The organism is Neotamlana nanhaiensis (genome assembly GCF_000943555.1).
In the GTDB taxonomy this organism is placed as follows: Bacteria; Bacteroidota; Bacteroidia; order Flavobacteriales; family Flavobacteriaceae; genus Neotamlana; species Neotamlana nanhaiensis.
Map to the genome: position 1 here is coordinate 115344 of NZ_JTDV01000003.1, position 57671 is coordinate 173014.

The 57671-nt window shown below is 31.2% G+C and carries 56 protein-coding genes (2 of these 56 cut by a window edge); 48 read left to right on the forward strand and 8 right to left on the reverse strand.

What is annotated here, in order from left to right:
• From PK35_RS05880 to PK35_RS06055, 36 genes are all read left to right on the forward strand, one after another.
• Window positions 1–2015 carry the 3' portion of a polysaccharide biosynthesis tyrosine autokinase gene (locus tag PK35_RS05880; protein WP_044625777.1) on the forward strand. 448 nt of this gene lie to the left of the window's left edge, so 2015 of the gene's 2463 nt are visible here — the last part of the coding sequence; its start codon lies beyond the left edge, outside the window; the stop codon is at window positions 2013–2015.
• Between the two features lie 8 nt (window positions 2016–2023).
• On the forward strand, window positions 2024–2863 hold the full coding sequence (locus tag PK35_RS05885) for an ABC transporter permease (RefSeq protein ID WP_044625778.1): 840 nt from the start codon (window positions 2024–2026) through the stop codon (window positions 2861–2863).
• A gap of 1 nt (window position 2864) precedes the next feature.
• Window positions 2865–4082 (forward strand): ABC transporter ATP-binding protein, encoded by a 1218-nt coding sequence (locus PK35_RS05890; protein WP_044625779.1) that lies wholly within the window; start codon window positions 2865–2867, stop codon window positions 4080–4082.
• Window positions 4083–4712 carry a sulfotransferase family 2 domain-containing protein gene (locus PK35_RS05895; RefSeq protein ID WP_044625780.1) on the forward strand — a complete coding sequence of 210 codons (630 nt, stop codon included), beginning with the start codon at window positions 4083–4085 and terminating at the stop codon, window positions 4710–4712.
• Between the two features lie 13 nt (window positions 4713–4725).
• Window positions 4726–5838, forward strand: coding sequence for a polysaccharide pyruvyl transferase family protein (locus PK35_RS05900; protein WP_044625781.1), 1113 nt, complete (start codon window positions 4726–4728; stop codon window positions 5836–5838).
• Complete coding sequence (locus PK35_RS05905) at window positions 5835–7040, forward strand: UDP-N-acetylglucosamine 2-epimerase (protein WP_044625782.1); 1206 nt, start codon at window positions 5835–5837, stop codon at window positions 7038–7040. Before PK35_RS05900 ends, PK35_RS05905 begins: the two co-directional genes overlap by 4 nt.
• Window positions 7034–7810, forward strand: a complete 777-nt coding sequence (locus tag PK35_RS05910) for a glycosyltransferase family 2 protein (protein WP_044625783.1) — start codon at window positions 7034–7036, stop codon at window positions 7808–7810. Before PK35_RS05905 ends, PK35_RS05910 begins: the two co-directional genes overlap by 7 nt.
• The gene (locus PK35_RS05915) at window positions 7810–8748 is read left to right on the forward strand and encodes a glycosyltransferase family 2 protein (RefSeq protein ID WP_052825896.1); all 939 of its coding nucleotides are present in this window, start codon (window positions 7810–7812) and stop codon (window positions 8746–8748) included. Before PK35_RS05910 ends, PK35_RS05915 begins: the two co-directional genes overlap by 1 nt.
• Window positions 8749–8794: 46 nt before the next feature.
• Window positions 8795–9718: a glycosyltransferase family protein gene (locus tag PK35_RS05920; RefSeq protein WP_052825898.1), complete on the forward strand. Its 924-nt coding sequence runs from the start codon at window positions 8795–8797 to the stop codon at window positions 9716–9718.
• Window positions 9715–10911 carry a glycosyltransferase gene (locus PK35_RS05925; protein WP_044625784.1) on the forward strand — a complete coding sequence of 399 codons (1197 nt, stop codon included), beginning with the start codon at window positions 9715–9717 and terminating at the stop codon, window positions 10909–10911. The genes PK35_RS05920 and PK35_RS05925 overlap by 4 nt, the downstream gene beginning before the upstream one ends.
• Before the next feature lie 5 nt (window positions 10912–10916).
• Window positions 10917–11693 (forward strand): glycosyltransferase family 2 protein, encoded by a 777-nt coding sequence (locus tag PK35_RS05930; protein WP_044625785.1) that lies wholly within the window; start codon window positions 10917–10919, stop codon window positions 11691–11693.
• On the forward strand, window positions 11693–12580 hold the full coding sequence (locus tag PK35_RS05935) for a glycosyltransferase family 2 protein (protein WP_044625786.1): 888 nt from the start codon (window positions 11693–11695) through the stop codon (window positions 12578–12580). Before PK35_RS05930 ends, PK35_RS05935 begins: the two co-directional genes overlap by 1 nt.
• Window positions 12580–13299 (forward strand): sulfotransferase family 2 domain-containing protein, encoded by a 720-nt coding sequence (locus tag PK35_RS05940; protein WP_044625787.1) that lies wholly within the window; start codon window positions 12580–12582, stop codon window positions 13297–13299. The genes PK35_RS05935 and PK35_RS05940 overlap by 1 nt, the downstream gene beginning before the upstream one ends.
• 42 nt (window positions 13300–13341) lie before the next feature.
• A complete protein-coding gene (locus tag PK35_RS05945; RefSeq protein WP_131474396.1) occupies window positions 13342–14235 on the forward strand; it encodes a hypothetical protein in 894 nt (297 codons plus the stop codon).
• A gap of 79 nt (window positions 14236–14314) precedes the next feature.
• The gene (locus PK35_RS05950; RefSeq protein ID WP_044625789.1) at window positions 14315–15094 is read left to right on the forward strand and encodes a glycosyltransferase family 2 protein; all 780 of its coding nucleotides are present in this window, start codon (window positions 14315–14317) and stop codon (window positions 15092–15094) included.
• Between the two features lie 6 nt (window positions 15095–15100).
• On the forward strand, window positions 15101–15835 hold the full coding sequence (locus PK35_RS05955) for a glycosyltransferase (RefSeq protein ID WP_044625790.1): 735 nt from the start codon (window positions 15101–15103) through the stop codon (window positions 15833–15835).
• Window positions 15836–16018: 183 nt separating this feature from the next.
• Window positions 16019–16540: a class I SAM-dependent methyltransferase gene (locus PK35_RS05960; RefSeq protein ID WP_157841059.1), complete on the forward strand. Its 522-nt coding sequence runs from the start codon at window positions 16019–16021 to the stop codon at window positions 16538–16540.
• 18 nt (window positions 16541–16558) lie between these two features.
• Window positions 16559–17944: a DUF6056 family protein gene (locus PK35_RS05965; RefSeq protein ID WP_044625792.1), complete on the forward strand. Its 1386-nt coding sequence runs from the start codon at window positions 16559–16561 to the stop codon at window positions 17942–17944.
• Between the two features lie 14 nt (window positions 17945–17958).
• The gene (locus PK35_RS05970) at window positions 17959–18654 is read left to right on the forward strand and encodes a sulfotransferase family 2 domain-containing protein (RefSeq protein WP_044625793.1); all 696 of its coding nucleotides are present in this window, start codon (window positions 17959–17961) and stop codon (window positions 18652–18654) included.
• Window positions 18647–19576, forward strand: a complete 930-nt coding sequence (locus tag PK35_RS05975; RefSeq protein WP_044625794.1) for a glycosyltransferase — start codon at window positions 18647–18649, stop codon at window positions 19574–19576. Before PK35_RS05970 ends, PK35_RS05975 begins: the two co-directional genes overlap by 8 nt.
• Window positions 19577–20665, forward strand: coding sequence for a glycosyltransferase family 2 protein (locus tag PK35_RS05980; RefSeq protein WP_044625795.1), 1089 nt, complete (start codon window positions 19577–19579; stop codon window positions 20663–20665).
• Window positions 20662–21801, forward strand: a complete 1140-nt coding sequence (locus tag PK35_RS05985; protein ID WP_044625796.1) for a glycosyltransferase — start codon at window positions 20662–20664, stop codon at window positions 21799–21801. The genes PK35_RS05980 and PK35_RS05985 overlap by 4 nt, the downstream gene beginning before the upstream one ends.
• A gap of 54 nt (window positions 21802–21855) precedes the next feature.
• Window positions 21856–23010, forward strand: coding sequence for an acylneuraminate cytidylyltransferase (locus PK35_RS05990; RefSeq protein ID WP_044625797.1), 1155 nt, complete (start codon window positions 21856–21858; stop codon window positions 23008–23010).
• A gap of 129 nt (window positions 23011–23139) precedes the next feature.
• A complete protein-coding gene (locus PK35_RS05995; RefSeq protein WP_044625798.1) occupies window positions 23140–24015 on the forward strand; it encodes an N-acetylneuraminate synthase family protein in 876 nt (291 codons plus the stop codon).
• Window position 24016: 1 nt separating this feature from the next.
• Window positions 24017–24850: a polysaccharide pyruvyl transferase family protein gene (locus tag PK35_RS06000; RefSeq protein WP_044626060.1), complete on the forward strand. Its 834-nt coding sequence runs from the start codon at window positions 24017–24019 to the stop codon at window positions 24848–24850.
• On the forward strand, window positions 24843–26237 hold the full coding sequence (locus tag PK35_RS06005; protein ID WP_044625799.1) for a glycosyltransferase family 28 protein: 1395 nt from the start codon (window positions 24843–24845) through the stop codon (window positions 26235–26237). Before PK35_RS06000 ends, PK35_RS06005 begins: the two co-directional genes overlap by 8 nt.
• A complete protein-coding gene (locus PK35_RS06010) occupies window positions 26234–27382 on the forward strand; it encodes a glycosyltransferase family 4 protein (protein ID WP_044625800.1) in 1149 nt (382 codons plus the stop codon). Before PK35_RS06005 ends, PK35_RS06010 begins: the two co-directional genes overlap by 4 nt.
• The gene (locus PK35_RS06015; protein ID WP_044625801.1) at window positions 27379–28911 is read left to right on the forward strand and encodes a glycosyltransferase family 2 protein; all 1533 of its coding nucleotides are present in this window, start codon (window positions 27379–27381) and stop codon (window positions 28909–28911) included. Before PK35_RS06010 ends, PK35_RS06015 begins: the two co-directional genes overlap by 4 nt.
• The gene (locus tag PK35_RS06020; protein ID WP_044625802.1) at window positions 28908–29909 is read left to right on the forward strand and encodes a glycosyltransferase family 2 protein; all 1002 of its coding nucleotides are present in this window, start codon (window positions 28908–28910) and stop codon (window positions 29907–29909) included. The genes PK35_RS06015 and PK35_RS06020 overlap by 4 nt, the downstream gene beginning before the upstream one ends.
• Before the next feature lie 7 nt (window positions 29910–29916).
• Entirely contained in the window at window positions 29917–30744 is an 828-nt protein-coding gene (locus tag PK35_RS06025; RefSeq protein WP_082048534.1) for a class I SAM-dependent methyltransferase, read from the forward strand.
• Window positions 30745–30760: 16 nt separating this feature from the next.
• Entirely contained in the window at window positions 30761–31765 is a 1005-nt protein-coding gene (locus PK35_RS06030; protein WP_131474397.1) for a hypothetical protein, read from the forward strand.
• A 4-nt stretch (window positions 31766–31769) separates the two neighbouring features.
• Window positions 31770–32888 carry a glycosyltransferase family 4 protein gene (locus PK35_RS06035; RefSeq protein WP_044625805.1) on the forward strand — a complete coding sequence of 373 codons (1119 nt, stop codon included), beginning with the start codon at window positions 31770–31772 and terminating at the stop codon, window positions 32886–32888.
• Window positions 32889–33965, forward strand: a complete 1077-nt coding sequence (locus PK35_RS06040; RefSeq protein ID WP_044625806.1) for a glycosyltransferase — start codon at window positions 32889–32891, stop codon at window positions 33963–33965. It abuts the gene before it with no gap.
• Complete coding sequence (locus tag PK35_RS06045; protein ID WP_238320891.1) at window positions 33962–35338, forward strand: O-antigen ligase family protein; 1377 nt, start codon at window positions 33962–33964, stop codon at window positions 35336–35338. Before PK35_RS06040 ends, PK35_RS06045 begins: the two co-directional genes overlap by 4 nt.
• The gene (locus PK35_RS06050; RefSeq protein WP_044625808.1) at window positions 35335–36348 is read left to right on the forward strand and encodes a glycosyltransferase family 4 protein; all 1014 of its coding nucleotides are present in this window, start codon (window positions 35335–35337) and stop codon (window positions 36346–36348) included. The genes PK35_RS06045 and PK35_RS06050 overlap by 4 nt, the downstream gene beginning before the upstream one ends.
• A 57-nt stretch (window positions 36349–36405) precedes the next feature.
• Window positions 36406–37797 (forward strand): exopolysaccharide biosynthesis polyprenyl glycosylphosphotransferase, encoded by a 1392-nt coding sequence (locus PK35_RS06055; RefSeq protein ID WP_044625809.1) that lies wholly within the window; start codon window positions 36406–36408, stop codon window positions 37795–37797.
• A 12-nt stretch (window positions 37798–37809) separates the two neighbouring features.
• On the opposite strand, the gene PK35_RS06060 is transcribed toward PK35_RS06055, so the two are convergent.
• Window positions 37810–38985: a lipoprotein N-acyltransferase Lnb domain-containing protein gene (locus tag PK35_RS06060; protein WP_044625810.1), complete on the reverse strand. Its 1176-nt coding sequence runs from the start codon at window positions 38983–38985 to the stop codon at window positions 37810–37812.
• A 30-nt stretch (window positions 38986–39015) separates the two neighbouring features.
• The gene (locus PK35_RS06065) at window positions 39016–40086 is read right to left on the reverse strand and encodes a putative type IX sorting system protein PorV2 (protein ID WP_044625811.1); all 1071 of its coding nucleotides are present in this window, start codon (window positions 40084–40086) and stop codon (window positions 39016–39018) included.
• Window positions 40087–40201: 115 nt separating this feature from the next.
• On the opposite strand from PK35_RS06065, the gene pssA reads away from it, so the two are divergent.
• The 3 genes from pssA to PK35_RS06080 are packed head-to-tail and all read left to right on the forward strand — an operon-like array spanning window position 40202 to window position 43344.
• Window positions 40202–40903, forward strand: a complete 702-nt coding sequence (gene pssA, locus PK35_RS06070) for a CDP-diacylglycerol--serine O-phosphatidyltransferase (RefSeq protein WP_044625812.1) — start codon at window positions 40202–40204, stop codon at window positions 40901–40903.
• Between the two features lie 9 nt (window positions 40904–40912).
• Entirely contained in the window at window positions 40913–41719 is an 807-nt protein-coding gene (locus tag PK35_RS06075) for a TerC family protein (RefSeq protein ID WP_044625813.1), read from the forward strand.
• Between the two features lie 26 nt (window positions 41720–41745).
• Window positions 41746–43344, forward strand: coding sequence for a PQQ-dependent sugar dehydrogenase (locus tag PK35_RS06080; RefSeq protein WP_052825900.1), 1599 nt, complete (start codon window positions 41746–41748; stop codon window positions 43342–43344).
• 489 nt (window positions 43345–43833) lie between these two features.
• Here PK35_RS06080 and lptB read toward each other — a convergent pair whose 3' ends face one another.
• The 3 genes from lptB to PK35_RS06100 are packed head-to-tail and all read right to left on the reverse strand — an operon-like array spanning window position 43834 to window position 46391.
• Window positions 43834–44574 (reverse strand): LPS export ABC transporter ATP-binding protein, encoded by a 741-nt coding sequence (lptB, locus tag PK35_RS06090; protein ID WP_044625815.1) that lies wholly within the window; start codon window positions 44572–44574, stop codon window positions 43834–43836.
• A 27-nt stretch (window positions 44575–44601) separates the two neighbouring features.
• Window positions 44602–45426, reverse strand: a complete 825-nt coding sequence (gene tatC, locus PK35_RS06095) for a twin-arginine translocase subunit TatC (protein ID WP_044625816.1) — start codon at window positions 45424–45426, stop codon at window positions 44602–44604.
• Window positions 45426–46391 carry a KpsF/GutQ family sugar-phosphate isomerase gene (locus PK35_RS06100; protein WP_044625817.1) on the reverse strand — a complete coding sequence of 322 codons (966 nt, stop codon included), beginning with the start codon at window positions 46389–46391 and terminating at the stop codon, window positions 45426–45428. Before PK35_RS06100 ends, tatC begins: the two co-directional genes overlap by 1 nt.
• 182 nt (window positions 46392–46573) lie before the next feature.
• Here PK35_RS06100 and recQ point away from each other — a divergent pair, with 182 nt between their 5' ends.
• From recQ to PK35_RS06125, 5 genes are all read left to right on the forward strand, one after another.
• Entirely contained in the window at window positions 46574–48775 is a 2202-nt protein-coding gene (recQ, locus tag PK35_RS06105) for a DNA helicase RecQ (RefSeq protein WP_044625818.1), read from the forward strand.
• 341 nt (window positions 48776–49116) lie between these two features.
• Window positions 49117–50049: a peptidylprolyl isomerase gene (locus PK35_RS06110; RefSeq protein WP_044625819.1), complete on the forward strand. Its 933-nt coding sequence runs from the start codon at window positions 49117–49119 to the stop codon at window positions 50047–50049.
• Between the two features lie 102 nt (window positions 50050–50151).
• Window positions 50152–50577 (forward strand): hypothetical protein, encoded by a 426-nt coding sequence (locus tag PK35_RS06115; RefSeq protein WP_044625820.1) that lies wholly within the window; start codon window positions 50152–50154, stop codon window positions 50575–50577.
• Between the two features lie 9 nt (window positions 50578–50586).
• Window positions 50587–51126 carry a YfiT family bacillithiol transferase gene (locus PK35_RS06120; protein WP_044625821.1) on the forward strand — a complete coding sequence of 180 codons (540 nt, stop codon included), beginning with the start codon at window positions 50587–50589 and terminating at the stop codon, window positions 51124–51126.
• A gap of 10 nt (window positions 51127–51136) precedes the next feature.
• On the forward strand, window positions 51137–51619 hold the full coding sequence (locus PK35_RS06125; protein ID WP_044625822.1) for a GNAT family N-acetyltransferase: 483 nt from the start codon (window positions 51137–51139) through the stop codon (window positions 51617–51619).
• Window positions 51620–51767: 148 nt separating this feature from the next.
• Here PK35_RS06125 and PK35_RS06130 read toward each other — a convergent pair whose 3' ends face one another.
• The gene (locus tag PK35_RS06130; protein ID WP_044625823.1) at window positions 51768–52325 is read right to left on the reverse strand and encodes a thioredoxin family protein; all 558 of its coding nucleotides are present in this window, start codon (window positions 52323–52325) and stop codon (window positions 51768–51770) included.
• A 48-nt stretch (window positions 52326–52373) separates the two neighbouring features.
• Between PK35_RS06130 and PK35_RS06135 the strand changes: the two genes are divergently transcribed.
• Genes PK35_RS06135 through PK35_RS06145 form a run of 3 tightly spaced genes read left to right on the forward strand, consistent with a single transcriptional unit; the run spans window position 52374 to window position 54653 of the window.
• Window positions 52374–52709: a tRNA-binding protein gene (locus tag PK35_RS06135; protein ID WP_044625824.1), complete on the forward strand. Its 336-nt coding sequence runs from the start codon at window positions 52374–52376 to the stop codon at window positions 52707–52709.
• 1 nt (window position 52710) lies between these two features.
• Complete coding sequence (locus PK35_RS06140) at window positions 52711–53622, forward strand: bile acid:sodium symporter family protein (RefSeq protein ID WP_044625825.1); 912 nt, start codon at window positions 52711–52713, stop codon at window positions 53620–53622.
• On the forward strand, window positions 53619–54653 hold the full coding sequence (locus PK35_RS06145; protein WP_238320892.1) for a lysophospholipid acyltransferase family protein: 1035 nt from the start codon (window positions 53619–53621) through the stop codon (window positions 54651–54653). The genes PK35_RS06140 and PK35_RS06145 overlap by 4 nt, the downstream gene beginning before the upstream one ends.
• Window positions 54654–54693: 40 nt before the next feature.
• On the opposite strand, the gene PK35_RS06150 is transcribed toward PK35_RS06145, so the two are convergent.
• Together PK35_RS06150 and PK35_RS06155 are read right to left on the reverse strand one after the other, a co-directional pair.
• A complete protein-coding gene (locus tag PK35_RS06150; RefSeq protein ID WP_202903818.1) occupies window positions 54694–55059 on the reverse strand; it encodes a PUR family DNA/RNA-binding protein in 366 nt (121 codons plus the stop codon).
• A gap of 160 nt (window positions 55060–55219) precedes the next feature.
• Window positions 55220–56971, reverse strand: coding sequence for an ABC transporter ATP-binding protein (locus tag PK35_RS06155; protein ID WP_044625827.1), 1752 nt, complete (start codon window positions 56969–56971; stop codon window positions 55220–55222).
• A gap of 204 nt (window positions 56972–57175) precedes the next feature.
• Between PK35_RS06155 and nusB the strand changes: the two genes are divergently transcribed.
• On the forward strand, window positions 57176–57671 hold the 5' portion of the coding sequence (nusB, locus tag PK35_RS06160) for a transcription antitermination factor NusB (protein ID WP_238320893.1). Its footprint extends 449 nt past the window's final position; 496 of the gene's 945 nt are visible here — the first part of the coding sequence; it begins with the start codon at window positions 57176–57178; its stop codon lies off the right edge, out of view.

Here is a 57671-nt window from a genome sequence, read left to right on the forward strand (position 1 = left end):
CTTTTTTAGATAATGATTCAGTTGAGGTTTATGTGAATTTTGAAACCAATACAGTACAAACTCAAAATTATACCGATAAAACAAAAGAAACCATTAGTGTAAACTTGGGTGAGTTTAAAAAGCAATATCGTTTAAACGATGTTATAGACTTGCCTTTTTTAAATGGTATTGTTTCACTTAGAGCGAAACGAAAAGTAGCTCCAGGTGATGAATTTTATATACAGTTTGGTAATTTTGATGGTATTGTAAGTAAGTACAGAAATAAACTAAATATAAATAATCCAAAAAATTCGGCCATTTTAAACTTAAGTATGGTTGATGTTAATAAGGCAAAAATTGTAGATTATTTAAATGAAACCGTTCAGGTTTTAAGTGAAGAGCAACTAGATAGAAAAAACCAATTTGTTACAAATACTATTAATTTTATTGATGCGCAATTAGATCGTGTCAAAAATCAACTAACCTTAAATGCAGATTCATTAAATAGATATAAAGAACAAAATAAAATATTTAATTTAACCGAAGAAGGTGCCATAATAAATTCTAAAATTAATAATCTAGAAGAATCTCGGGAAACTCAAAAGGAAAAACTAGCCTATTATGCAAGTTTAAAAACCTATTTAGAAACTAGCGATTCGTTTACCGAAATTCCAGCACCAGCAGTAGCAGGAATTGATGATGGACACATACTAGGAAATATTGGTGAGATTAATAAATTGTCGGTTCAAAAATCAAAATATAGTTCTACGGTAAGAAGTGATGCTACTATTTTTGAAGATTTAAACCGACAAATAGAAGGCTTAAAAAATGTGATTTTCGAAAATATTAGTTCGGTTACCAAAGAAACAAATCGAGAAATAGGAATTATAGATTCTAAAATTGCCATAGAAGAAGCAAAAATTCGAAAACTGCCAAAGGCTCAACAACAATTATTCGATATACAAAGGCAGTATTCGTTAAGCGAAAGAACTTATAACATGTTTTTGTCAAAACGTGGAGAGGCCGATATTATAAAATCGGCAAGTGTATCAGATGTTTTGGTTATCGATACCGCTAAAGATACAGGCGCTGTACCTATTGATTTAAAGTTGAGTTCTCGATATTTATTCGCCGTTATTGGTGGAATTTTACCACCGCTGATTTTAGCGTTTTTGCTTACCTTTTTCGATACTAAAATTCATAATCCGCAAGTACTCGAAAATTTATCGAATATCCCGCTTCTAGGTGTTGTTGGTAAAAATACGCTCGACAATAATTTAGCGGTACAACGCAAGCCAAAATCTACTATGGCAGAGGCATTTAGGGCATTGCGTTCTAGTTTGCAGTATTTTTATAAAACGAAGAGTTTGCAGGGAACAAAATCGGTTATGGTAACCTCGTCGGTAAGTGGTGAAGGTAAAACCTTTTGTTCTATAAATATTGCTACCGTTTTTGCAATGAGTGGTAAAAAAACAGTTTTAGTTGGGTTAGATTTGCGCAAGCCAAAAATATTTGGAGATTTTGAAATTAAAAACGAAGTAGGTGTTGTAAATTATTTAATTGGGCAAAAGCAGTATGACGAAGTGGTGCAAAAAACTATGGTTGAAAATTTAGATGTAATAACCTCTGGCCCAATTCCTCCAAATCCTTCAGAATTACTTATGAGTGAACGTATGGACGATTTAATGGCAACATTAAAAGAAAAGTACGATTATGTCGTTTTAGATACACCTCCTGTTGGTCTTGTAGCCGATGCTCTTGAGCTTACCGAGTATGTTGATGCTTCAATTTATGTTGTTCGGCAAGATTATACCCAAAAAGGTATGATTAACTTGGTAAACGATAAATACAACAAGGGCGAAATTAAAAATTTAAGCTTTGTGTATAATGGCTTTAACCAAAAAGGAAAATATGGCTATGGTTATGGTTACGGCTATGGTTACGGCTATGGTTATGGAGCATATGCTAATGGCTATCATGAAAACGATAAGAAAAAAGGTTTTCTTGAAAAGTTAAAAAAGCTTTTTGTTAAATAATTTTTTTAATGGAAACGAGAATTTATAAAAAAGAAAATAGCCTTAGTTTTTTAAAAATTTTAAAGGAAAGTCTTAACGATGTTTTTGGGGCAAGGTTTTTGGCAAGACAATTGGCCGAACGAGACATAAAAGCCCAATACAGACAGTCGTATTTAGGTGTAATATGGGTCTTTATTATGCCAATTACCACAGCTATAGTATGGATATTCTTAAGTAGCTCAGGTACAGTTCAATTATCCGATACTGGTATAAGTTACCCGGTTTATGTGTTTTCAGGAACTTTAATTTGGTCTATTTTTAAAGAAGCATTAACTATGCCAACGGCAAGTACTAATGGTGCTCGTGGACTTTTAAGTAAAATTAACTTTCCTAAAGAAGCTCTAATTTTATCGGGCATATATAAAATGATATTTAACAGTGTATTTAAAATAGGGTTGCTTTTTATTTTAATGCTTATTTACAAAGTTAATTTTAGTTTAACTATGTTATTATTTCCAGTGGGCTTGGTTGTTCTTATTTTACTAGGTGTGGCAGTAGGTTTAATTTTAACTCCCTTTAGTATGTTGTATAAAGATATAGGTAAAGTAATAAATTTAGTAATGTCATTTTTTATGTATGTAACTCCTGTGGTATACGCTGTACCTAGTAATGGGCTCATGAAAACTTTTATGGAGTTAAATCCACTAACCTATGTTATTGGTATAACTAGAGATATGCTTTTTAACGGTACTTTTACTTATTTAAACATTTATATTTTAATTGTAATTTTATGTTTGCCAGTGTTTATGTTAGGGTTAGTTTGGTACCGCCTATCTATTCCTGTAATTGTAGAACGTTTAAGTGCTTAGCATGGAAAATGATGAGGTATTAGTAAAAGTAGAAGGGCTTAGCAAAAAGTTTTGTAAGGATTTAAAAACAAGCCTTTGGTATGGTATAAAAGACTTAATAAGTGGCGTAAAAGGCAATAAAAACGAAAGGGTATTACGCCCTAAAGAATTTTGGGCAGTAAAGGATGTTAATTTTGAGCTTAAACGTGGGGAATGTTTGGGTTTAATTGGGCATAATGGTGCTGGTAAATCAACTTTGTTGAAAATTTTAAACGGACTAATAAAACCTGATTCTGGTCAAGTAACTATAAAAGGACGTGTAGGTGCATTAATTGAACTAGGAGCTGGGTTTAACCCTATTTTGAGTGGTCGCGAAAACATCTATAACAACGGAGCTATTTTAGGGTTTTCACGAAAGGAAATTGATGACAAGCTTGAAGAGATTATAGATTTTGCCGAAATACGGGAGTTTATAGATATGCCTGTGCAAAACTATAGTAGTGGCATGAAAGTGCGTTTAGGGTTTGCCGTTGCAGCTCAAATGGAGCCTGATGTACTAATAATTGATGAGGTTTTAGCGGTTGGGGATGTAGGTTTTAAAATAAAATGTTATAACAAAATAAGTGAAATGACTTCTAAATGTGCTGTCATATTTGTTTCACATTCAATGCCACAAATTGCAAGAGTTTGTACCGATTGTATTCTACTAAATAGAGGTGTAGGAGAGTATTTTGAAGGAGATGTTGGTCGAGCTATTGAAGCCTATGATAAAAGTTTTTTTAAAGAAGAGAGTACTATAAATGTTATAAGCGATTATTTTAGTGTTGAAGAAATTTTCATAAATGGAAATTCAATGTTAAAAAGTAACTCAAGGATAAAATTGAGTTTTGGTAAGCAACTTCTTGTTAATTCGAAATTACGATTTTTAAATGATTTTAAGCTAAGTAAAGTACAATTTTCTTTAGTCATTACAGATAAATCTCAAAGAGCAGTTGCTATTGCAGAAAATGAATTTGATACAAAATTGAAGTTGATTGATAATGTAATTAATTTTAATGTGAATATTCAAGAATTAAATTTAACTAGTAATATTTATTCTTTAACCCTTAATGTTATAGGAAGAACCGTTAATAATACAAGAATAGTACTAGGAAGAGTTCTTTATTTTTCCGAGTTGGAAGTAATAGGTAAAAAACAAGAAAGTTATGCTCCCGTAATACTAAATTCTAAATGGGGTTAAATGGTAATTTCAAAAAATAAGAAGTTTATTTTTATTCATATTCCTAAAAGTGCAGGAACAAGTATACAATCTGCATTAGAGTTAAATTTGAATAATGAAAATCATTGGGCTGTTTCAAAAACAACTAAGCACCAATCTCTAAAAGACTTGATAACGCTCTACGAACATTCTAATTTTTTGGAAAAACTTGTTCAAGATTTTAGTTTTTTAAATTATTACAAGTTTGCTGTAGTAAGAAACCCTTTCGACAGATTACTTTCACTTTATAACTATTTAAAAAAGTATGAGGTTAGAAAAGAAATTAAAAGTGTGGAGACTTTTGAAGAATTTATTGAGAAACTAGAAGATGAAAATAGCTGGGTTTCAGGACTTTACTCTGCTAAAACACAGTTGAGTTATTTGGTAGATATGCAAGGTGTTATGAGTATTGATCTTGTTGGAAGATTCGAAAACATTCCATTTTTTTTAAACGAACTTGAAGCTAAAATTGATATGAAATTGGAGTTGAAGCAAATGAACGTTTCGCAACTAGTTAAGCCTTCTTATCGTCAAGTGTATTCTACTTATTCAAGAAAAATTATTGAAGACAAATTTGTTGACGATTTAAACAGTTTTAATTATGAATTTTAATAAAACAAAATGAATGAAGGTTCTTTTAGTAAACGATACAAGAATTGAAACAAATCCAGGGTGTCACGCAACTGTTTCAGAACTTATAAATTTTGTAGAGAAGAGCATTACTATCACTAATATTGACCTTTTAAATTTAGGGTCAGAATACGATATATTTCCTAATCAAGTTTATATTAAAAATCATAAAATATTTAGAATTCGTTTATTAAAGAAGCTATGGTCTAAAATAAAGGTGTTGAATTCATTCTTTTGTATTAACATACGTATATGGAAACAAGCTGCCAATTATAGCATTTCTGACTCTACAAAGAACAAAATTTTAAACTCAGATTTGGTTATTGTAAATATGGAGGGTACAATTCATGACAATAGCATTAGCGGGTTAGCATTATTAGCAATTACTTATTTTGCAAAGAGACAAGGAAGATATGTCGCTATGGTTAACGGTACATACCAGAATATGGACAAACGATTATCAAGAAAGGTTTTAAATTCAATAGATTTTTTAAGTGTAAGAGAGCCTGTTTCTTATGATTATTTAAAAAAAATGAAAATTAGAGTTAATTTAATTCCTGATTTCGCGTTTTTAGCAAATATTAATTCAACACTTAATTTCACATTAACACCAGATAAAAAATGTCTTTACACAGTTGGGGTTTTAGGTGTTTATCCCAATAAAAAAAATGGTATAAAATTTAAGACCATTGAAACTCATATTGAAGATATAAAAAGGTCAGGATTTAAACCATATTATTTACAAATCGAAGAAAAGGAAGATAAAATAGTAGAAAAATTAAAAGTACAAGGAATTAATGTAATTTCGTTAGAAGCAGGTGTAAATTATAAAAACATAGGCAGTTTATTAAGTGACTTTAATTTGTTGATTACAGGGAGGTATCATGTAGGGATTTTTGGGTTAATGGTTAATACACCTACATTGTTTTTAAATTCTAATACCTACAAAATAGAGGGACTATTAAAATTACTAAATTTAGACACTGGTTTAGTTTATAGGAATAATTTAATGTCTATGTTACCAGTAAAATATAAGACGACTCTACCAGATAATAAAATGTTTGATGTTTTTCGCGATTTCTTAATTAAAGTGTCAACAAAAGATTGAAAAAAATAGTAAAGAGCATATTACTATCGAGATATTTTACCTTAAGTAAATACTTTTCACTGGGTGTTTCAAATGTTGTTGGTTTTTATAAGAATAAGGCAAATAAAGATACTATTAACTTCATTGTAACATCTAAAACAGAAATTAGAGTCTTTTCTCCAATTCTCAATTATATATTAACTTCTGGTTTAGATATTATAATAAACGTTTTTTTTACAAATCAAAATTTGAAACTTGATGATCAATTATTTTTTAAATTAGAAAAAGACGACAGGTTTAAACTAAACAACAATCCGATAAAGCTTACGGATAATCGTAAAAATAGCATAAATGTGATATGTTTAGATCATGAAAAATACAGTAAGAAACATTTTATTGGTATAGAATTGGTGAAATACTTTAATAAGTTAAAAATAAAAACTGTTTGTATTCAACATGGAGGTAATCAAAATGATTACATAGAAGGACAGCTTTCTTCGGTTTCAAAATTTCAAATAGTTTTTGGTAAGAGAATTTTTAACTTCATTAAAGAAAAATTAAAAAACACTAAAAAAGTATATATTACAGGAAATCCTTTGCATGATAATCTGTTTTTTAACAAAAGTCAAGTAAATAAGACTAATAAAAAAAGATTAATTGCTTTAATTAGCTGTATGCATACAGAATATGATGATTATGAGAATTCTCAAAAACTTTATTTAGAGTATGTAAAAAAGATTTATGAAAGTGTGAATTTTAATGATGCAAAGTTAATTGTAAAAATGCATCCATATGATTCTACTGACAATAATATATATGAACTAGTAAGAAATAATCTAAATTTAACAAAAAATGAGGTTGAGATTATTGGTTTTACCGGCAATTTACAGCAAACTTATGATCTAATTTTAAAATCAGACTTAATTATAAGTAGAGCTTCAACAATTATTGAAGAATCATTGATGTTAAACCGTCAAGTAATTGCTTTCGATCTTTTTGAAAAAGGTGTTAGTAGGCATTATGATTTTTTGTCAAAATATTCAGAGTATTCAAAAATAATAAACTCTTCATCAGAATTGAAAAAAGAGATAGTAAGAAAATTAGCCTTAACTAATAACAATAAATATATAAATGAAAAAATAGTTTCTGATTTAACGTATAGGTTTGATGGTAAATCTTCTAGTCGTCTTGTTGAAGCTTTAATCGATATTTTAAAATGTTAATATCAATAATCACCATTAACTACAACAATAAACTAGGTTTAAAACGTACTTTAAAAAGTGTACGAACCCAAACTTTTAGCAATTATGAGCATATTGTTATTGATGGTAGTTCAACTGATGGTAGCAAGGACGTTCTTGAAGAATACAAAAGTTGTTTTTCGCATTGTGTTAGCGAATCAGACAGTGGCATATATAATGCCATGAACAAAGGTATAAATGCAGCTAAAGGCGATTATTTGTTTTTTTTAAATAGTGGAGATGAATTATTAAACAGTAAATCTTTGAATAAAGTAGCAACGTATTTAACAGATGAAGATTTGGTGTATTTTAACATAAATCGAGTAAATAACGGAAAAATTAAACAGCATACAATACCAAGTAAAATGAGTTTTTTTTACTTGCATAACGATACCATTCCGCATCAATCTATATTTATAAAAAAAGAACTGTTTAATAAAGTAGGGCTTTATGATGAAAGTTTGAAATTAGTGGCTGATTGGAAGTTTATTATTACCGCACTTATAAAATATAACGCAAGCTATAAGCATGTTAATGAGGTGTTTTCAAATTTTTATGAAGGTGGCGTAAGCTCTTCGAAAGGTAGCTTTGAAGCCATGGAAAAAGAAAGACAGCTTGTTTTAAAACAAGAATTCCCAATTTTATTGAATGATTTAAAATATAAATTTAAGTTAGAACGCACCTTAAGAACATTACGAAAATCGAAAAAAATTAATTGGCTAGCAAAATTAGGTTTAATCAATAAATTTTAATGGAAGGAGATTTTAAAGTATCGGTAATTATTCCTGTTTATAACTGCGAACAGTTTATAGAAAAAGCTATAAAGTCAACTTTACAACAACCTGAAGTTGCCGAAGTTGTTGTGGTAAACGATGGCAGTTCCGATAATTCTTTAGAAGTGTTAAAAGCGTTACAAAATGAAGATAAGAAAGTAAAAATATATCACCATAAAAATAAAAAAAACAAAGGTCGAGCTACCAGTAGAAATTTAGGAATAAAAAAAGCGGAATCAAATTATATCGCATTTTTAGATGCTGACGATTTTTATTTAGAAAATAGGTTTAAAAAAGATGCAGTTGTATTTTTAAAACAAAAAGATGCAGATGGTGTTTATAATGCTGTTGGGTTTCATTTTTACCGGAATGTTCTTGAAAATGAAAACTTTAAGTTAAACACTTTAAGTAAGAAAGTAAATCCCAATAAACTTTTTGATGCACTAATAACAGGTCGATACGGATATTTTCATATTAATGGATTAACAGTAGAAAAAAAGGTTTTCGAGCGCACAGGTTATTTTAATGATAGTTTAGTGGTAGCAGAAGATACCGATATGTTTTGGAAAATGGCTTTGTGTTGCAAACTGTATCCTGGAGATATTGAAACAGCATTGGCTAAACGAGGAATTCATGAAACAAATGTTTTTAATAATAAAAAGATTTATGAAAAATACGAATTAAAACTTTATGAATCTTTGTATTATTGGTCGGCAAAACAAGGTTTAAATATTAAAATTATAGAACGTTCTTTAGAGCGTATGTGGATTTTAAAACTAAGACAAAGCAAAAATGAATTTAAACATTTTGTATATTATTTAAAGATAAATTTAAAGACACCAAGACTATTTTTTACATATTTAGGAATTAAATACTTTCCACTTTTAAGGTTCTTAAACAAAGTATTATTTTTATAAAGCACCATGTAAAAAACAATTTTAGTTTTTTAAAAAAGACGCAGTAGTGAAATTAGCCCCAATACTTTTATTCGTTTATAATCGCCCAGAACATACTTTTAAAACATTAACAGCTTTAAAAGAAAATGACTGGTCAACAAAAAGTACACTATATGTTTATTGCGACGGCCCAAAAAATAATGTAGATTCTGCAACAATTTCTTTAATCAACCAAGTTAGGCGAATTGTAAAACAGAAAAAGTGGTGTGGTTTTGTGAAAATTGTGGAACGAGATACAAATATGGGGCTTGCAAACAATATTCTTGACGGGGTTACAACAGTTGTAAACAAACATGGGGCCGTTATTGTTTTAGAAGATGATATTGTAACATCAAATCAATTTTTAAGATATATGAATACGGCACTTAATTACTACGAAAATAGAAGTGAAGTTTTTCATATTAACGGACATAATTTTAAAAGTAAACATCAATATATATTAGACGATTATTATTTTTTACATTATATGAATTGTTGGGGGTGGGCTACCTGGCAAGATCGTTGGGATAAACTAAATAGAAACTATTCATGGTTTTACAACAAGTTATTACAAGATAAAAAGATGTTGTTTAAATTCAACTATGGTAATACATTACAATTTCATGAGCAATTGCAACTAAATATTAACAAAAAAATTAATACTTGGGCTATTTTATGGTATTCTACAATATTTTTTAATAAAGGATTATGTTTAACCAGTAAATTAAGTTATGTTGAAAATATTGGGCTAGATGGTACTGGAGAAAATTGTATTGCAGAAGCTGTTTTTAAAGAAGAACTAGCTTCTAAAATAATTCCTTTTAAAGGCGGAATTAAAGTAAAAGAAAAAAAAATATCTAGATTAAGTTTTATGTTAACAATGGCTTCTAGAAAGCAAAGGGGGCAATTAAAGTTATTTTTTAGAATATTTAAACGTTATCTTAAGAAATGAGAATAGTTCATTTTTCGTGTCATGTAAAAGGAGGAGCTGGATTAGCAGCTATGAGATTGCATAAAACTATGTTGTTTAATAATGTAAATAGTGTTTTTTACAATAAATATTACACAGATTCTAAAGTAAATTGTTTTAAAGTAGAACCTATTACCCCTATTGATAATTCTATTTCAATTGCTAAGTTTATTTCTAATAAATACAATGGTTTTTTAAATAGAATTTATAATTTTTACAGGTTTTATGTCCATTCAAGTATGTGTGCGCCATATAGGCTTGACACTTTGTTATTAAAAGATGACATTGTTATTATTCATTGGGTTTCAGGTTTTTTAGATTTTAAGAGTTTTTTTAAAGGCTTGCGTAAAGAACAAAAAGTTTACTTTTATATTCATGATTTTTATATTATTTCTGGAAGACTTCATACTTTGTATGATAAGGAAAGGATTAAAAATAACGTAATTAACTTATTTGAAAATCAAATATATAAAACAAAAATTGGCTATATAAAATCTTTAAAAAATTATAAAATAATAGCAAATAGTAAATTTACCTACAATGTTATTAAAGAAACAAGAAGTTTTCCTTTGGAAAAATTAGAAACTATTTATCTAGGCCTCCCAAAAAGTGAGCTAACGCCAATAAATAAAATAAACGCAAAACAGGAATTAGGTTATAATAAAAACGATTTTTTAATTTTAATTAGTGCTAACGATGTTGATGTGCCGTTAAAAGGAATAGATCGTTTTTTGAATATTTTAGAATATTTCCAAGGCCATGAAAAAGTTAAATTTATTACTCTAGGTAAAGTAAAGATGGAATTTTTAAAAAGTAGGATACATAATTTTGTAACGTGGGATGTCTTTGAAAAAAGTAAAATATTTTCAAGTGCAGATGTTCTATTGTCTACCTCATACGAAGAAACTTTTGGACAGACAATAATTGAAGCTTTTGCTTGTGAAACACCAACAATTGTATATAACGGTCATTCAGCACTATCCGAAATAGTTGCACATAATAAAACTGGATTTATAGCAAATAACACACGTGAAGTCTGTTATTATATAGAACAGTTAATAGAATTGCCAGATTTAAAAGAAAAGTTAGGGAGTGTAGCAAAAGAAACTTATTTAAATAAATTTACCTCAGAAAACCAGTTTCAATTGTTTATGAAAATAATTGAAAATAAATAATTGTAATGCAATTAACCATTATAACCATAAACTACAATAACCTCGACGGTTTAAAAAAAACCGTTGATAGCGTAAAAAATCAATCCTATCAAGATTTTGAATATGTGGTTATTGATGGAGGGTCAACCGATGGCAGTAAAGAGTATCTGGAAGAAAACTTCCAAAAATTTAATTATTGGGTAAGCGAAAAAGATAAAGGCGTATATCATGCCATGAACAAAGGTATCGAAAAGGCCAAAGGACAATATGTGTTATTTTTAAATAGCGGAGATCATTTTTATAGCCCTAAAGTACTCGATAAATATATTGATAAAGTTAACAACTTCGATATTATTTACTTTAATCAAAAAGTAGTAGGTAAAACAAAAACCTTTATAAAAGAATATCCAGAAACCTTATCTTTTGCTTATTTTTTAAAAGATAACTTACCACATCAAGCTACTTTCATAAAAAAAGAAATATTTAATGCAGTTGGTTGTTTTAAGGAAGATTTTAAAATTGTTTCAGACTGGAAGTTTTTTGTTGATGCTATTTGTAAATATAATTGCAGTTACATGTATATAGCTAAAACTTTAAGCGTTTTTTATCAAGACGGAATAAGCGCGCTAAAAGAAAATCTAAATGTTATTGAAGTAGAAAAACAATACGTCTTAAAAAATTCATATTCGTTATTTATGAATGATCTGGACGATGTTTTAAAATATATGAAAATTGTACATAATCTTCGTCGCTCAAAAAAAATAAAGTGGCTTATTAAAATAGGTCTCTTAAATAAATTTTAATGGCAAAAAGCTTAGTATCCATAATTGTTCCTTGCTATAAACAAGCTCATCTATTAGATGAGACTTTGAATTCTGTAATGCAGCAAACCTATAAAAACTGGGAGTGTGTTATTGTTAACGATGGTAGTCCAGACCACACAGAAGAGGTGGCACTCGAGTGGTGCAAAAAAGATAAAAGGTTTTCTTATGTTTCAAAAAAGAATGGTGGTTTGCCTGCAGCACGTAATACAGGTGTAAAAAAAACATCAGGTAAATTTATTTTACCTTTAGATTCAGACGACATACTTCACGAACAGTATATTGAAAAATTATTACCATATTTTGATGATCCTACTATTGGGATTGTTACTAGCTACAGATTCTTTTTTGTCAAGTCTAAGACTAATATAATTAAGATATATAAACCTAATGGTGATAATTATAGAAATTTAATGTTCGAAAATCAATTGATGCCATCTTCTATTTACAAAAAAGAATGCTGGGTTGAGGTTGGTGGATATGATGAGTCTATGATAAAAGGTTTTGAAGATTGGGAATTTTGGCTAAACATAACTAAAAGAGGATGGCTGTACCATACTGTCGAAGAACCTTTGTTTTATTATAGGAAAGCAAAAGAGTCTATGCTTATTGATACTCATAGAAATCATGCTGAAACTAATAAAAAGTATATTTTCTGGAAACACAAAGAGTTGTATATAAAACATTTTGATAATTTTTTTGAAGTGATGTTTTACAATCTCAATGTCCACCGTAAAGCAGAACTTCAAATTAAAAACTCATTGGAATATAAAATTGGTAAAGCTTTGCTAATACCATTTAAGGTTTTTAAAAAGTTGTTTAAGTTTGTCATGAATATGACAATTAAATCTAATTTAAAAAGTATTTAATGGCATTACAAATTTCTGATAAATATAAGTGTATATTTATCCACGTTCCTAAAACAGGAGGTTCAACCATAGAGGAATCATGCCTATTTGATGACCAAAGAAAGAAAACTAGAGAAGCGGTTGGAGGTCATGCAACTGCAGTTGAAATTAAAGAAATAGATACTTCAAAGTTTTTAAATTATTATAAATTTTCTTTCGTAAGAAACCCATATGCAAGACTTGTGAGTGCATTTTTTAACTTTGCCAGAGGTGGAAATAACGAAAATGATTATTTTTGGTTTGAAAAAATTTTTAAACAATTCGATAATAATTTTGAAGCCTTTTGTTCAGAAATTAATAATATACCTGAGCTAAAGGATATACCTCATTTTAGACCACAATATGAGTTTATTTGTGATGAAAACCTTAATTTTTTAGTAGATAAAATAGGGAGACAAGAAAACCTTAATTCTGAAGCAAATAAAATATTTAAAAAATTAGGTCTTGTGTTTAATAAAAAATATGCTAAAAGGTCAAATAACAAACATTTTTCTAAATATTATACTAAAGAAACTCAGGAAATAGTTTATGACTACTACAAGTTGGATTTTGAACTTTTTGATTACAATTACAAAATAAAACGAACAGTTGTTTATTATGATTTAGAGTATTTTAAATATAAAATTATAAAATTTATTAAAAGTTTAGTTAATAAAATAAAATTACGACTTGTTGGATGAGTTAGCTCTGTAATTAATCTAAATTTTTTAATTTGTTGTGTGATGACTATATTTTTTATCCATTTTGGAGAGATACCTGTTCATTTAAAGTTGTCTATGAACCAGGTGATTAAGTATCATCCTGATGCTATTTGCATCTTATTGACTGATTGTACTACTTTTAAACTAAAAGGTCTTCAAACAATTAGAATTAATGAATATACAAAATCGGCAGATGAGTTTAGTAGGTATTATAAACATATGTCAACCAACTCTTATAAATTTGAATTAATTTGTTTTCAAAGATGGTTTGTACTCAAAGATTTTGTGAATAAAAACAGTATTAATGAAACGTTCATTTATCTAGACTCAGATGTTTTAGTTTATCAAAACTTATTTGAAGTTATAGATTTAGAAGGTTATAAAATGACTGTTACAAAAGGATATGGTCCACAGTATTCTATTTTTGAAAATGCTAGCTCTATCAATCATTTTTGTGATTTTATAATTTATAATTATACTAACAATGAAAAAATTAACAGTTTAGTTAATAATTATAAAATTAATTTTTTAAACAAAAATCTAAACGGAGGTATTTGCGATATGACTCTTTTGGGTTTATATAATTTTGAAGGAAATTGTAAAGACATTTTTTGGAATAACAGTTACTATTTTAATAGTACTTTAAGTAATATAAACAATGATTTGAAAGATCTTGGCTACAATGCTGGTGGTTTTAATTTGAACTTTTTTGTTTTCAGTAACAGTTGCCCTAAATTGAATAACATAAAAATTGGTGCTCTTCACTTTCAAGGTTCCAATAAAGCTCAAATTCATCGTTATTATAAAGGGAGGTATAAATATTATTATTATATAATTGGAGAATTAAATTTATTTTTAAATACTTTTAAAAGGAAGTTAAAATCAAAAAAAAAACAATTTAAATTCTTAAAATAATTAACCCATGAGAGTTCGTAAAAAGTGTTATCACATTTTATAAAGTATGATTGTGTACAAAAAATAAAAATATTTATAGATGATATCGGTTGTAATACGAACAAAAAACCAGGAGGAAGCATTAGCGTTTGCCTTAAAAAATTTAACCGAACGTTACAAAGATGATATAGGAGAAATAATTGTTTTAGATAACCTTTCAAACGATTCTAGCGAAGCGGTTACCAAACAATTCGGAGCACGTTTTATTACGATTAAAAATTTTAGCTACGGCGGAAGTGCAAATTTTGTTACCGAAAAAGCCAAGTATAATATTGTGGTTATGTTTAGTGCGCATGCTTATCCTGTAAGCCACGATTTTTTTAAATTAATAAAGCAAAAATTTGAAGCGAATACGAATTTAGCAGGCTTACGCTGTTTACATCATCCAAACGATTACCGAAACTTTATAAATCAAGTTTCTGTAAAGGACGATCCAAATAAATCGGGCTTAATTTTTTCGGGTTCTGCATTTAACAAAGCAGTTTGGGAACAAATACCATTTCGAGATGATGTAGCAACATTCGAAGATAAAGAATGGACCGTTCGCGTTTTAAAAGCAGGTTACAATATCGATTTTGTAGCATCAATTTTTTCTTATGAAATAAAACGAACTAAAAAGCAGTTATTTTTTAGGTTTAAAAATGATGTTGTTGGAAATTATCAGTTATGGCATGATAATATAACCTGGAAAAATATTTTTAACGGTTTTGTGGTTGGGTGTTTTAAATTAGTTAAAAACTTTGTGGTCGATTTTTGGTACATCCTTAAAAAAGCGCTTTTTTTGATAAAGTTTATGTTTAATAAACCATCGAAGTTTTAGCAAATAATGAAACCAAAACTTAGCCTAATTATTCCGGTTTACAATGTCAGTGCTTTTATAAAAAAGACTTTGCAAGCAATTACGAAGTGGCATGAAACCATCAATTATTCTGCCGAAATAATTCTGGTTAACGATGGTAGCCCCGATAATTCAAAACAAATAATTGAAAGTTTTTTAGAGCAGAGTAATGCAGCTATAAAATTTGTGTCGTATTCTAAAAATAGGGGTAAAGGTTATGCTGTAAAACAAGGTATGTTGCAAGCAACAGGAGCTTTTAGAGTGTTTACCGATGCCGATATACCTTACGGATTTGAAATTATTGAACGCATTTTACATTATCTCGATTTTAAAGAATTTGATGTTTGTATAGGTAATCGTAGATCTATTCACGCCAAGTATTACACAAGTGTTTCATTTGCTCGTAAATTGTCGAGTTATGTTTTTACAGGCTTTGTATCGCGTTTTGTAGTAACAGGTATAAACGATACGCAATGTGGCATTAAAGGTTTTACCGAAGCGGTGGCCAACGAAATTTTTCCAAAATTGGCAGTAAGTGGTTTTGGCTTCGATATAGAAATACTTTACCTATCGTATAAAAAAGAATTCGACATAAAGCGAATACCCGTAACTTTTGTAGGAAACGAAAATTCAACAATAAGCCTTTTAAAAGATTCTATTTTGATGTTAAAAGATGTGATGTTGATTCCTTTTAGATATCATTTTACTAAAAATTATAGATAAATAAAAATGAATTTGTCAAGAGATTTTACGAATAAGATAAATTGGGTTTTAGACAATTTGTTTCCCCCGTTTGTAAGAGATTCTAGGTTTATAATGAGTCCGCTTTTCGTGTTGCTGTTTGGGAAAAAAGGAAAATTATTTTTAAATTTTAAGGAAAACGCATGGAAATTTAATTCTCAAGAAATGACCAATTATTATAAGGAGTTGGCCAGTGTTCATATTAAAAGAGAAACCGATCTTAATTTAAGCTGTGAAAAGTATATTTTAAAACAAATTATAGGAGATAGAGTTTTAGATATTGCCTGCGGAAGGGGTTATCTTGCAAAAAAAATAAAGCAAAAAGAAGGCTGTGAGGTTGTAGGAATCGATTTTGTTATACCAGATGAATTAAAAAAATCGGAGCATATAACTTTTAAAGAAGGTATTATTGAAGATATTAACTATCCAAACAATTTTTTTGATACCGTAATTTCAACACACACATTAGAGCATGTTTTAGATTTAGAAAAATGTATAAGTGAACTAAGACGGGTTGCAGCAAAACGTTTAATTGTTGTTATACCGAAGCAAAGGCCTTATCGTTACACTTTTGATTTACACTTACAATTTTTTCCATATAAGTTTAACGTTTTAGAAGCGTTTAAAAATGAAAACGGAACTTGCTTATTGCTAGATAATGACTGGCTTTATATAGAAGATTTGTAGATTATATATAAATAAAAGATGAAACAGATTCTTGAAAAGTATTTTCAAAGCACAAATATTATTATAGTTTTAAGTAGTATTGTGGTACTTCCATTCATACTTATTTCTGTATTTAATAACCCATCTGCCGATGATTTTTGTTATAGTAATTATGGTAGAGATTTAGGATATTTTGGTTTACAAAAAGAAGCTTATTTTGGTTGGTCCGGACGTTATTTACCAACTTTAATTCTTGGAATTCCTAATTTAATTTCTGGTTCGTTTGTAGTGTATAAATTGGTGCCTGTGTTGCTGTTGGTTGCTTTATTTATATCGGTTTATCATTTATCTTCCTCTATTTTTTCAACCATATCAAAAAAAAATAAGGCTCTTTTAGCAGTTTTAGTTACCGCCCTATATTTATTACAAATGCCTTCACCAACACAAGGGTTTTATTGGTTGGCAGGAGCAGTAACTTACCAGCTATCTATAATTTTAGCATTGTTTATGTTTTCGTATATTATTTTATATGTAAATACAAAAAACATAAAGTTTATCGTTGTGGCAATCTTATTGTCTATTTTAGTAATTGGAACAAACGAAATTACCTTAGTACTTGTAAATTTAATTTATGGGTTTACATGTGCGTATTTACTATTTATAAACCGAAAACTAGACAAAGGTTTATGGCTACTTTTTGCAGTTATTTTGGCGTGTTCTGCGTTCGTGTTATTGTCACCTGGTTCGGCTTCGCGGGCAACAAGTTATCCAGGAAACCAACAGTTTATGTATTCGTTGTTTAAAACAATAAAAGCAACTAAACGCCATTTAGGCGACTGGCTTCCATCAATTGTGGTTTTATTATTATTGTTTTTTGACTTTTTTAGTAAAACAGCTCAAAAAATTAAAACGCCTCGCGTTTTTAAAGTAAAATTAGTTTTTCCGGTTTTAATAGTCTTTAGTTTCTTAATTTTAGGAGTTTTTCCTGTGTATTATAGTTTAAAATGGGTGCCGTTTCGAGTGGTAAACGAAGTTTACTTTTTCTTTTTATTAGGCGTGTTTTATTTGGCATTTGTTTTATTTTTTAAATTAAAAGAAAAGAAAAAAACATTTGTAGAATTGTCTAAATGGACAAGAATAGGGCTTTGGGTTCTGGTGTGTTTTCGTTTAGGAGGCGATAACAATGTTAGAGTGGCTTATTCTGATTTAATTAGCGGTAAAGCCAATGCCTACAATAAAGCTTTAAATACGAGGTATACCATTATAAAAAACACAAAAGATGATAAGGTTATAATTCCCAAACTAGATGTGTTTCCTGAAACCATATTCTTCGAAGATATTAAACCAAATTCAAAACACTGGATTAATTCTTGTTATAATGCTTATTTTAATAAAGCAGAAATAACCTATAAACCTATAAAATAGTTGTAACCTAGCTTATGATTAGTCATAAACATAAATGTATTTTTTTACACATTCCAAAATGCGGTGGTACAACTATTAAATATTTGTTGTTTCCAAATGAAACCGTAAGTTGGGATAAAGTAGATTACAATAAACTTTATGGGTGGTGCCCAAAACGTAAGTTTTTTTTACAACATGCCACGGCAAAACAATTATTGGAAACCGAACTTATTTCTGAAGAGATTTGGCAGAACTATTATAAATTTACATTTATTAGAAATCCTTGGGATAGAGCCGTTTCAGATTATTTTTGGTTAATGAAAGACCAGAAAATAACCGATACTTTTAAAAATTACATATTAAAACAAGGTAAATTTAAAGCTTTTTTAACCCACGAAAGCAAACTGTATTATCGAGGCGATCATACCAAACAACAAACCGAATTTTTTGATTATGATGGCAATTTTAAACCTGATTTTATAGGACGGTTTGAAAGTTATAATAATAACCTTAAGCAAATTTTCGATGCTTTAAAATTACCATATGTTCAAGATTTACATGTTAATAAAGCTAAAGTAAAAAAGAAGCATTATTCTAATTATTTTTTTAACGATGTGCAGTTGGCTTTTCAAGATTTATACAAAGATGATATTGATAAATTAGGGTATAATTTTGAAAATAAGCAAGATGTTTTTTTTAAGATGAAAAATTTTTTCAGAAAAAATGACTAGCACATCTCAAATAACTGTTAGTGTTTTTATGCTCACCTACAATCAAGAGCATTGTATTGGTCAAGCCATTGATAGTATTTTGGCTCAAAAAACCACTTTTACATATCAGTTGGTTATTGGTGAAGATTGTAGTATTGATGACACCAAAAGCATTTGTGAATCTTATCAAAAGCAATATCCTAAGAAGGTAAAGTTGTTGCCTTCAATGGGTGAAAATATAGGATTAATAAACAATTATTTTCGAACCATAAAGGCTTGTAATGGTAAATATATTGCCATTTGCGATGGTGACGATTATTGGATAGATGAGCAAAAACTACAAAAACAAGTCGATTTTTTAGAATCTAACCCGGATTATGCCATGGTTGGAACCAATTATTTAAAGTTATTTAAGGATAATACTTTAGTTGAAGAAATAAAACAGCACAATAAATCATATTACGAGTTTAACGATTTAATTTTTAAAAATGTTTTGCCATCGGTTACCACGATGTTTAAAAATGTTCCTCGGCAAGAACCGCTACCCAATTGGGTTTTAAAATATCCCTACGGCGATTGGCCTACCTATTTATGGGTTTTAAAAAATGGTGGGAAAGTCCATTTTTTAAATGATGTAACCGCCGTTTATCGAATGGAAGTTGGTGTTTCAGCAAAACTCCGAAAAACGCTAAGCGATATTGAAATGGTTAACCTAAATATCTTGAATGATGTATTTTTAGATACAGCATTTTCACATAAAAAAGCAGTAATTAATAAAAGCATTAACGATAAAAAGAAACAATTGGTAAGTTTATACAACAGAGAACGGAAGTTTTTTAAAGCCTTTGTGTTATTTTTGAAATCGATATTTAACCAAAAAAATAAATTTAGTTTTATTAAATTTTACATGTATTCTCTTTTAAAATCTTTTAAGCTCATTTAAATGAAAGCGGCTAACAACATATCGATGGTGTTTACAAACCGAAATAGAGATTTACGCATCGTAAAAAACTGTTTAACATCGTTAAAAAACCAAAGCGAGCAGAATTTTGTTTGTACGTTGGTCGATTATGGGTCGGATGCTAATTATTTAAAAAATTTAACCCAATTATTACAAGAGTTTCCAAAAGTTAAGTTTATTACTTGCGAAGTTTCTGGGCAATTATGGAATAAGTGTCGGGCTATAAACATAGCATTAAAAGCTTGTGAAACACCATATTTTATGGTTGGTGATATCGATTTAATGTTTCATCCAGATTTTATTAAAACGGCAAATGTACTTTCAAAACCAAGCGAGTTGCATTATTTTCTTTATGGTTTTTTATCTGAAGAAGAGTCGAAGTTAAAAAAAGATTTTGTTGATTATAGAGTTGATTTTCCTGGTAACAACGAAGTTACAGGAACAACCATGTTTCCAGCTCAAGTTTTAAAGCAGCTTCATGGTTACGACGAGTTTTATCATGGTTGGGGCGCCGAAGATACCGATATTCATATCCGGATGAAAAACAAAGGCTTATCGGTTAATTTTTATGATAAAGAGATTTTAGTGAAGCATCAATGGCACCCAAAGGCTTACAGAAGTAAATTAAGCACGCATCCGTTTCATTCGCAGTTGGAGCGTATAAATCATGCGTATATGAATGTTACTCAGTCGGCTAAAAGAATTATTGTAAACCAAGATTTAGAATGGGGAAAACTTCCAAATTCTAAGTATTACAATAAACTATCATCGCCAGATATAACCATAAATATAAAATCATCAAATTTAGAGTTAAAGGCCTTTTTAGCACAATTACAAAATTTTAAAAATGAGGTTGTTAAACTTGAGGTAACCAATTTTTCTTCAAACGAAAAACAAAAAAATAATATGAAGAAATTGTTTGGTAAAAAGTGTATTCCTATGTTATCTATGGAAACCATTAATAATATTATTTTAGAAGACATTATTACAAAGTTTAGAAACAATCCGTATCAATATACCTTCAATAGAAATTTGGAAAAAATTGAACTAATCATGTATTGCGAAGCATGAAAATACTAATGGTTTCCATACCAACTTTACACTTTTTTAGGTGGGCAGATCAATTAAAATATGCTGGTCATGAGGTGTTTTGGTTCGATATAACTGGTATGAGCGCGCCAGTTGAAAAACTAAATTGGGTTGAGCAAAAAGTAAACTGGAAACTAAAATACAATTACCCTGGCCGTATATTTTTAAAAAAACGATTTCCTAAAGTTTATAATTTTATTCAAAAGTTTAACGAGAAAAACACAGCCTCAGAATTTGAAAATTATTTAAATAAAGTAAAACCCGATGTGGTGCATAGTTTTGCTATTTACTTATCATGCGCGCCTATTTTAGAGGTGATGACCAAGTATAACCAAAAATGGATCTATTCATCTTGGGGGAGCGATTTGTACTATTTTCAGAATAAATCCCAATATTTAAACGATATAAAACGGGTATTACCACGTATAAATTATTTATTTACCGATTGCAATCGCGATTATATTATTGCCAAAAAACATGGATTTAGTGGCGATTTTTTAGGTGTGTTTCCTGGAGGAGGAGGTTTTAATTTACAGCACGTTAAAAGTTTTTGTTTGCCAATAGAGAAGCGAAAAACCATTTTAATAAAAGGTTTTCAAGGGCGTTCCGGTCGAGCAATTACCGTTTTAAAAGCTATAAATAATTTGCAAAAGCAATTACAGGCTTATAAAATTATTGTTTTTGGAGCACCAAACGAAGTGTTTCAGTTTGTACAAAATTCAGCATTAAAAGATTGGGAAAATCTGGAAGTTTTAGGGCGTATAAACCACGAAAAAGTGTTGGAAATTATGGGTGAAGCCTTAGTTTATGTTGGTAATAGCAATTCTGATGGTATGCCAAATACCTTGTTGGAGGCCATTATTATGGGGGCATTTCCTATACAATCAAATCCTGGAAATGCGACTTCAGAATTAATAACGCATAATAAAAACGGGTTGCTTATTAACAATTGCGAAAATGAAGTAGAAATTGAAGCACTAATTACGAGTGTTTTAAGGAATACGGATTTATTGGAAGAAGCTTATCAATTCAATCAGAATAACTTAAAACCAAATCTCGATAGGGAAGTCATAAAACGAAAGGTATTAGAAAAATACGCTTCAATCGGCAAGCAATAGTTTATTCTTTTAAAAACAAACAGTATTTTAGCACTTTAGAGTAAATCGATTTTTATGAAAAGCATTGGTTTTATACCACTCCGTAAAGGTTCAAAAGGTATTCCAAATAAAAATAAGCGTAAAATGGTTGGTCGCCCGTTATTTACATGGGTGTTAGGAGAAGCTATTTTTTCGAATTTAGATGAGGTTATAGTTTATACCGATGATGAAGATATCATAAGTTTTATTGAAAAAGAATATACTTGGACAAAAAAGGTAAAAGCCTTATTAAGAAGTGAAGCCAGCGCTAGCGATACAGCAAGTACTGAGTTTGCTATGTTGGAATATGCAGAATCCATTGACTTTAATTTTGATGCTTTTTGTTTGCTACAAGCCACCTCACCCTTTACAAAAACTGAAGACATAAATACGTGTTTAAGTAAATTGAATGATGATTTTGATTCCGCTTTAACCGTTGTTAATACCCATCGTTTTTTATGGGATAAAAATGGGAAACCGTTAAATTATAATCCTTTAAATCGTCCAAGAAGACAAGATTTTGAAGGTTTGTTAATTGAAAATGGAGCTGTTTACACCATAACAAAAGAAGCCTTACAAAAACGCAAAAATAGATTAGGAGACAACGTTGCTGTAGTAGAAATGCCAGAGGATAGTTTGCATGAAATAGATTCGGAAACCGATTGGATAGTTGTAGAGCAACTACTCATGGAACGCCAAAAACGCGAAAAAGAATCGAAAAGAATAACACATTTAGTTTTAGATGTTGATGGTGTTTTTACCGATGGAACCATATCCTACACTAAAGACGGCGAACACACCAAAGGCTTTGATATGCGTGATGGTATGGGGTTGGAAATTTTACGACAGTATGATGTGACGGTAATGATTATGACTTCCGAAAACTCGGAACTAGTCGCAAAACGCATGGAAAAACTAAAGTTGAAACATGTGTTTTTAGGTGTAAAAGATAAATACACCTTACTAAAAAACATCACTATCGATTTGGGAATAAGTTTAAGCAATGTTGCTTATGTGGGCGACGACGTTAACGATTTAACCAATATATGTAGTGTAGGTTGGTCGCTTACACCAAATAACGCCACCACGGTTGTAAAACAGCATGCCGATGTGGTGTTATCAAATAATTCGGGAGCAGGAGCCATTCGTGAAGCTTGTAATTTTATTATGAATTATAATAAACGATTTTGATTTTTTAGTTGAATGGCATGTACTTTTCAAAATGAGTATAATCTAATTTCAGGCTGAGCGCAGACGAAGCCCAATAGAAAAATCAACTAGTAATAAATTTGATAAATTAGGTTTTAAACCAAAAACAAAATGAATACCTACAAAAAACCATACATAATTGCCGAAATAGGTTGTAACCACAAAGGCGATATGGAAATAGCTAAGGAGCTTATAAAAGTCGCAAAAATATTTTGTAATGTTGATGCGGTTAAGTTTCAAAAACGCAACAATAAAGAATTATTAACCGAAGATCAATACAATACACCGCACCCAAATCCTATAAATTCATATGGTTCTACTTATGGTGAGCATCGTGAGTTTTTGGAGTTCGATGTTAATCAACATAAAGAATTAAAAGCATTTTGTGAAGAAGTTGGCATCACGTATTCTACGTCGGTTTGGGATTTAACCTCGGCAAAAGAAATTTCATCGTTAAACCCAGAATTTATTAAAATTCCGTCGGCGTGTAATAACAATATAACGATGCTTACATGGTTATGCGAAAACTATAAAGGTGAACTACATATTTCAACAGGTATGACCACCAAAACTGAAATTGATGATTTGGTTAATCTGTTTAAAAAACACAATAGAAATAAAGATTTGGTGCTTTACAATTGCACATCGGGTTATCCAGTGCCTTTTGAAGATGTTTGCCTTCTTGATATTAATTTACTTATAGAAAAATACGGAAACGAAGTAAAACACATTGGTTTTTCTGGGCATCATTTAGGAATTGCTGTCGATGTGGCTGCTTATACTCTTGGAGCTAATATTATTGAACGCCATTACACACTTGATAGGACTTGGAAAGGAACCGATCATGCCGCATCTTTAGAGCCTATGGGTATGCGGAAACTATCACGCGATTTAAAAGCCGTTTACAAAGCCTTAAGCTTTAAAAATGCCGATATTTTGCCTATTGAACAAGTGCAACGCGATAAACTTAAAAACCAAAAAGGCTAATATGAGTTCTTCTAATAAAATACGATTGTTTTGGTGGAACGAAATTAAAATGCAAGGTAAATCCAAAGAAAATTATGGCGATTTATTGGGTAAATATTTAGTTGAAAAAATTTCTGGAAAACAAGCGGTTTGGGTTAAACCTAAAGCGTTTTCGTTCGTTAATTTTTTTAAACCTATTTATGTTACAATAGGTAGTATTTTAACTAACGTTACCAATAATTGTATTGTTTGGGGTAGTGGTATTGTATCAAAAGAATATCATGTAGAAAACGCATCATTTTTAGCGGTTCGCGGCCCACAAACTAGAGCTTTTTTAATTGAAAAAGGTTACTATGTTCCAGAAGTTTATGGCGATCCAGCGTTATTGTTTCCCAGATATTATAACCCAAAAGTTAAAAAAACACACCGTATAGGAATCATTCCGCATTACAACGATTATAAAAAAGTTAAAGATTTTTATACCAATGAATCGGACGTTTTGTTAATCGATTTAATGACCAACAATATTGAAGAAACTACAAACAAATTTTTAGCATGCGAAAAAATTGTATCGTCCTCACTACACGGTATTATTATAGCTCATGCGTATGGAATTCCTGCGGTTTGGCAAAAATTTTCGAATGATGTTTTTGGCGATGATATAAAATATCAAGATTATTTCGAGTCGGTTTTAATTGAATCTTATAAGTCTGAAATTGTAAACTCTAAAATGACGATTCCGAAATTGGAAGAACTATTTGTTAACAAGCAAGCACTTCCCAAAGCTGAGGTAATTGAAGATTTGTGTGATAAATTAATGACTGTTTGCCCCTTTAAACCAATAACAAATGCCTAAAAAAGTATTCATATTTTTTCCCGACGGTGTTGGATTAAGAAATTTTGCATTCACCGATTTTAAAAAGATTGGTGAGCAAAAAGGTTTCGAGATAACCTACTGGAACAATACTATTTTTTCGTTAAAAGACAATTTAGGTTTTAACGAAGTTAAGATTGAAGATAAAAGCGCACATAAGTTGCTTTCCATTTATTCAAGAGCCAGAAAACGGGCCGAATTAAATGTGTCGCGCGATAAATTTAGCGACAATGTTTATCCAACCTACAAGTTTCCATTTAATTATAAGGGAGCAAAAAATATATTTCGAAGTTTATTTACAAAATGGTTAATTGGTAAATATTCATCGGAAAAAGGTATTGTAAAACTACGTGAGAAAATAAACAAACTTGAACGCTCAACATCAAAATACGCTTATTGCAAAAAGCAATTAGAGGAACATAAACCCGATTTGGTTTTTTGTACCACCCAACGTGCAACACAATCTATAAGTGCGCTTTTAGCAGCAAAAGATTTAGGAATACCAACGGTTGCGTTTGTGTATTCCTGGGATAACGTGCCAAAAGCCATGCAAGTTGTAGAAACCGATTATTACTGCGTTTGGAGCGATTTAATGAAACACGAACAGCTTAAATATTACCCTTTTGTAAAAGAAGAACAGGTTTTTGTAACGGGTACACCGCAGTTTGAGCCACATTTTGATGAATCGTTAAAGCAATCAAGGGAAGCCTTTTTTGCCGAACATAATTTAGATATCAACAAAAAATATATTTGTTACTCTGGTGACGATGAAACCACCTCACCGCTCGATCAATATTACCTTGAAGATTTAGCAAATGCATGCAGAAGTTTAAACACTCAAGGGTATAATTTAGGTGTTATTTACAGAAAATGCCCTGTAGATTATACGCCACGTTACGATGCTGTAATTAATGCCAGTAAAGATATTATTACGGTAATCGACCCCATTTGGCAACAAGTTGGCAGCCAATGGAATCAAATCCTGCCTACACCAGAAGATTTTAAAATGTTATACAATGTTTGCGAACATAGTGAGTTTGTAACCAATGTATGCTCGTCTACAGTGTTCGATTTTGTGGTGCACAACAAACCTTGCATTTATTACAATTACGAGCAACCGCAGTTAAAAAAAGGCATTCGCGATATTGGTCAGAATTACAAATACGTGCATTTTCGTAGTATGCCAAGCGATAAAGCAGCCGTTTTTTGTACCGATAAAAATGATTTAGAAGCGCTTGTAAAGCAGATTTTAGATGGGAATTTATCGAATGTTGAAGAAGGAACAGCGTGGTTTAAAATTGTAGCTGGAAAACAACCAACGAAAGCATCAGAAACTATTTGGAACACGCTTGAAGATATTTTAAAATGAACATTGGTTTTATTACACCAGAATATCCGCATGAAAAAGTTGCCCACGCCGCAGGAATTGGCACAAGCATAAAAAACCTTGCTATGGCATTGGTTAAAAAGGGGGTTGGTGTGTTTGTAATTGTTTATAATCAAAATGCTTCAGAGGTTTTTAACGATAATGGTGTAGAAATTCATTGTATTGCAAAAAAGAAATTTCCGTATTTAGGTTGGTATTTCAATAGAAAATACCTTCAAAAGCAAATCAATAAAATTGTAGTTGAAAAACAAATTGATGTTTTAGACGCTCCCGATTGGACAGGTATTACGGCGTTTATGCGTTTTAAAGTACCCTTAGTAATTCGTTTTCATGGAAGTGATGCTTACTTTTGTAAATTAGAAGGACGACAGCAAAAGTTTAAAAATTTTGTGTTTGAAAAGAAGGCCTTAAGAAAAGCCGATGCGTTTATAGCGCCAACTAATTTTGCTGGCGAAGAAACTCTAAAATTTTTTGGTTTAAATAAAACTAAAATTAAAAACATACCAAACGGAATTTTACTGAATCAGTTTAATAATGAAACACCTAAAATCTACGATAAAAACACTATTTTATACGTAGGTACTATAATTAGAAAGAAAGGTGTTTTTGAGCTTGCCGAAATTTTTAATAAAGTAATAGAACAAAACCCAGAAGCAAAATTAATTTTAATAGGAAGCGATTCGGCTGATATTCAAACAGAAGAAAAATCAACTTACAAATTGGTAAAAAGTTTGTTTTCAGGGAAGGCTAAAGAGCAAGTCCATTATTTAGGTAAAATACCCTACGATGATGTGAAAAATCAAATAAAAAAAGCACAGGTTTGTGTGTTTCCTAGTTTTGCCGAAACCTTAGGTATGGTAACTATTGAGGCCATGGCATTGCAAAAACCTGTTGTAAATACCAGTATTGGTTGGGCTAAAGAATTAATTGATGATGGTGAAAATGGGTTTTTAATTCACCCAACAAACATCAATTTATATGCTCAAAAAATAATTGAATTGTTAAACAATGCATCACTTTGTGAAACCATAGGTAAAGCAGCAAGAATTAAGGTTGAAGAAACATTTGATATAGATGAAATTGCTAATATTAATTTAAATTATTTTAAATCGGTTATTAAAGCATGATTGTTCTGTATCATACTGAAAATAGAGTTGTTGAGGTTTTCGATTTTAAATCGAATTCAAACATTATTATTGATGCTAGAAAAACAACAGAAGCCCTTTTTGAAATTGCAGAAAAAAATAAGGATAGGATACTAATTTGGTGTCATAGCGATCAAAAAGAAAATTTAAATCGCAAAGAACTTCAAGACATATTTTCTTTAAAAAATATGATGATGTCTTTTGGTAAAACCCAATATTTACCCGAATCTATCGGGTTTATTGAAGATTCTCCGTTTTTAAAAGTCAATAAAACTGTAAAATATCCAACATGGTTAATGAGCAGCGAAGTTGGCACAATATATGCCTCACAATTATTAAAATTTAAGTCTGTTATTAAATTAAATCTACCGTTTAGTTATGCTTTAAATTCAATAGCTAAATTAGGTATGAGCCAAGGTTTGTTTTGTTATTCCGAGCCTAGACTTTTAATTAATTCAGATTTAGCTATATCAAGAAATCAAGCATCTAAAACTATGTTGTTTAAGTTTGTAAAACAACATTATAAATGGGTTTGGAGTTTCTTTTTATTGTTTAATATTACTTTTTATAACAAACAACTTCCGTTATTTGCCTTCATTAAATCGTTGTTTGTTGGTAAATTGAAAACTTTGGTTGATATAGATTTTGAGTTTTTAAAAAAACATAACCCAACAGTTTTGAGTATAGATGTCATTATTCCAACTTTAGGGAGAAAAAAGTATTTATACGATTTTTTGAATGATTTAAGGAAGCAATCTATTTTACCCAAAAAAGTTATAATTGTTGAACAAAATGAAATCGAAACTAGTTTTTCCGAGCTCGATTATATAGATAATGAAACTTGGCCTTTTGTAATATGTCATAAGCTTATCCATAAAACCGGGGCCTGCAATGCTAGAAATTTAGCGTTAAAAGAGGTTGTTTCAGACTATGTGTTTTTTGCCGACGATGATATTAGAGTTAAACCTAATTTTACCGAATTGGCACTCACAAAAATGCAAGAGCGTAGTATTAATGCTGTAACTTTTAGTTGTTTGAGACCCAACGATAAAAAGCAAAACTTTAATACCAAACAGTGGAGTACCTTTGGTTCTGGTTGTAGTATAGTAAAGCGTTCTGCATTGCAAGGCATGAATTTTAATATGGTGTATGAGTTTAATTTTGGTGAAGACGCCGATTATGGCATGCAATTAAGAAACCACGGTACGGATGTCATTTATTTTCCAGAACCAGAAATTTTGCATTTAAAAGCGCCAATTGGTGGCTTTAGAAAACCTCATGTTAATGATTGGATAAAACAAGGTTACAGCCCCAAACCATCGCCAACTATTTTGTATTATAAATTACAGCATCAAACACTACAACAACTGTTAGGGTATAAACTAGTATTGTTCTTAAAGTACTATAGAAGTCAATCAATAAAAAATCCAATCATCTATTTTAAAACTTTTAAAAAGCAATGGCGAGAAAGTGTGTTTTGGGCTAATAAATTAAACCAAATTAAACAATGAAATTCTCGTTAATTGTTTGTACATACATGCGCCCAAAGGCTTTGCTAACTTTGCTTAAATCAGTTAAGGAGCAAACACTTTATCCCGATGAAATTTTAATTATTGATGGTTCTTTAAATAATGAAACTGAACTGATTTTAAGTGAAAATCAGTTTAAGAACTTAAATTATTTTAAGGTAGATGAAGCAAATCGAGGCTTAACCAAACAACGTAATTTTGGGATAAATTTAGTTTCTGCGCATAGTGAGGTTGTTTGCTTTTTAGATGATGATATTGTTTTAGAATCTAATTATTTTGAAGCATTAATTGGTACCTATAAAATTAAACCAGATGCTTTAGCTGTTGGTGGCTATATAAAAAATGAAGTTGTTTGGAAAAAAACGAGTACTAACATTTCAAATAATCCTAATTTGTTTTACTTTGATGGTTGGAGTAGGAGCGAGCCATCTCGTTTTAAACTACGACATAAATTTAGCTTATTGCCAGATGCTAAACCTGGATTTTTACCAACTTTTGCACATGGTAGGTCTATTGGGTTTTTACCGCCTAGTGGCAAAATATATGAAGTTGAGTTAATTATGGGTGGTGTATCTTCGTATAAAACTGAGGTTTTTAAAACGTTGTCCTTTTCAACCTATTTTGAAGGTTACGGATTGTATGAAGATGCCGACTTTAGTTTGCGCTTAGCTAAAATAGGTAACTTGTATATAAATACAAACGCACAGTTAAGTCATTTTCACGACGAATCCGGACGACCAAATAAGTTTAAGTATGGTAAAATGGTAATAAGAAATGGTTGGTATGTTTGGCGCGTTAAATATAATAAGCCAACATTTAAAGCCAAGTTAAAATGGCATGCTACGGCATTACTATTAACCATTACTCGACTAATAAATGTAATAAATACCAAAGATAAAAAACAGGCGTTAACCGAGTCGTTAGGTCGAATTGTAGGGTGGTTTTGTTTGATTTTTAATAAGCCTGAAATTTTAAAATGACAAAATTATGTTTAAGAACTGTAAATTATGCCATAACGAAGTACACCGAATAAATGAAAAATTTAATTTAGGTAAATGTACTCACTGTAATTTAATTTTTTGTCTCGATAAATTCACTCAGGATGAGTTGGTTACACTATACGATAAGTTATATAATAATAACTCTGCGAAGTACGAAAGTTACTCTATAAACGAGTATAATATGCTTTTGCGAGGTGAAAAAATAAAAATTGGCCATAATAGATCTAGAGTATTAGAAAAGCATGTATTTAACTCTAAAAAAAAATCGGTATTAGAAATTGGGAGCGGTATAGGCTTAATGGGCGCTTACATTAGGAGTAAAAACGCTGATATAAAGTATTTAGGAATTGAAATAGATAAAGAGGCTTACCAAAAATCTAAGAGTTTAAATTTAAATACTATTAATTCCGATTTTAAAATTATGAATGACCTTGATGAATCTTTTGATGTTATTTTATTATGGGAAGTTATTGAGCATTTACAAGATTTAAAATTATTTATGGAGTTGGCTTACAAAAAGTTAAATAAAAATGGAAAGATAATTTTGTCGACTCCTAATTATAATAAAATATTAAATTATCCTAAACGGGCTAAAGATCATTTATATCAAGACGCGCCTCCAATTCATTTAAATTTTTTTACAAAGAACAATATTATTACCATTTTTGAAGCTTATAATTTTAAAAATTGTAAAGTAAAACTAAAACGGTTTCCATATTTAAATTTAAAATCGTTTGAGTTTTATAAAAACGTTTGCAAAGCAATTTTTAATGCTTATCAAGGATCAACAATATTTTTTGTTGCTCAAAAATAATGGTTATAAATTATTTATGAAGTTAGAATTATCAGTCTGGACGCATCATTTAACACATTTAGTGTATTCCTATTTTTACTATTGTAAGCATCATAAAATGGGAACAGAGATTGTTTATAATCCAAAGATTAAATATAATTCGGCCAAATTAACCGTACAAAACAAAACCATTCTTTTCGATTATTCCGATGACACAAAGTTTATTGATGCTTCAGATAATTTCGACTATTATTTTAAGCGGTCGTTATTAAAAAAGGATCAATCCAAAAATGTATATCCAGTAAATTTTAATGTTCCATTGGCTTATAAAAGTTATCAGCTTTTATTAAAATTAAATAACGACTTATTGTTTCATAAATTCAATAGAACAGAATTAGGTAGGGCTTTAGATGTTTTTGGCTGGTTTACAAACTCAGGCCACGGTACTTTAGATATTAAAAATTATCCTAAAAAAGTTTCCGATTTTGGAGGAAACATCATTTATTATACCCGATTGTGGAATCCAGATAACAATCCTAATCCAGATGAAAAGGAGCGGAGAACGTTACAAAATGAATTTAGGATTAATGCATGTAGAATATTAAAAAAGGAATTTAAAAATGTAGAAGTGGGTTTATACGCCGATGATTTATCAAATAAAATAGCTTCAGATTTAGTATTGCCACCTTCAAAATCTAATAAAAAGAGTTATTTAAAAAAATTATCGAAATTTAATATCGGTATTGCAGACGATGGTTTAAAAAATACTCCAGGTTGGAAAATTGGCGAGTATTTGCTTTTTGGTAAATCAGTTGTAACAACACCTTTAAATGTTTGTATTGACGATTTTTATGAAGGTGTAAATTATTCAAAAGTGTCTTCTCGTTCGGCTTATAACGAGCTTCCCGATAAAATTGAACGTTTGTTGGAAAATAAAAACTATTTAAAAATGTGTGAAGCTAATTTTATATGGAGCAGAAATTATATCCACCCTAAAAACTATTTGTCTCGTATTTTAAAAGTTGCCGAATTATCTGAATAACACCATGACTTTTCTAATCATCACACACGTAAAACACAAATTTAAAGGGCAATCTATTTTAGGTTACGCGCCTTATGTACGTGAGATGAATATTTGGATGAAATATGTAGATGAAGTTATTATTGTAGCCCCAAAAACCTCCGAAAATATTTCAGCAATCGATTTAAATTATGAGCATGACAACATTAAGTTTGTTGAAATTCCAGCAATACAATTTACAAGCCTAAAACACATTTTTTTATCACTTCTTAACTTGCCGTTAATTTTATGGTCCATTTTTAAATCGAGTAAAAAAGCCAATCATTTGCATTTAAGATGCCCAGGAAATATTGGTTTGTTGGGCTGTTTGGTTCAAATATTGTTTCCAAAAACACCAAAAACGGCAAAATATGCCGGAAATTGGGATCCTAAGTCCAATCAACCATTAAGTTACAGATTGCAAAAGCGTATTTTAAGCAATACTTTTTTAACCAAAAACATGCAGGTTTTAGTGTACGGAAAATGGCCAAATCAAACTAAAAACATAAAACCTTTTTTCACAGCCTCTTTTACAGAAGATGAAAAAGAAATAGTTAAATGTAGAAATTATACATCAAAACTTAAATTCATCTTTTTAGGAAGTTTAGTGTCTGGAAAGCGACCATTATTAGCTGTAAAAATAGTTGAAGCGTTAATTAACAAGGGGTTCAACGTATCATTCGATTTGTATGGAGCAGGCATTTTAAAGGAAGAATTACAAGAATATATTGATGCCAATAATATAAGTCAACAAGTAAAATTATTAGGAAACCAGCAGAAAGATGTTATAAAAACAGCCTTAAACGAAGCTCATTTTTTAATATTGCCGTCGAAGTCTGAAGGTTGGCCAAAAGCCTTGGCTGAAGCTATGTTTTTTGGAACTATTCCAATTTCAACTTCAATTTCTTGCGTGCCATTTATGTTAAATTATGGTAAGCGCGGTATTTTAATTAATCCAGATGTAGCTTCGGCTGTCGAAAAAATTGATTCCTTTTTAAACAAGCCAGAAGAACTGCAAGAAATGTCTAAATTAGCATCAAAATGGTCGCAAAGTTATACTTTAAATACCTTCGAGACCGAAATTGTTAAATTGTTACAGGCATAAATGCGAGTTTTACAACTTATTGATTCATTAGAAACAGGAGGCGCAGAGCGCGTTGCCGTTAATTTGGCAAATGCTTTATCAAAAAACATGGCGTTTTCGGCAATTTGTGCTACACGAAAAGAAGGTTTATTAAAAAAGGAAATTAAACCAGAAGTTAAATTTCTTTTCCTCGCTAAAACAAAAACTATTGATGTTAAGGCCGTTAAAAAGTTAAATTCTTTTATAAAATCGAATCAAATTGAAATTATACATGCACATTCTTCATCTTTTTTTTTAGCAAGTATAATAAAGCTTTTTAACAGTAAAATTAAAATTGTTTGGCACGACCATTATGGAAATGCCGAGTTTTTAGAACACAGAAACTTTAAAGTTTTAAAAGTATTTTCAAGGTTGTTTTCGCATATTTTTACGGTAAATACAACACTTGAAACTTGGGTAAAAGCAAATTTAAAGCATAAAAATGTATCCTATTTACCTAATTTTGCAACCTTAAACAAAACAATAAAAGTAACCCAATTAGCTGGCGAATCTGGAATGCGCATAGTTTGTTTGGCTAATTTTAGGGCGCAAAAGGATCATGTAACCTTAATAAACGCTTTTAAAGAAGTTGTAGAAAAGCATAAAAGTTGGACTTTACATTGTGTTGGTAAAAGTTTTAACGATAATTATTATTCTCATATAAAATCTGAAATTGAAAAACTTAAACTTGAGCAAAATGTGTTTTTGTACGAGCAAAAAAGCGATGTTTATAATATTTTAACTCAGTGTGAAATAGGAGTGCTATCATCAAAATCTGAAGGTTTACCCATTGCAATTTTAGAGTATGGTATTGCCGGTTTGGCGGTGGTTGCTACTAATGTTGGAGAAATAGGAGATGTTATTTTAAATCATTCAAATGGTGTTTTAGTTAATTCAAATTCGGTTAATGCTTTGGCTCAAGCCATGTTGTTGTATATTGAGAACGAAGCATTGCGTTTAAACCATGCTAAACTGTTTTCAAAACATATTGAAGCTCATTATTCCGAGGCATCGCAAACAAAAGCAATAATTAAAACATACAAACAATTACTTGGTTGAATAATTTTAGTTACATAAAAAAAATAGGGTTTCATGTATTACTTGGGTTAGCCATTTATGCCTTGTCCTTTTTGTCTAAAGTGTATTTATTTGGCATTGTTGTGTATTTTGTCAATCAAATTTTAACGGCAAAACCTTCACAAAAGCCTGTTCAAGTATTAATGGCTTGTGCTTATGTTGTTGGTTCGGAGGTCTTTATTAGAATGACGGGAGGGAATGTGTTATACGAAGCGTCGAAGTACTTGGTTATCTTGTTTGTTTTTATGGGACTTTTTACTACCCGATTATCCAGCCAGCCATTGGGGTATATTGCGTATTTATTTTTGTTATTGCCAGGTATAATTGTAGCGGGACTTAATGCGAGTCCTGGCTCAAATTTAAGAACCGATATTGCATTTAATCTCAGTGGGCCAGTGTGTTTAGGTGTTGTTGCTTTATTTTGTTATAAACGAAAAATTAGTTTTCAAAACTTAAACAAGGTTTTGTTGTATATGGCGTTGCCGTTAATATCAATGACCATTTATTTGTTTTTTTACACTCCAGATATTAAAGAAACCGTTACTGGTACGGGGTCGAATTTTGCGGCTTCTGGTGGTTTTGGTCCCAATCAAGTATCCACCGTTTTGGGTTTAGGTATGTTTGTGCTTACGGCACGCTTTTTTATGTTGTCGCCTAATATTTTTTTAAAAATTATTTCAGGAACTCTTTTAGCAGCCATGAGTTTTAGAGGTGTTGTAACCTTTAGTCGCGGTGGTGTTTTAACCGCTTTGTTTATGATTGCGGCATATTTGTTTTTTTACTTTAAAAAAGTAAATATTAAAGCTAAAATTAGAATTACTAGGTTAGTGATTATTTTTGGGGCAATGGCATTATCGGTTTGGTTAGTTTCGTCGTTACAAACGGGTGGGTTAATTGAAAATAGATATGCAAATAGAGATGCTTTAGGTAGAGAAAAAGAAGATGTTACCACTGGTAGAAGTGATTTAATTTCGTTTGAATTTAATGAATTTTTAAACAATCCAGTTGTTGGCGTAGGTGTAGGAAAAATAAAAGTACTTCGCGAGCAAAAAGAAGGTATTTTGGCAGCATCGCACAACGAGGTGACTCGTATTTTGGCGGAACATGGTTTATTTGGTGTTTTGGCTTTTTCAATTTTATTATTAGTACCAATGATTTTTCGATTTAGAAATAAAAACAATGTATTTTTCTATTCATTTTATTTGTTTTGGTTTTTAACAATTAATCATTCTGCAATGCGAATTGCTGCTCCAGCCTTTGTGTATGGCTTAAGTTTACTAGATGTTAGGTTTAAATCGAATCGTGCAAAACGACCGAATTCACCAAAATTGATAAATACTAGAACAAATTCGTGAAACATATTGTTTACATAGGAAATAAGGCAAATGCTGCTTTAAAAACTAATCTGTCTTCCATTGATGTATTATCGAATTTGTTGGCGGCTGAAGGTTTTTTGGTAACATCGGCATCGCATAAGCGAAATATAGTGTTACGTATGCTTCATATGTTGTATGTATGCTTCAAAAATCGAAAAACGGCTCACTATGTTTTAATTGATACTTACAGTACATTAAATTTCTACTATGCTTTTTTTATTAGCATGTTTTGTAGAATTTTAAAGTTAAAATATATTCCAATTTTACATGGAGGTAATTTGCCAAAACGATTACAATCTTCAGCTAAACTTTCAAAATATATTTTCAATAATGCTTATGTTAATGTGGCGCCTTCGGCATATATGGAAGATAGGTTTAGGAGTTTTGGTTATTCTAATATAATTAATATTCCCAATTTTATAGAGATTGAAAATTACACGTTTAAAGCCAGACAATTTAATACTATTAAACTGCTTTGGGTGCGGTCTTTTTCAAAAATCTATAATCCTATTTTAGCATTAAAAGTTTTAAAAGCCTTAAAGGATGAAGGTATTGATGCATCCTTATGTATGGTTGGGCCAGACGTTAATGGTAATTTAATGGAAGCAAAAAAAATAACCGAAAGCGAAAATTTAAATGTAACCTTTACAGGAAAGTTAGGTAAAACAGAATGGATTAAAATGGCCAAAAATTATAACATTTTTATAAATACTACCAATTTCGATAATATGCCTGTAAGCGTTATTGAAGCTATGGCGTTGGGGTTGCCAGTAATATCCACAAATGTTGGTGGTTTACCTTTTTTAATTCAGCAGGAAAAAACAGGTATTTTGGTAGCGCCTAATACTGTTGATGCTTTTGTTTTTAATATTAAAAAATTGACTGCTAACCCTAATTATGCGGCCACATTAGCTGTTGAAGCAAGAAATTATGTTGAAAATTTTAGTTGGGAAGTGGTTAAAAAACAGTGGATTAAACTTCTTAAATAATCAAAAGCAGATTAAAATAACTTATTTATCTTTATCGCTTCAAACTAACGCTAATTAATGCCTAAAACTAGTTTACATTTTAACCTCTCGGAACGTAAAATTTTGCTTCGCGTGTTCGATGTGCTGTTTATTCTATTTTTCCTTTTTTTTGTTAGCAATACATTTGCTTTCGATTATTTTACAATAACTAAAGATAGATGGGCTTGGGTTGTGGTATTAATTATTTATGTTTCGGTTTTTGGAAGCATTTTTGAAATGTACGATTTGCAAAAATCGAGTAAAATTGAAAAAATTTCGTCAAGTATAGTATTTACGGTGTCTATTACAGTATTGTTTTATTTGTTAACACCCTTTTTTACTCCAGAATTACCAGCTAATCGTCTTCAAATTTTGTTTTTCTTTTTCTCGATGCTATTAGCTCTTTTTTCATGGCGTTATATTTATAGTAATTTTATTGAATCGCCTCGGTTTTTTAAAAGAGTTTTAATAATTGGTGAGACTTCTAATATTGAGACAATAATTGATGCGTTTAAAAAATCTGATCCAAATTATAAGATTGTTGGTTTTATTAATTGTGAATTAAAGAATCAGGAAAAAATTAAATTTAAAGGTATTAAAGAATATGGTCCAGACCAGATTCATAATGTAATTGCTAGCAAAGGTGTTGGCGAAATAGTCATTGCTAGTTATAATTCCGAAAGTATAACATCAGATCTCTATTATAAACTAATTAGGCTGCTGGAGTCTGGATTTCCAATAAAGGAATATACACAGGTGTACGAAGAATTAACCCAACGTGTACCAGTGCAATTTGTGGGAAAAGATTTTTATAAATATTTTCCGTTTAGCCGAAGCAATCAAAATAAATTGTATTTGTTTTTTCATCGTGCATTCGATTTGGTGATGGCTTTTATAGGTGTTGGTGTGGCCTTGATTTTTTTACCGTTAATTTTAATAGGAAATGCCTTTGGTAACCGTGGGAAACTGTTTTATACGCAAGAGCGCGTTGGTAAAAACGGAAAGTTGTTTAAAATTATTAAATACCGAACCATGATTAAAAACGCCGAAGCAAAAGGCGCAGTTTGGGCACAAAAGGGCGATTCTAGAATTACACCATTTGGTAAGTTTTTAAGATATTCACGTTTAGATGAAATGCCTCAATTTTTAAATATTTTGCGTGGCGATATGAGTTTTATTGGGCCTCGACCTGAACGCCCGTTTTTTGTAAAAGAACTGTCGCAAATGCTTCCATTTTACGAAACAAGACATATTATTAAACCTGGTTTAACCGGTTGGGCGCAAGTAAAGACGCGTTATGGTGCTTCGGTTGATGATAGTTTGTTAAAACTGCAATACGATTTGTACTATATTAAACGAAGAAGCTTTTTTCTAGATATTATTATCTTGATTAAAACATTTAGTACGGTAATTTATTTTAGAGGGCAGTAGTAGTTAAATTTACTAGTTTTTATTTGAATAATGTTGGATTAAAAAGATATACCTTACCATTAAAGCAATAAGCAAAGGTATTAACCCAATAGCAAAAACTTGTACCCCAATAATCCAATGCAAGGTTAAAAGGCAAAGCATGATGATTAAAAACTTAATGTAATTTTTAAACCAAGCATTTATTTTTTTCTTGAAAAATTGACCAATAACAAACATATTAAGTGCAAATGCCCAAAGTAAGTTGTAGTTGTTATGCGTGCTTTGGTGATCCGTTGCAAACCAAAGGAGTAAAATAAAAATACCAACTAAGCCAGTTATTACAAATAGGCTTATATCTAGCCATTTACTTTGTGTTTTGTTTTTGTAATTTTTATAGGTGATGAAAATGATGAACAAACTTATAATGCCGAGAACAAACAACGGACTAACTACAAAAGAATCGCTAGATTTTGTTGGCATTTTATCAAATAGTAAATGACTTTTTTTGACTAAAGGTTCTCCATTATTAATAGTGGCATTTTCAAAAAATAAATGAATGTTTTTGGGTAGAAACATCTGTTCCTCTGGTGTTGCTTTTTGGTCTATTACACTGCCAAGAGCAATATCAATACCTAAGCTGCCCCAAGAATTTCGGTTTAAGTTTTCTTGAATTAAGTTTCTAAAAGTAGCATCGTTATAATCATTAGGAAGGTTAAAAACAATGTTGTTATTAGTGTTTTTTTGAGCGACATCTTTAATTTTTGTAGCACAATTATCGAAAAAGAAATCGTATAAATAGGCACGATTTTCTGGTTTGTAATTGTTTACTAAATAGTTATAAAGCGCCTGTTTTTGGTGTTGTTTCAGGTTTAAAACCTGTTCTTTAAGCGAACGGTTATAATAATCGCGATAAATTAAATAAAATCGGTTAAAGTTAGTTTCGCTTATCAGGTAATTAAGTTTTCCCTGGGCAAATTTTAAATAAAAGTTGGGCGCATCAAAATCGTATTCACCATAACCGTAGGTTACATCTAAGTTTAAGGCACGATCTTTAATTCTAAAAGCGCTATGGCCAAAGGCATCACTTAAATTATTTCCAGGGCCAACTGTTAAAACACTAATTTCGGCTTGATTAGATAAGGTTAAATTTTGACTAAAAAGAGCTTCAAACGAACAAAAAATAAATAAAAGTAGTAACGAATTTTTCATTAAGATTTAATTTGAAATTTAACCTGCTGTTTATCTAAACATACTAAAATCGAGTTTCAATGAAAATACGTTAGAGTACAAGGCTACACTTTGGTCGCCAATATCGGTAAAGGCATAATCTATTTGAATACCACTGTATTTAAAACCTACACCAAAAGTAGGTTGAAAGCTGAGTTGCTCGGTATTGTCAATTTGCATTTCATTTTGAAAATTCCCCATTCCAGCTCGTAAATATACCATATCGATATAGCCAAATTCGAAACCTAAGGCGGGATTTATACTTGCTATCGAGGTTGAAATTATATCGTTGTTTTCTTCAAAACGCACATTTAAATTAAAGGCGGTTAAGAGGGTGTAGTCATAATTAAAGTCAACTAATTTCGATATTCCTATTTGTAGTTTAGGAATGGTAATTTCTGTGGTTTCGGGTAATTCTTGGTTCTGGCCCTCAACCGCATCTTGTACGGTTGCAAATTCTTCTTCATCAATAGCCCAAGCATTAAAAGTTGTGGTTATGTCTCGTGCCATAATACCGAATTTCCAATTATTATTCGATTCAAATTGAATACCCGCATCTAAACCAAATCCCCACGACGAGGCAAAATCGCCAATTATGCGTCGTATCACTTTAGCGTTAACACCGTAATTCAATCCTTGAAGCGGTAAAGCTCTAGCGTACGAAAATGTTAATCCGTAATCGGCTGTCGAGAATAAACTAATTCTATCGTAATTAATATTGCCTTCATCATCAATCAGTTGGGTAGTGTTTAAAATATCATCAACTGCAAAACGGATGAGTGAAATACCAACCGCACTTTGTCTGTCTAAAGGCATGGCATAGGCAATATAATCGTAGTTCGCAATATTGGCAAAATAACTGGAGTGCATTAATGCTAACTGATTGTCCTCAAGTTTTAATAATCCCGCCGGATTCCAATAACCCGAATTTACATCAGAAGAATGCGACGTAACCGCATTGCTCATTCCCAAAGCGGCAGCATCGACACCTATAGTCATAAACTCGTTAGAATATTTCCTAACAGCTTGACTAAATACCAGTGTTGAAAGTAGAATAAATAATGCGGTTAAGTTAGTTTTCAATGCTAATTTTTTACAAAGATGCACATAATATTTAAACCTATAAACTTGAATTTTTTCGAGTTATTGTTTTAGACGAAATTTGTTTACTATTTTTACAACACTAAAATTTAACTCAATGAAAAAAGCCATACCCAATGCGCTAACTTTAATGAATTTATTCTGCGGATGCGTTGCGGTAATATTTGTAGTTAATAACCAGTTTGTAACGGCTGCTCTTTTTGTGTTTTTAGGCATATTTTTCGATTTTTTTGATGGTTTCGCGGCAAGAAAACTTAACGTACAAAGCGAATTAGGTTTACAGCTAGATTCACTTGCCGATGTAGTAACAAGTGGTGTTGTACCAGGTTTAGTCATTTACAAATTGCTGCAAATTGCTAATTTAAGCTGGGACGAATTTCATTTAATACCTTATTTAGGTTTAGCAATAACGTTGGCTTCGGCGTATCGTTTAGCCAAATTTAATATTGATGATGAACAACAAACGTATTTTAAAGGTTTGCCAACTCCCGCAAATGCATTATTAATTGTATCATTTCCCCTTATTTTAGAGTTTCAGAATAACGATTTAATTAACGCTATAATTTTAAATAAATGGTTTTTAGTGGCAATTACTGTGGTAAGTTGTTACTTGTTAAATGCCAACATTAAATTGTTTGCATTAAAATTTAAAAATTTTGGATTTAAGGATAACGCCATTCGATACATATTTTTAATACTGTGTTTGGTGTTAATTGTGGTATTACAATTTGCGGCTATTCCGCTTATTATATTGTTATATATTAGTCTTTCAGTAATAAATAATTTTTCATCAAAATAAAAACCACCTATGTTAGAAAACATTTTTACGCTATTAATGCTTGTTATGTTGCAAGCGGTATTAGGGTTCGATAACCTATTGTATATTTCTTTAGAAAGTAAAAAAGCGCCGGTCGAAGAGCAAAAATCAGTAAGAAAAAAAGGCATTTTAATAGCTATTGTATTACGCATTGTTTTACTTTTTGTTTTGGTCTCCGTAATCGATTTTTTTCAAGAACCTTTTTCGTTTTTAACAGCCGAAATAAAGGATATCGCCAAATTTGCGTTTAATGGGCACAGTTTAATTGTTTTAGCTGGTGGCGGATTTATTATTTATACCGCAATTAAGGAAATTTGGCACATGATTTCTATAAAAGACTTAGAACATGATGTTGAAGGCGATGCAGGCAAAAGCAAAAAAACTGCCAATGCAGTAATAGTGAGTATTGTAATTATGAATTTGGTGTTTTCGTTCGATTCTATTTTGGCAGCCATTGGTTTAACTAGCGATATAGAAAATAGTACAACGGCCTTTATTATTATGGCCATTGCCATAGTTTGTAGTGGTTTATTAATGTTACTACTTGCCGATAAAATCTCGGTATTTTTAGCTAAAAATCGTATGTACGAAGTACTCGGTTTATTCATCCTATTTATTGTGGGCATTATGTTAGTAACGGAAGGCGGACATTTAGCACATCTTGAATTATTCGGGAATCATATTGTGCCAATGAGTAAAACAACCTTCTATTTTGTACTTTTTGTTCTTGTTGTTGTAGATGTAGTACAAGGCCGTTACCAGAAGAAATTATTAGCAGAACAGGAGAAGCGCAAATAAGCGTATACCAACTAAACTAAACCACCATGAAAAACCATTTATTTTATATTTTATTAGCAAGTGTATACTCTGTATTAGGCCAAACACCAGTTAGTTCGGGTACAGATTGGAATGTTTCAAACCTTGTAGTTAATAATACTTTAAATAGGCCAAATACGCTTTTATTTGCGCCAGATGGAAATTTATGGGTTACAGAGCGCCAAGGTAAAAAAGTAACTAAAATTGATGTGGTTACTGGAGCAACAACAGAATTGTTAAATTTATCGGGTAAGGTGTACCAATCTTTAAGTCAAGATGGTTTAATGGGAATGGCAATTCATCCAGATTTGTACGCGAATTTAAATACTACTACAAATAACTATGTGTATGTGTTGTATACTTATGATGCTGATTCTGGTTCGGGAGTCGATTCTAGATTTAGAATTGAACGCTATAATTACATAGAATCTAGTGGAATTCTAGATGGTACAAGTGCTTTTACTGTTATTGAAGCTATTCCAGCAGGTACCGATCATAATTCAGGTAAAATTGTTATCGGCCCAGATTTAAAATTGTATTGGACTATTGGTGATTTTGGAAATAACCGTGGCGGAAAAGCTTGTAACGAAATAAGATCTCAATATTTACCATCGAGTCCTTCTGATTTTTCAGATTATAAAGGGAAAATTTTCAGATTAAATTTAGATGGTAGTATTCCAACCGATAATCCTGTTTTAAATGGAGTACAAAGCTATGTGTATGCTTACGGATTTAGAAACGCGCAAGGATTAGCTTTTGGTCAGAACGGAAAACTCTACGCCTCAGAACATGGCGATAAAACCGACGATGAGTTAAATATTATTGAATCTGGAAAAAATTACGGTTGGCCCTTAATTGCTGGTTATAATGACGATATGGGGTATGCATATTGCAACTGGTCTGCGTATCCATCAAATTGTAATGCGTATAGTAATGTTATTGCGAATTGCCCAGAATCGGCTATTGATGAGTCGGTTTCGGCTGCAAATATGCCCAATTTTATGCCTCCAATTGGTACGTATAACAGTACGCTTGCTACAGAGCCAACAGCTGGAAGTTCTTCGGGTTGGCCAACAGTAGCACCGTCAAGTATTGCGGTTTATGAAGGTGGTAAAATTCCAAATTGGGGCACTTCATTGTTAATTCCAACGTTAAAAACAGGCTTAATTATAAGAGCTAAGTTAAATACCGATGGCTCTGCTTTAGAAGATGGCGTTTATGAAGAATTTCATTCAGACAGCGAACGGTTTCGTGATGTAGTAATTCATTCCAACGGACTTATTATTTATGCCATAACCGATAACGGTGCGGTTGTTAAGTTGGAGTTTGTAGGTGAGCCATTAGGTGTCGATAACTTTACTAATAATGTGTTTTCGTTATTCCCAAACCCTGCAAGTCATCATTTAAACATTTCATTGAACGCGAATAGTTCTGAAGCATATCAAATTAAAATTTATAATTTAAACGGACAGGTTTTAAAAATGAAAAATATAAGTTCTCAAACTAGAAATATTGACGTTTCAAATTATGTTAATGGGGTTTATTTTGTAGAACTATTGAAAAACAAAAAAGTAGTCGCGCATAAAAAAGTGATCATTTCAAAATAAGATTTCTAAATTTTTTACCGAGAAGTTTACCATATTTTATTTAAAGAGAAAAATATAGAATAATGTTAATGTGAACATGGGTATGAGCAAAATTGAAATGGAGTAAAAAGAATAATAAAACTTATACCTATCGAAATTACCGTTGTTTTTTACCCAAATACCATCAGATAATTCGTTTCTGTAAATTTGAAAAGGTTCGTTTTTGAAAATAAACTTAAAAATGAATGTGATTAATTTAATAATTGCGATAAGCGCAAGCGGAATTGCTGTAAAAAAAATACACTCAAAATTTTGTAAATAATTCCAGTTGATTATTTCCATGAAGCAACCAATAGAAAACATTAAAAGAGCCATTTTTAAGTAATTAAAAAAGTATTTTTTCTCTTTTAAATCTTCAGAACATGTAATAATTATAACACTGAAAATTTGAAATAAAAACAAAATCATGTAAAAATAGATTTCATTTAATTTCATAATAAAAAAGTGGCTTTATTCCCTAATCTTCTTCTTACGAAGTTCAAAGTTTTGACCTAGGTATACCTTTCTAACCATTTCGTCGTTGGCTAATTCTTCAGGTTCGCCGGCTTTGAGAATACTACCTTCAAACATTAAATACGTTCTATCCGTAATGGCAAGAGTTTCTTGTACGTTGTGGTCGGTAATTAAAATGCCAATATTTTTCTTGGTAAGTTGTGCAACTATCCGCTGAATGTCTTCAACAGCAACAGGGTCTACACCAGCAAAAGGTTCATCGAGTAAAATAAAACTCGGATCTGTGGCTAGGGCACGAGCAATTTCGGTACGACGACGCTCACCTCCAGAAAGTAAATCGCCTCTGTTTTTGCGAATATGCCCAAGGCTAAATTCTTCAATAAGCGATTCCATTTTATGTACCTGTTCTTTTTTACTCAATTTAGTAAGTTGCAATACGCTTAAAATATTGTCTTCAATACTTAATTTTCTAAATACTGATGCTTCCTGAGCCAAATAGCCAATACCGTTTTGGGCACGTTTGTACATAGGATATTTAGTAATTTCGGTATTGTCTAGGTAAATATGCCCACCATTAGGTTTAATAAGTCCAACAATCATGTAAAACGATGTGGTTTTTCCAGCTCCATTAGGCCCTAAAAGTCCAACAATTTCACCTTGTTCTACTTTAAGTGAAACATCTTTTACTACTTTTCGTCCGCTGTAGGACTTCATTAAATTATCGGCTCTTAAAATCATAATTACAATAACGTGAATTTTAATTAATTATTGGAGGCTTTTTTCGGCTTTACGCTGATTTCTAACCACAATTCTAGAAATATAAATACTTACTTGGTACAATATTAAAATAGGAATGGCAACAATTACTTGGCTTGCAATATCTGGAGGCGTAATAACTGCTGAAAGAATTAAAACAATTACCAATGCATATTTGCGGTAGGTTTTTAAAATTTCGGGGGTTACCAAACCAATTTTTGTTAAAAAATAAATGATGATGGGTAACTCGAATATTAAACCTGATGCCAATGCAGACGATCGTACTAAAGCAATATACGAACTAATGTCAATTTGGTTATCAACGACTTCTGAAACACTATAATTTGCTAAAAAGTTAATTGATAATGGCGTAACAATGAAGTAGCCAAATAGCACACCAATAAAAAATAATAGCGATGAAATAATAATAAATCCACGAGAATGTCTGCGTTCTTTGTCATGCAAACCGGGGCTAATAAAATGCCAAAGTTGATAAATAACATAAGGAAACGAAATAATAAAACCACCTAAAATGGCTGTCCAAATATCGGCAGAGAATTGGCCGGCCATGGTACGGTTTTGTATAATCATCGGGATTTTTTCGGCACAAAATGTCGTGTCTACATTTATAAATGTTGCCGCTTCGCATAAAAAATGATAGGTAGGAAAACTCATTTTTAAAGGCGCAAATATGATATCGTCAAAAATAAATCGGCTAAAAATAAAAGCTAATGTTGCCACAATAATAACAGCAATACAAATACGAATTAAGTGCCAGCGTAAGTCTTCAAGATGATCGAGAAACGACATCTCATTTATGTTTTTTTGTGCCATTAAATTATGCCTTCTTTTATTAAATCGTGTAAATGTACAATGCCTGCGTATTTACCGTTTTCTTCAACTAATAATTGGGTAATATCGTGAATTTCCATAAGCTCTAAAGCATCAACCGCCATAGCATCAACATTAATAGTTTTCGGGCTTGTACCCATAATATCTTTTGCTGTTAGCGCCGAAAAATCATTGGTTTTACTAAGCATTCTACGTAAATCGCCATCAGTAATAATACCAATAATTTTATCATTTTCAATCACCGCAGTAACACCAAGCATTTTTGCCGAAATTTCAATAATTACATTTTTTATATTGGTATCGCTAGTAACTTGAGGTTTTTGGTTTTCGGTAGAAATGTCTTTAACTCGTAAATATAGCTTTTTACCTAACGCACCACCAGGGTGATATTTGGCAAAGTCCTCGCTTGAAAATCCACGTAAATTAAGTAACGAAATCGCCAGTGCATCACCCATAACTAATTGTGCCGTAGTACTTGTTGTTGGTGCTAAATTATTTGGGCAAGCTTCTTTTTCAACATAAGTATTTAACACAAAATTGGCTTGTTTTGCCAAAAAGGAGTTTTCGTTACCAGTAATGGCAATCATCTTGTTTTCGCCGCGTTTAATTAAAGGAACAAGAACCTTAATTTCTGGGGTGTTTCCGCTTTTTGAAATACAAATAACAACATCATCTTTTAAAATTAATCCTAAATCGCCATGAATGGCATCGGCAGCATGCATATAAACGGCTGGAGTTCCTGTAGAGTTTAAAGTCGCTACAATTTTACTGGCAATAATAGCGCTTTTGCCAACACCAGTAATAATTACCCTACCTTTAGAGTTGTATATTAGCTTTACGGCTTTAGCAAAATCTTCATTAAGTAAACTCGATAAGTTTAAAATGGCACTCGCTTCGGCTTCAATAGTTTGTTTGGCTACATCAACAATTGAGGTATATTCGTTCAAAGTTTAAGATTTTATTGCGTTTTTAAAGATTTTGTTATCTTTATAGATGCGCAAATTTAATTTTTGTGTAAATTAGATTTGCGATACAAAACTAACGAAAAAAACTATGAGGGTTCTTCAAATGTATTATTAAATTTAATAGTACATTTTGTAATTAAACATTAAATTAATTTAAACGATTCATGTCTGTAGACAAAACTGACTTACAAGCGTCACTTAAAAAATATTTCGGATTTAGTACATTTAAAGGTCTCCAAGAAAATGTTGTAAAAAGTATATTATCGGGTACACATACATTTGTAATAATGCCAACTGGCGGAGGTAAATCGTTATGTTACCAGTTGCCGGCACTAATGCAAGAAGGTACTGCCATTGTAGTTTCTCCATTAATTGCTTTAATGAAAAATCAAGTTGATGCTATTAGAGGCGTATCAAATGAAGAAGGAATAGCCCATGTTTTAAACTCGTCTCTCAATAAAACCGAGGTAAAACGTGTAAAAGAAGATATTGTTAATGGTGTAACCAAGTTGCTTTATGTCGCTCCAGAATCGCTTACCAAAGATGAAAATGTCGATTTTTTAAAATCGGTAAAAATATCGTTTTTAGCTATTGATGAAGCGCATTGTATAAGTGAATGGGGACACGATTTTCGTCCTGAATATCGAAACCTGAGACAAATTATTGGACGCATTGGCGAAAATATTCCCATTATTGGTTTAACCGCAACAGCCACACCTAAAGTACAAGAAGATATTATTAAAAATTTAGGTATAACAGGTGCAAATACCTTTAAAGCCTCGTTTAATAGGCCGAATTTATATTATGAAGTAAGACCAAAAACTAAAAATGTTGATGCCGATATAATCCGATTTATTAAACAAAACGAAGGTAAATCGGGCATTGTATATTGTTTAAGTCGAAAACGTGTGGAAGAGTTAGCACAAGTACTTCAAGTAAATGGAATTAATGCAGTGCCTTATCACGCAGGTTTAGATGCTAAAACACGATCGAGCCATCAAGATAAATTCCTAATGGAAGACGTAGATGTCGTGGTGGCAACCATAGCTTTTGGAATGGGGATTGACAAACCCGATGTGCGTTTTGTAATACATCACGATATACCAAAAAGTATAGAAAGTTATTACCAAGAAACAGGTAGAGCAGGGCGCGATGGTGGCGAAGGCCATTGTTTGGCATTTTATTCGTACAAGGATATTGAAAAACTCGAAAAATTTATGTCGGGTAAACCTGTTGCCGAACAAGAAATTGGACAGGCTTTACTACAAGAAATGGTCGCTTTTGCCGAAACTTCGGTGTCTCGTAGAAAGTTTATTTTGCATTATTTTGGAGAAGAATTCGATAACGAAACAGGTGAAGGTGGCGATATGGACGATAATGTTCGTAACCCTAAAATGCAACACGAAGCTCAAGATGAGGTTAAGTTGCTTATTGAAACTGTTTTTAATACCAACGAAAAATACAAGTCTAAAGATTTAGTAAATGTTTTAGTAGGAAGCGAAAATGCACTCATAAATTCGCATAAAACTAACGAACAACCATTTTTTGGCGCAGGGAAAAACCAAGAGAAAAAATACTGGATGGCCTTATTGAGACAAGTACTTGTTTCGGGACATTTAAGAAAAGATATTGAAACTTATGGCGTTATAAAACTTACCGATGCAGGGCAAGATTTTATTAAAAGCCCAGAATCGTTTATGATGACCGAAGACCATGAGTTTAGCGAAGAGCAGGACGATTCAATTATTACCAATGCAAAAAGTGCGGGCGCTGCTGCCGATGAGGTTTTAATGGGTATGCTTAAAGATTTAAGAAAGAAAAATGCTAAAAAATTAGGTGTACCGCCATTTGTTATTTTTCAAGATCCTTCACTTGAAGATATGGCACTTAAATATCCTGTAAATTTAACCGAATTAGGTAATGTGCATGGTGTTGGTGACGGTAAAGCCAAAAAATATGGTAAAGATTTTGTTGCACTTATAGCCAAGTATGTTGAAGATAACGATATTACAAGACCCGATGATTTAGTAGTAAAGTCAACGGGTTCAAACTCTGCTAATAAACTTTATATTATACAAAATATTGATAGAAAATTGCCATTAGACGATATTGCTTCAGCCAAAGGATTATCGATGGAAGAGTTTATAAAGCAAATGGAAGCTATTGTGTATTCTGGTACTAAACTTAATATCGATTATTGGATTGATGATATTTTAGATGAAGATCAGCAAGAAGAAATCCATGATTACTTTATGGAATCGGAAACCGATAATATAAAAGTTGCTATTGATGAATTTGATGGTGATTACGATGATGAAGAGCTTCGTTTATACCGTATTAAATTTATAAGCGAGGTAGCGAATTGATGGTATTTAGTGTTGAGTAGGCAGTGGGCAGTCGCAGTTTTCAGTTTTCAGTTGCAGTCTCAGTATTCAGTAGGCAGTCACAGTATTCAGTAGTATTGGAATTTGGATTTTTCCATAGTTAAATATTATTAAGTTTTAATTCACATTTCAAACTTTGCTCCTTTGTGTCTCTGCGAGCTTTATAGTTTGGAGTATTTATTTTGGAATTTCTTCTGGATGATCGGTTTCTTTAAAATATAAAGTAAATTGTATTACATTGTTTTTCAGTATAAAAAATCTTCTAGCATCTAGTTTCTGTCTTCAAATAGCATTTCCTATCTTTGCAGCCTAAAATTAAAAAAATGAAAGACGGATTATACGCAAAATTCAATACAACAAAAGGCGAAATTTTAGTAGCTTTAGAATATAAGAAAACACCAGGAACCGTTGGTAACTTTGTTGCTTTGGCTGAAGGAAATTTAGAAAATAAAGTAAAACCTCAAGGTACACCATATTATAATGGTTTAAAATTTCACCGAGTAATTCCAGATTTTATGATTCAAGGTGGTTGTCCTCAAGGTACAGGTTCTGGAAATCCAGGTTACCAGTTTGATGATGAGTTTCACCCAGATTTAAAACACGATGGCCCAGGCGTATTATCTATGGCAAATGCAGGCCCAGGAACTAATGGAAGTCAGTTTTTTATCACCCATGTTGAAACCCCTTGGTTAGATAATAATCACACTGTTTTTGGTAAAGTTGTAGAAGGGCAAGATGTTGTTGATGCTATTGCCCAAGGTGATGTAATTGATACTTTAGAAATTGTAAAAGTTGGGGCAGAAGCAGAAGCATTTAACGCGGTTGAAGCTTTTAGAACTTTTGAAGGCGCAAGAGAAAAACGTATTGAAGCTGAAAAAAAAGCAGCTGAGGCAGAATTAGATAAGTTAGCAACAGGTTTTAGTAAAACCGAAAGTGGTTTACGTTACCAAATTATTCAAGAAGGAAATGGTAAAAAGGCCGAAAAAGGTAAAACGGTTTCGGTACATTACAAGGGGCAACTTGCAGACGGTACGGTATTCGATTCTTCATACAAGCGCAATGCACCAATCGATTTTCCACTTGGTATGGGACAAGTTATTTCTGGTTGGGACGAAGGTATTCAGCTTTTAAAAGTTGGTGACAAAGCCCGATTAGTAATTCCTAGTCATTTAGGTTATGGCTCTCGTGGTGCAGGTGGTGTTATTCCTCCTAATGCAACTTTAGTTTTTGATGTTGAACTAATGGACGTAAAATAAGGTTATTTTTATACAAACTGTTAAAGTACCTAACTCTTTAGGTACTTTTTGTTTTTTATAAAATATTTTATTTACTTTTAGTTTGAATGAAATTATAGCGCGATGAGGAGTGTGAAAAATTCTCGTTTTTATAACGAGATTCTTGAGGAATTTAAATATTCGTTTGGTGAATTGTATGTGTTTCAGGGATATGTTATTTCCGAAATATATGAAGGCGAAACTATTGGTTGGGAGTGTGGCGAGCAAATGGTTAAAGATGTGTCTAGCTTTTTAAATACTAATGGAGGAGATTTAATTTTTATTACAAATAGAATTAATTCTTATTCGGTTATTGCTTCAGATTGGTTAAAGTTTTTTAAACATAGTTACTCGTTAAAATCGTACTTTGTGGTGTCTAGTAACTCTGTAGGTACACTAAATTCTACCATCGAAAAATTATTTTTTAAAAAGAAGATTAGGCATTTTAATAGTTTAGATGAAGCCATACTTGAGGCTAAATCTATGTTGGTAGAATCTTTTGATAAATAGATATATTTTATGGAACATTTAGAGTTGCTTAAATATCCAATAGGAACATTTAAGTGTCCAGATAATATCACTGAAAAGGATGTTTTAAATTGGACACTTGAACTTGAAAGCTTTCCTAATAAATTTGAAAAGTTAGTAGAAAACTTAACCGATTTGCAACTCGATACACCTTATCGACCCGATGGTTGGACGGTTAGGCAAGTGGTGCATCATGTGTCCGATAGTCATCATCACAGTTACACGCGTTTTAAATGGGCTTTAACCGAAGATAAACCCATTATAAAAGCTTATTTTGAAGATCGTTGGGCAGCACTTTTCGATACCAAAACAGCACCAATACAAATGTCGCTTCAGCATTTAAAAGCCATTCATTTTAAGTTGGTTTATTTAATTCGCGGTTTAAAACCATCCGATTTAAAAAAGGTTTTTGTCCATCCTGAAACCAATTCCGAAATACCTTTAGACTATAATATTGGCAACTATGCATGGCATGGAAATCACCATTATGCGCATATTGAAAATTTGCTAAAGCTAAACCAATGGATTTAAATTTTAACCTGTGATACGACCTTTTAAAGCTGAGGATATACCACAAATTTTAGAAATTTATAACTACTACGTTTTAAATTCTACGGCGACTTTCGATTTAGAAATCTCTACAATTGATGCTTTTAAAGACAAACTTTTAGGAATTCAAGCAGACTTTCCTTTTTATGTTTTTGAAGCAGAAAACCAAATTTTAGGTTATGCCTACGCCAGTAAGTTTAGGCCAAGACCCGCTTATAATGGCACTGTAGAATCTACTGTTTATGTAAAACACGATGCTCATGGTAAACAAATAGGCTCGTTGCTTTACACTAAACTAATCGAGCAACTTAAACAAAAAAAATATCATACAGTTTTAGGTGTGTTAACTATTCCTAATGCGTCGAGTATTAAATTACACGAAAAATTTGGTTTTAAACAGGTAGCAGAATTACAAGAAGTTGGTTTTAAGTTTGGTGAGTGGCAAAATGTTGGGTTTTGGCAACTTAAACTTTAATTCCTTGAAACTTTCAAAATAGCATCTAAAAAAGGTAATAAAAATAAGTGATTGTCTTCTTGAGCGCAGTCGAAAGAACTTAAAAAAAGATGTTTTTTCAATTAAATCTTTATAAAATAAAAGTGAAGTTATATTAAAATCCTCATTTTTACTTTTTCCATTTAATATTACAGCCAATACTAGGCTTTTGAGGCGCTTCGTTTTGCTTACCATTAAGTAAACAATTTATTGCATGTTTCAAATCGGTGCCAGTAACAGGTAAATTATTTCCAGGTCTAGAATCATCAAGCTGACCGCGATAAACGAGTTTCAAATCATCATCAAATAAATAAAAATCGGGTGTGCAAGCAGCATCATAAGCTTTAGCAATTTCTTGGGTTTCATCGTATAAATAAGGAAAGGGGTAGTTGTTAGCTTTAGCATGAATGGTCATTTTATCGGGTGCATCTTGTGGATAATTAGCAACATCGTTACTAGAAATAGCGATAAAATTTATACCGTCTTCCGCGAAAGCGTTAGCCAAATCTACTACCATTTTATTTACATGAATAACAAAAGGGCAGTGGTTGCAAATAAACATAATTACTGTGCCTTTATCACCTTTTAATTTAGATAGTGAAAGTGTTTTTTGTGAAATAGTATCTGGTAAGCTAAAAGCAGGAGCTTTAGTTCGTAACGGAAGCATATTTGAAGGTGTGTTGGCCATTTTTTATTTATTTGATTCAAATTTCGTGATTATTTGTATTTTTAAAAAATGAATGATACAATAACTTTTGAAGATTTTACGAAAGTAGATTTACGAGTAGGTACTATAATTGAAGTAAACGACTTCCCTGAAGCACGAAACCCAGCCTATCAATTACATATTGATTTTGGTGATTTGGGTATTAAAAAATCTTCAGCGCAAATAACAACATTGTACACGAAAGAAGATTTGTTGCAAAAGCAAATTGTTGCGGTGGTTAATTTTCCTAAAAAGCAAATTGCGAAATTTATGAGTGAATGTTTGGTGGTTGGCGCTGTAAACGGTAAAGATGTGATGTTGTTAAACCCAGAACATAAGGTTAAAAACGGAAGCATTGTGTCTTAATATGCAGGAAATAGATAAGGTAGTTATTAATTTTGATAGCGGCGGATTATGGGTTTTAAATATTGCCTTAGCCATTGTTATGTTTGGCGTGGCTTTAGGTATTAAACTAGGCGATTTTAAACAATTATTTAAAACTCCAAAGTTAATTTTAGTTGGTGTTGTTTGCCAGTTTTTGCTGTTACCGTTACTAACTTTTTTAGTGGTTTGGCTTATTAAACCACAGCCAAGTATTGCCTTAGGAATGATTATGGTTGCGGCTTGCCCAGGTGGAAATATATCTAATTTTATGACGCATTTGGCTAAAGGAAATACTGCTTTATCGGTAAGTTTAACTGCATTTGCTACGTTTATTGCAGTTTTTATGACACCTTTAAATTTTCAGTTATATGGGAGTTTGTATAAACCAACAGCGCAAATATTAAACGAAGTTGCTTTAAATCCATTCGATTTAATAAAACTGGTTATTTTAATTTTAGGAATTCCATTGGTTTTAGGTATGGTATTTAAGTATAAATTTCCAGCAACGGCATTAAAGCTATCTAAAATATTAAAACCATTATCTATTGTAATTTTTGGGTTAATTGTAGTTTTAGCCTTTTCTAAAAATATCGATGTTTTTAATAACTACATTCATTATGTACTGTTAATTGGAGTGTTTCATAATGTATTAGCCATTACTTTAGGTTTTGTTGTGGCTAGACTTTGTAAATTATCATTTACCAATCAAAAAACCATAGCGATTGAAACTGGTATACAAAATTCCGGTTTAGGATTACTACTCATTTTTACTTTTTTTAATGGTTTGGGCGGTATGGCTATTCTAGCTGCTTTTTGGGGTATTTGGCATATTATTTCTGGTTTAGCAATTGCTTTTTACTGGTCGTATAGGTCTGCTAAAAAAGTTACAGTTTGAAACAAATTTGGTTACATACGGTAAGAGCATACTTAAGGCTAGCTTTGTTTTTTTATTATAAAAAAGTAGAAGTTATTAATGCACAAAATATTCCAAAACACAAACCTGTTTTATTGTTGTCGAATCATCAAAATGCTTTAATCGATGCCTTGCTTATTGCGGTTTATGGCAACGGACGTTTCTTTTATTTTTTAACCAGAGCGAGTGTTTTTAATAAACCTATTATTGCAAAGATTTTAAAATCGTTACAAATGATACCCGTATATCGTGTGCGTGATGGATGGAAGACTATTTCGAATAATGCTGAGGTTTTTACAAACTGTAGCACAATTTTAAGTAACAATGAAGCGGTGTCGTTGTTTCCCGAGGGCAATCATAGTTTAAAGCGTACTGTAAGGCCATTAAGTAAAGGATTTACAAGAATAGTTTTTGAAACTTTAGAAAGCTATCCTGAAACCGATTTGCAAATTGTGCCCTTAGGATTAAATTATAAAAATGCTGAAAGCTATCCAGATTCGGTAAGTTTAAACTTTGGAAACGCTATTGCGGCTAAACCATTTTTTAAAACGGATAAACATGAAGGTGTTTTAAAATTAAAAACAACTGTACAAGAGCGTATTTCGGAATTAACAACCAACATTCCAAAAGATAATTATAGCAACATTCTAGAAAAATTAGAAGGTTTAAAGGTCGATTTCTTAAAACCAGAAATGGTTAATAATTTAATAAAATCTAATTTTACAGATGATGTTGTAACGGTTAAAAATAATAATATAGTGTTGCAACAATTATTTAAAACGCTATTAGTACTTTTATTAATTGGACCTTATGCAGTTTGGAAATTTGTTGCTCAACCAAAAATAAAGGAAGCCGAATTTACCGCAACTTTTAGGTTTGCCATAGCAATTACCTTGGTGCCTATTTGGGTAATTTTAATGTCGAGTTTCTTGGCCGCTATTTTTAGCATTAAAATAGGAGGAATTTACTTGTTGGTGGTGTTGGGTACAGCCCTTTTAACAAGTAAAATTTAAACATAAAAAAACCATCAAATTAATTGATGGTTTTAATAAGTTATATATCGTCGAAATCTACGTCGGTAAAACTTTCTGGTGTTTTAAGCTCAGCTTCAGTAACACGAGGTGCTACGTATTCTTTCTTGAAGTCTTTTTGGTGTCTTTCGCTTATTACTTCGTCACCTTTTTCGCTAATAATGTAATCAGTCATTTCAGATAAAATATCTTTAAACTCTGCGAAATCTTCTTTGTAAATGTAAATTTTATGCTTTTTGTAATGGAAAGATCCATCGTCATTTGTAAACTTTTTACTCTCAGTAATTGTTAGGTAATAATCGTCAGCCTTAGTTGCTCTAACATCAAAAAAATAAGTTCGTCGTCCTGCTCGTAATACTTTTGAAAAAATTTCCTCTTTCTCCATCATAGCATTCATTTTGAATTGAAATAGTGTTGATTTAATTGTTTTGTAAATACCAAAAATCTAAAAAAAACTCTTATTAACCAACAAATTATAAGTTTTCTTTTGTTGAAAGCACCATTAATGCGAGAATTTAAACGAAAAACTTATCAGAATGATTTTTAGATTATACTGTTTCGCTCAATTGTTTTAGGTAAAGCTCTTTGTAATAGCCATCTACATTTATTAAACTGTCGTGGTTGCCTTCTTGTACAATTTTACCATCATCTAAAACAATAATTTTATCGGCATTTTTTGCTGAAGACACACGATGACTTACAATTATTGAGGTTTTGTTTTTAGAAATTTTGTTGAGGTTTTTCAATATTTTTTCTTCAGTTTCTGTATCTACGGCCGACAGGCAATCGTCGAACAAAAAAATTTTAGGCGATTTAATTATGGCTCTAGCAATAGAAACGCGTTGTTTTTGTCCGCCAGAAAGAGTAATACCACGTTCACCTAAAACGGTATCGTAACCATTTTTAAATTTAATAATGTTTTTATGTACTTGGGCGTTTTTTGCAGCTTCAATAACATCAGCTTCTGTGGCATCAATTTTACCAAAGCTAATATTGTTTTTTATAGTATCGGAAAATAAAAAAGCATCTTGAGGTACATATCCAATGCTGTCGCGTAAATTATATAGGTTTAGCTTGTTTAAAGGTATTTTGTTTATGGTTATACTACCTTGGTTAACGTCGTATAAGCGCCCAATTAAATCTAAAATAGTCGATTTTCCAGAGCCTGTTTTTCCTAGAATAGATAAGGTTTCACCTGCTTTAATTGTAAAGCTAACTTTTTTCAATGCTTCAATATTGGTGTCGTCGTAAGTAAACGAAACATCATTAAAAACAATATCACCTTCAATATTTGTTTCAGTATTGTTTTCGTTTTTAATTTCAGGTTCAATATTTAAAAACTCATTAATACGTTTTTGCGATGCTTCGGCTTGTTGTACAATTGAAGTCACCCAACCTACTGTAGCCACTGGCCATGTTAAAAGGTTTACATACATTAAAAATTCAGCAATGGTACCAATACTTTCAATTTCACTATTAATGTATTGCATGCCGCCAATATAAATGACTAAAAGGTTACTGCTACCAATTAGTAGAATCATCATTGGAAAAAACCAAGCTTGTATTTTAGCTAAACTTACTTGTTTGTTTTTGCTTTCAATAGCTAATTCTTTAAAGTTTTTTGAGGTTTGTGCCTCTATGCCATAAGCCTTTATTACCGAAATACCACTAAAAGACTCTTGTGTAAAGGTTGAAAGTTTCGATAAATATTCTTGCACAACGGTGCTTCGGTTATGTATTTCTTTGCTTAATTTATAAATGATTATTGATAAAATTGGTAACGGTACTAAAGTGTATAATGTTAGTTTTGGTGAGGCTTTGTACATGTAAAAAATGACCATAATAATTAAAGTTATGGTATTTATACTGTACATTATGGCAGGACCAGCGTACATGCGAACTCGGGTAACATCTTCGGTTATACGATTCATTAAATCGCCAGTTCTGTTTTTTTTATAAAAATTTAACGATAGCTTTTGGTACTGCTCGTAAATTTCATTTTTTAAATCGTATTCAATATAACGCGAAACATTAATAATGGTTTGGCGCATAAAAAAGGTTAAAATAGCACCAATTATTGCGGCTCCAACTATGTAAAGAATGGCTTCAAACAAATCGTTTTTAAAAACCTCTTTGGTTATATCGCCTGCAAAATAGGTTTCTATAACCGTAAAAATTTCTTTTACATAGCGTGGTGTATATAGTAAAAATAGGCGTGCAACAATGGTAATTATAATACCAATTATTAAATGACTACGGTATTTGTAAAAGTATTTATTTAAATGCAGTAATGCTTTCATGTAATTTTTAAAAGTAGAAACGCAAATATAGTTTATTAATGATAATTACCTTGTAAAACACTTGTGATTGAATTGTTAAACATTGCTTAAAGTATTTGTAATAATTATTTAAAAATAAAGATGAAAAGTTATTAAATATAGTCTTACTTTTGCAACGTAAAATTTTTAAACAACCTATCTGTTTTATAAAAGTTCTTTGTAATTATGCTTAATAGAAGACACATCCGCATTAAAGTTATGCAAGGCCTATACGCTTTTAAAGGTTCTGAAAGTGACGATTTTAGTAAAGACCAAAAATTCCTGCTATTTAGCATAGAAAATATCCAAAACTTATACCTTTTAATGCTGTCGTTGCTTATTGAAGTGCAAAAACGCGCCGCTAGCGATATTGTAAAAAAGCAACAAAAACATCTTGCCACTAAAGAAGATAAAGATCCTAACCGAAAGTTTGTTAACAACCAAATTTTAACCGCAATATGCGAAAGCGAGGCATTACGCGAGCTTCTTGAAGGTAGAAAAATTGATAATTGGGAGTTAGATAGCGAATACGTTGATGTTATTTTTAAAGCCATTACATCTAGTAATTTGTATAAAGATTATATGAAAACGAGAACCTCCGATTTTAAAGAGGATAAAGATTTTATTGTTGATGTATACAAAGAAATTGTGGCACCAAACGAGAAATTATACGATTATATTG

Excerpts from the sequence above, each read along its gene's own strand:
- PK35_RS05885 (WP_044625778.1), top strand. The coding sequence starts at position 2,024 with ATGGAAACGAGAATTTATAAAAAAGAAAATAGCCTTAGTTTTTTAAAA.
- PK35_RS05890 (WP_044625779.1), top strand. The coding sequence starts at position 2,865 with ATGGAAAATGATGAGGTATTAGTAAAAGTAGAAGGGCTTAGCAAAAAG.
- PK35_RS05895 (WP_044625780.1), top strand. The coding sequence starts at position 4,083 with ATGGTAATTTCAAAAAATAAGAAGTTTATTTTTATTCATATTCCTAAA.
- PK35_RS05900 (WP_044625781.1), top strand. The coding sequence starts at position 4,726 with ATGAAGGTTCTTTTAGTAAACGATACAAGAATTGAAACAAATCCAGGG.
- PK35_RS05910 (WP_044625783.1), top strand. The coding sequence starts at position 7,034 with ATGTTAATATCAATAATCACCATTAACTACAACAATAAACTAGGTTTA.
- PK35_RS05915 (WP_052825896.1), top strand. The coding sequence starts at position 7,810 with ATGGAAGGAGATTTTAAAGTATCGGTAATTATTCCTGTTTATAACTGC.
- PK35_RS05925 (WP_044625784.1), top strand. The coding sequence starts at position 9,715 with ATGAGAATAGTTCATTTTTCGTGTCATGTAAAAGGAGGAGCTGGATTA.
- PK35_RS05930 (WP_044625785.1), top strand. The coding sequence starts at position 10,917 with ATGCAATTAACCATTATAACCATAAACTACAATAACCTCGACGGTTTA.
- PK35_RS05935 (WP_044625786.1), top strand. The coding sequence starts at position 11,693 with ATGGCAAAAAGCTTAGTATCCATAATTGTTCCTTGCTATAAACAAGCT.
- PK35_RS05940 (WP_044625787.1), top strand. The coding sequence starts at position 12,580 with ATGGCATTACAAATTTCTGATAAATATAAGTGTATATTTATCCACGTT.
- PK35_RS05945 (WP_131474396.1), top strand. The coding sequence starts at position 13,342 with ATGACTATATTTTTTATCCATTTTGGAGAGATACCTGTTCATTTAAAG.
- PK35_RS05950 (WP_044625789.1), top strand. The coding sequence starts at position 14,315 with ATGATATCGGTTGTAATACGAACAAAAAACCAGGAGGAAGCATTAGCG.
- PK35_RS05955 (WP_044625790.1), top strand. The coding sequence starts at position 15,101 with ATGAAACCAAAACTTAGCCTAATTATTCCGGTTTACAATGTCAGTGCT.
- PK35_RS05960 (WP_157841059.1), top strand. The coding sequence starts at position 16,019 with ATGACCAATTATTATAAGGAGTTGGCCAGTGTTCATATTAAAAGAGAA.
- PK35_RS05965 (WP_044625792.1), top strand. The coding sequence starts at position 16,559 with ATGAAACAGATTCTTGAAAAGTATTTTCAAAGCACAAATATTATTATA.
- PK35_RS05970 (WP_044625793.1), top strand. The coding sequence starts at position 17,959 with ATGATTAGTCATAAACATAAATGTATTTTTTTACACATTCCAAAATGC.
- PK35_RS05975 (WP_044625794.1), top strand. The coding sequence starts at position 18,647 with ATGACTAGCACATCTCAAATAACTGTTAGTGTTTTTATGCTCACCTAC.
- PK35_RS05980 (WP_044625795.1), top strand. The coding sequence starts at position 19,577 with ATGAAAGCGGCTAACAACATATCGATGGTGTTTACAAACCGAAATAGA.
- PK35_RS05985 (WP_044625796.1), top strand. The coding sequence starts at position 20,662 with ATGAAAATACTAATGGTTTCCATACCAACTTTACACTTTTTTAGGTGG.
- PK35_RS05990 (WP_044625797.1), top strand. The coding sequence starts at position 21,856 with ATGAAAAGCATTGGTTTTATACCACTCCGTAAAGGTTCAAAAGGTATT.
- PK35_RS05995 (WP_044625798.1), top strand. The coding sequence starts at position 23,140 with ATGAATACCTACAAAAAACCATACATAATTGCCGAAATAGGTTGTAAC.
- PK35_RS06000 (WP_044626060.1), top strand. The coding sequence starts at position 24,017 with ATGAGTTCTTCTAATAAAATACGATTGTTTTGGTGGAACGAAATTAAA.
- PK35_RS06005 (WP_044625799.1), top strand. The coding sequence starts at position 24,843 with ATGCCTAAAAAAGTATTCATATTTTTTCCCGACGGTGTTGGATTAAGA.
- PK35_RS06010 (WP_044625800.1), top strand. The coding sequence starts at position 26,234 with ATGAACATTGGTTTTATTACACCAGAATATCCGCATGAAAAAGTTGCC.
- PK35_RS06015 (WP_044625801.1), top strand. The coding sequence starts at position 27,379 with ATGATTGTTCTGTATCATACTGAAAATAGAGTTGTTGAGGTTTTCGAT.
- PK35_RS06020 (WP_044625802.1), top strand. The coding sequence starts at position 28,908 with ATGAAATTCTCGTTAATTGTTTGTACATACATGCGCCCAAAGGCTTTG.
- PK35_RS06025 (WP_082048534.1), top strand. The coding sequence starts at position 29,917 with ATGTTTAAGAACTGTAAATTATGCCATAACGAAGTACACCGAATAAAT.
- PK35_RS06030 (WP_131474397.1), top strand. The coding sequence starts at position 30,761 with ATGAAGTTAGAATTATCAGTCTGGACGCATCATTTAACACATTTAGTG.
- PK35_RS06035 (WP_044625805.1), top strand. The coding sequence starts at position 31,770 with ATGACTTTTCTAATCATCACACACGTAAAACACAAATTTAAAGGGCAA.
- PK35_RS06040 (WP_044625806.1), top strand. The coding sequence starts at position 32,889 with ATGCGAGTTTTACAACTTATTGATTCATTAGAAACAGGAGGCGCAGAG.
- PK35_RS06055 (WP_044625809.1), top strand. The coding sequence starts at position 36,406 with ATGCCTAAAACTAGTTTACATTTTAACCTCTCGGAACGTAAAATTTTG.
- PK35_RS06060 (WP_044625810.1), bottom strand. The coding sequence starts at position 38,985 with ATGAAAAATTCGTTACTACTTTTATTTATTTTTTGTTCGTTTGAAGCT.
- pssA (WP_044625812.1), top strand. The coding sequence starts at position 40,202 with ATGAAAAAAGCCATACCCAATGCGCTAACTTTAATGAATTTATTCTGC.
- PK35_RS06075 (WP_044625813.1), top strand. The coding sequence starts at position 40,913 with ATGTTAGAAAACATTTTTACGCTATTAATGCTTGTTATGTTGCAAGCG.
- PK35_RS06080 (WP_052825900.1), top strand. The coding sequence starts at position 41,746 with ATGAAAAACCATTTATTTTATATTTTATTAGCAAGTGTATACTCTGTA.
- lptB (WP_044625815.1), bottom strand. The coding sequence starts at position 44,574 with ATGATTTTAAGAGCCGATAATTTAATGAAGTCCTACAGCGGACGAAAA.
- tatC (WP_044625816.1), bottom strand. The coding sequence starts at position 45,426 with ATGGCACAAAAAAACATAAATGAGATGTCGTTTCTCGATCATCTTGAA.
- recQ (WP_044625818.1), top strand. The coding sequence starts at position 46,574 with ATGTCTGTAGACAAAACTGACTTACAAGCGTCACTTAAAAAATATTTC.
- PK35_RS06110 (WP_044625819.1), top strand. The coding sequence starts at position 49,117 with ATGAAAGACGGATTATACGCAAAATTCAATACAACAAAAGGCGAAATT.
- PK35_RS06115 (WP_044625820.1), top strand. The coding sequence starts at position 50,152 with ATGAGGAGTGTGAAAAATTCTCGTTTTTATAACGAGATTCTTGAGGAA.
- PK35_RS06120 (WP_044625821.1), top strand. The coding sequence starts at position 50,587 with ATGGAACATTTAGAGTTGCTTAAATATCCAATAGGAACATTTAAGTGT.
- PK35_RS06130 (WP_044625823.1), bottom strand. The coding sequence starts at position 52,325 with ATGGCCAACACACCTTCAAATATGCTTCCGTTACGAACTAAAGCTCCT.
- PK35_RS06135 (WP_044625824.1), top strand. The coding sequence starts at position 52,374 with ATGAATGATACAATAACTTTTGAAGATTTTACGAAAGTAGATTTACGA.
- PK35_RS06140 (WP_044625825.1), top strand. The coding sequence starts at position 52,711 with ATGCAGGAAATAGATAAGGTAGTTATTAATTTTGATAGCGGCGGATTA.
- PK35_RS06150 (WP_202903818.1), bottom strand. The coding sequence starts at position 55,059 with ATGATGGAGAAAGAGGAAATTTTTTCAAAAGTATTACGAGCAGGACGA.
- PK35_RS06155 (WP_044625827.1), bottom strand. The coding sequence starts at position 56,971 with ATGAAAGCATTACTGCATTTAAATAAATACTTTTACAAATACCGTAGT.